We start from the raw sequence: 54,714 nt of genomic DNA, 5'->3' as shown, positions 1-54,714 counted from the left end.
ACCTTCGCTGTCGAAGGCGCAGCCGTCGGGGCCGGAGCCCAGCGTGTCGGTGCGCACGAAGACCTGCTTGTCCGACAGCGTTCCGTCCGGCGCGAGCGCATAGGAAAAAATGACCCGGCTCTCGCTGTCGGCCACGTGCAGCCGGCCGGTCACCGGATCGAGGCACGGCCCGTTGGTGACGCCGTAGCCCTCGTCGAGCCGGGTGAAAACCAGGTCCGTGCCCAGTCGGTACAGGCCACCCAGCGGCGGCGCGCGCTCTTCCCGCGGAACGTGCATGGTCCCCACGACGAAGCTGCCGTCGGGCAGCGAGGTGCCGTCGTTGAGCCGCAGCTGCGGATGGCTGATGCCCAGCCGCGCCAGCGTGCGAAGCCGCCCGCTGCGCAGGTCCAGCGCCGCAACCTCTTCCTTGAGCGCGAGCACGACTTCGTCGCCGGCTGGGCCGTTGAAGGCGAAGGAGCCCAGGGGCGCCGGCGCGGCGTGGCGCGCCAGCTCGGCGCCGCTGTCCGCATCCAGCGCATGGATGAGCCCGGCACGGCAGTCCAGGAGCCAGAGCCGGCCGCCGTGCCACAGCGGGCATTCGCCCAATTGGGTCTTCAAATTGCCGAGGCGTCTGGTGTCCATCGTGGGTGGGCGCCGGCCGCAATTGCGCGGTTGCAGCAATGTGCTCGGGCGTGCGGCGGCATCCTAGCAATCCGGTGCTCGCCATCGCGGCCGGACTGCTGCAATTTCTGCAGAACACTCCTCCACATCGGGCCGAAGATGGATTCGCACCCGATTTCTATACTCCCCCGAGCACCGATTCCCGGTGTTCTGTCCGTCTGATTCATGCCGTGGCCAGCGGCTTTTAGTGGGGGTGACATATGAGTGAAGAATGGGTTCGACTGGAGGTCTCGGAGGGCGTTGCCCTGGTGACCCTGGACCGCAAGCCGGTCAACGCGCTGAACCGCGAGATGCGCCGCCAGATCGTGGCCACCTTCGACGCCATCTCCGAACGCGAGGACATCCGCTGCGCCGTGCTGACCGGCACCGGCAGCGTCTTCTGCGCCGGCGCCGACCTCAAGGACCGCCCCAGCGCCGACGTGCCCGGCGACTTCCTGGACCACAACCGCATCACGCGCGAAACCGGCAACGCCATCCGCGAATGCGCCAAGCCGGTCATCGCCGCGATCAACGGCACGGCCCTGGGCGCGGGCCTCGGGCTCGCGGCAGCCTGCGACATCCTCTATGCCTCGGAGAACGCGACCGTCGGCATGCCCGAGATCAATGTCGGGCTGGCCGGCGGCGCCTCCATGCTCAAGACGCTGTTCGGCCGCTCCACCCTGCGCCGCATGTTCTTCACCGGCCAGCGCCTCACGGCCCAGGAGCTGCTGCGGCGCAATGTGATCGAGGACGTGGTGCCCGAGGGCCAGCTGCTCGACGTGACGCTGGGCCTGGCGCGCGAGATCGCCTCCAAGGCGCCGCTGGCCATCGTCTACGCCAAGCGCGCCGCCAACATGGTGGACCTGATGCCGCAGCGTGACGCCTACCGCTTCGAGCAGGAGTTCACCGTGGCGCTGTCCAAGACCGAGGACGCGCGTGAAGCGCGCATGGCCTTCCTGGAAAAGCGTGCCCCCGTGTTCAAGGGGCGCTGAGTCATGCTGAGCCAGGTACAGGAAGCCCCCGGCGCGGGGCTGGACGCCTTCTTCCAGGCCCGCGGCATCGCCGTGATCGGCGCCTCCGACGACGTCACCAAGATCGGTGGCCGCCCCGTCCAGCTGCTGCTGAAGTACGGCTATGCCGGCGCCATCTACCCGATCAACCCCAAGGCCGGCACCCTCCAGGGCCTGCAGGCCTATGCGTCCGTGGTGGACACGCCCACCGCTCCCGACCTGGCCATCGTCGCCGTGCCGGCGCAGGCCACGCTGCAGGCCGTGCGCGACTGCGCGCAGCGCGGGGTGCGCGGCGTGGTCGTGCTGTCCACCGGCTTCGCGGAAGCGGGCCCTGAAGGCGCCGAGCTGCAGGCCGAGCTGGTGCGCACGGCGCGCCATCACGGCATGCGCCTCATGGGGCCGAACTGCCTGGGCGTGGTCAGCGTGCCCGACAGGATCGTGGGCACCTTCTCCATCGCGCTGGAGCAGAGCATTCCGCCGGCCGGCGAAGTGGGCATCGTCTCGCAGTCCGGCAACATCGGCAGCTTCACCCTGCGCAACATGGCCGACCGCGGCCTGGGCGTCAGCCGCTTCATCGCGACCGGCAACGAGGCCGACGTGGACGTCGCCGACGGCATTGCCGCCCTGGCCGAGGACCCGGGCACGCGGATCATCCTGTGCTGCATGGAGACCTGCCGCCACGCCGGCCGCCTGACCGCCGCGCTGGAGCAGGCGCGCCGCAGGAACAAGCCCGTCATCGTGCTGAAGATCGGCGCGACCGAACAGGGCCAGGCCGCGGCCGCCTCGCACACCGGCGCGCTGACCGGCTCGGACGCGGTGTTCGACGCCGTGCTGCGCCGCCATGGTGCGCTGCGCGTGCGCTCCTTCGAGGAATTGCTGGACATCGGCCACGCCGCCGCCCTGCTGGCGGCGCAGCGCCTGCCCAGCACCGATGCGGTGACGCTGGTCGCCGCCTCGGGCGGCTTCGGCATCATGATGGCCGACGCCATGGTCGAGGCCGGCATGACGCTGCCGCAGCTGTCCGAGACCACCAAGGCGCTGATCCGCGAGGCGGTGCCGACGGCGGGCACCAACAACCCGGTGGACGCGTCGGCGCAGATGTCGGCGCGGCCGGACATCCTGCTGAAGATGCTCACGGCCCTGCAGGACGACGCCTCGGGCAGCACCCTGGTGCTGATGCTGGCGCTGTCGCTGTCCAACCCGCGCCTGCGCGGCGTGTACCTGGAGGCGCTCGCGAAGATCCGTGCCAGCCACCCGGACCGCCTGCTGGTCATCATCAGCCAGGGTCCGGCCGACGCCGTCGCCGAGATCAACGCGCTGGGCATTCCCGTCTTCCGCAGCATCCCCGCGGCGGCCACCGGCCTGGCGGGCCTGGTCAAGCTGGGGCGCCTGGCCAGCCTGCCCGCCGCGCAGCCTTGGCGCGGCGAGGCCGGGACGATCGATCCGCTGGTGTTCCGCAACGAGTTCCATGCGAAGAAGGCACTGGCCGCCGCTGGCATCGACGTGCCCCGCGAGGAAGTGGTCGAAAGCGTCGAGGCCGCCGTGCGCGCCGCGCGCGAGACCGGCTACCCGGTGGTCCTCAAGATCGCCTCGGAGGACATCGCGCACAAGACCGAGGTCGGCGGCGTGGCGCTGGACTTGCGCGATGACACGGCCGTGCGCGAGGCCTTCGCGCGCATCATGGCCAGTGCGCGGCAGCATGCCCCGCAGGCGCGCATCGACGGCGTGCTGGTCGCGCCCATGGTGCGCGGCGGCGTGGAGCTGATCGCCGGCATCTCGCGCGACCCGGTGTTCGGATCGGTGGTGATGGTGGGCTTCGGCGGCATCCATGCCGAGATCCTCAAGGACGTCGCGGTGCAGGTGGCGCCGGTCTCCGAGGACGAGGCGCAGCGGATGATCCGCGGCCTGCGCATGTTCCCGCTGCTCGACGGCGCCCGCGGCACCCCCCGGGCCGACGTCGCCGCGGCCGCCCGCACCGTGGCCCTGCTGTCGGAGTTCGCGTGCCGCCACGCCGCCCAGGTCGCCGAGATCGACATGAACCCCATCCTGGTCAAGCCGCAAGGCCAGGGCGTCCTGGTGCTGGACGCCCTCATGGTGCCGGCCGCCCGCAACACCCCCGCACCGTGAGCGCTTTCATGCACATGGACAAGAACCCCGCCATCCCGGACGCGGCGGCCGGCCCGGCCGCGTATCGCCAGTACGCCCGCGACTGGCTGCAGGCCCACCTGCCCGCGCACATGCGCTCGGACAGCCTCGACTACCGCACGCCCACGCTGGACGAATGCCGCGCCTGGGAAGCGTCGATGTACCAGGCCGGCCTGGCGGGCATGACCTGGCCCAGGGCCTACGGCGGCCTGGGCCTCAGCCTGCGCGAGCACCTGGCCGTCAACAAGGAAGTGGGTGCCCTGTCCATGCCCGAGAGCGTGAGCTCCATCGGCAAGGAACTGGCCGGCCCCATCATCCAGGCCGTCGGCCGCGAAGACCAGAAGCAGTTCTTCCTGCCGCGCATCCTCGCGATGGAGCACTACTGGTGCCAGGGCTTCTCGGAGCCGGACGCGGGCTCCGACCTGGCGCGCCTTCGGACCAAGGCGACGCAGGAGGGCGAGCAGTGGCGCATCAACGGCCAGAAGATCTGGACCAGCGGCGCGGCCAAGGCGCACTACTGCCTGCTGCTCACGCGCACCGGCACCGTGGCGGACAAGCACCGGGGCCTGCTGATGTTCGCCGTGCCCATGGACACCCCCGGCATCCGCGTGGTGCCGATCAAGTCCATCGACGGCAAGGACTCCTTCGCCGAGGTGTTCTTCGACGACGTCGTGGTGCCCGACGGCGCGCGCCTGGGCGAGCCGGACGAGGGCTGGAATGCCGCCATCCGCGTGCTGTCCATCGAGCGCGCCACCAACCGCATGTACCGGGCCTGGCGCTTCGAATGCGAGCTGCGCCAGCTGGTGGCCGCCTGCAAGTCGGACCCGGCGCTGTCGCAGCTGCTGCAGGACGGCCATTACGAGCGCCGCATCGGGGAGGTGCTGGGCGAGATCGACGCGCTCAAAGGCCTGGTCGAGCGCACCGTGGACCAGCTGGTCGCGGGCGAGCGCATCGGCGCGCGGGGGTCGCTGACCAAGCTGTACTGGTCCGAGTGCCACCAGAAATTCGCGGAGCTGGCGCTGTCGCTGGTGTCCCATGTGACGCCGCGCTCCAGTGCCCTGGCGCGGCGGGCCCGCAAGCACTTCACCACGGCCTATCTCTTCGCGCGCGCCGAGACCATCTACGCCGGCACGACCGAAGTGCAGCTGGACATCATCGCGCAGCGAATCATGGACTTGCCCACGGAACTTGCGAAATGAGCGCCCCCGACAACGACCTCAAGCCCGAAGAGTTCGCCCAGGCCGCGGCCGAGGCGATCGCCGATGCGCAGACGCGCGGCCTCCGCGAGGCCGGGCCCGTGCTCGCCGACGCCGGCCTGTGCGGCGTGTGCGCGTCCGAATCCGCGGGCGGGCTGGCGCTGGGCATCGAATTCGCCGTGCCCATCGTGGCGGCGGCGGGCAAGCTGCGCCTGCAGTGGCCGCTGCTCGAAACGATGCTGGTAGCCAAGGCCCTGGGCGAGTCGGAGCTGGCGGGCGAACTCGCCAGCGGCGCGCGGATCGCCAGCTGGGCACTCGACGGCAGCCTGAAGGACGGCTGGGCCGGCCATGCGCGCCACGTGGAAGGCAGCGACTGGGTGCTGGTGGCCGACGGCGACGGCGGGGCCGCCCTGCTGGCCACCGCAGGCCTGGCCATCGAGGAAGACGGCGCCCTGGACCCCGAGCACCCGCAGGCCTGGCTGGCGCTGGATCGCCCCACGGTGCTGGCGCGCCTGGATGCCGGCACCTTCGCCGGCCTGCAGCGCGAGGCCCGGATCCTCGTCGCCGCCCTGGTCAACGGCGCCGCCGAAGGCGCCCTGGAGACCACGGCCGGCTATCTCTCGCAGCGCGTCCAGTTCGGCCGGCCCCTGTCTGCGAAGCAGGCGGTGCGCCACCTGCTGGCCCGCATGCGCCTGCTGCAGGAGGCCACCCGCGCGGGCGTCGAACGGGTGCTCCACACCGATGAATTCCAGCGCGTGCGGGACACCCGGCCGGTGCTGGCCAATGCCCTTGCCAACGCTGCCTTCGTGCTGGAGAAGTCCATCCACCTGCATGGCGGCATGGGCTTCACCTGGGAAGTGCCGCTGCACTACGCCCTGCGCGAGGTGCGCAAGTTCGATGCCGCCTTCGGCTCCGGCGCGCTCGCCCGCCAGGCGGGCCGCGACTTCATCCAGTCCGTCTGACTTCCAGGAACCGTCCATGAACCAGGACCTGCTCGGCCGCGTGGCCCTCATCACCGGCGCCGGCGCCGGCATCGGCCGCGAGACGGCTCTCCAGATGGCCGCCCGGGGCGCCCTGGTCGGCGTGAACGACCTGAAGGACGAACTGGTGCAGCCGGTGGTGGAGGACATCCGCGCGCGCGGTGGCCAGGCCTTCGGCGTGACCCAGAACATCGGCAGCCGCGAAGGCATGCGCGAGGCCATCCAGCGGACGTTCGAGCACGGCAAGCGCTTCGACATCCTCGTCAACAACGCCGCCTGGGTGCGCTACCAGTCCATCCCCGAGATCCAGCCGGAGACCGTGGAGCGCATGCTCGACGTGGGCTTCAAGTCGGTGATCTGGAGCCTGCAGGAGGCGGCGGCCGTGATGGACCCGGAACGCGGCGGCGCCATCGTGAACGTGGCCTCGGTCGCGGCCTTGCGTTCGGCCGCGAACTCGGTGGTGTATTCGGGCATCAAGGCGGGCGTGCTGGGCATCACCCGGGCCGCGGCCGCGGAACTGGGTGCGCGCCGCATCCGCGTCAATGCCGTGTGCCCCTCGGCCGTGCCCACCGAAGGCACGCAGCGCAACCGCAATGCCGAGCGCGACGCCAACCGCATCGCCCGCACGCCGCTGGGCCGCCTGGGCACGGTGGAGGACATCGCCCGCGCCATCTGCTTCCTGGCCAGCGACGAGGCCGGCTTCATCACGGCGCAGGCGCTGACCGTGGATGGCGGCATCACGCTCACCAACATCTGATCGACCCCCGGAAAGACCTCCCATGACCATCACCCGAACGGCCCTCGCGCTCCTGTGCACCTGGGGCACGCTGGCCCCCCACGCGCAGGCGGCCTCCTACCCCGAGCGCACCGTGACCCTGACCGTGCCCTATGGCGCGGGCGGATCGACGGACGGCATCGCGCGCGAGTTCGCCAGGCTCCTGGGCCAGGAGCTGAAGCAATCGGTCGTGGTGCTGAACCAGCCCGGCGCCACGGGCACCCTGCAGCTGGGCAACCTGGCGAGGGCCCGGCCGGACGGCTACACGATCGGCTTCTATTCCTATAGCACCGTCACCTTCACGTCGCAGCTGATGAAGGTGCCGTACAAGCGCGACGACTTCACCCCGCTGGGTGGCGTGGCCGAATTCAGCTACGGCATCGTGACGGCACCGGACTCGCCGATCAACAACGTCAAGGACCTGGTCGCGCAGTCGAAGACCCCCAAGGGCGTGTTCTACGGCGTGACGGGGGCGCCCAACAACTTTCCCTTCCTGCAGCTGCACAAGCTCACGGGCGGCAAGTTCGACCAGGTCACCTACAAATCCTCGGCCGAGTCGATCACCGCCGTCATGGGCAAGCACGTGGACGTCGCCCTGCAGGGCCCGTCCGAGTACGCCGAGCTGGTGCGCGCCGGCAAGCTGAAGTTCATCGCCTCGGCCAGCGACTTCCGGCTGCCCTGGTTCCCCCAGGTGCCCACCATCAAGGAACAGGGCTACGACATCGGCATCACCGGGATCATCGGCGTCGCGGCCCCCAAGGGCATCCCCGAGGACGCCCGCAAGACGCTGGAGGCCGCCGTCCAGAAGGTGGTTGCGAGCAAGCCGTACGCGGACTTCCTGGCCAACGAGTACGGCATCAAGAACTATCCGGCCAGCAGCGCCGAGTTCGCGAAGCTGATCGACCAGGGCTTCGTCCGCATGGCCGACATGATCAAGACCTTCGACATCAAGCACTGAATGCCCCGGCGATGCAGACCGTCCTGATCACGGGCGCCGCCTCGGGCATCGGACGGGATGCCGTGCGGCTCTTCGCCGGGAGCGGCTGGCGCTGCGTGCTGGTCGATCGCAACGAACCGGCGCTGCGCGCGCTGGCACGGGAACTCCCCTCCCCCACTGCCGGCGCGCATGCCCTGTGCGCCATCGACCTCACCGACGCGGCCCAGGTCGCTGGTCTGGGTGAGGGCCTGCCGCCGCTCGACGCGATCCTCAACAACGCGGGCATGTCCGATCCTTCGGGCACGCCGCTGGCCGATCAAGGCCGGGCGCAGCTGGACCGGCTGCTCGCGCTCAACCTCGCCGCGCCCGCGGCGGTGGTCGAGGCCTGCCGGGAGCGGCTTCAGCCCGGCGCGCGCGTCGTGAACGTGGCCTCCGGCGCCGGCCTGCATGCCATCCCCTGGCGCGGCGCCTACAGCCCGAGCAAGGCGGGGCTGATCGCGCAGACCCGCGCGCTGGCCCAGGCGCATCCCGAATGGTGCGTGACCGTGCTGGCACCGGGCTTCGTGCGCACCGAGCTGGTGGACGGCCTGATCCAGGCCGGCCGCATCGACCCCGCCGCCGCGGTGAGCAAGATCCCGATGGGCCGCATGGCCGCGCCGGCGGAGATGGCGCAGGCGCTGCGCTTCCTCGCGAGTGAAGGCGCAGGTCCCCTGAGCGGGCAGGTGCTCGCCGTCAATGGCGGCTCGTCCATCTACGGCGGCTCGCAGCGCTTCGCGCCAGCCACCCTGCCCGTGCTGCCGCTGGACCTGCCGCTGGCGCTGTCGGTGGTCGGCGGCGATGCGGCGCCCTGGTACGCAGTGGCGACGGCGAGCACGCAGCCCGCCTACCGCGCCTGCCTGGACCTCTCGCCACTCGCCGCCGGACCCGGGCGCCTGCTGCATGCCGTGCACGATGCCGCGGTCCGCTTCGCCGCCGCCCACGCGCAGCAGGCCAGCCTCACGCTGCTGCTGCCGCCGGTGCCGTCGGTGCGCTGGCAGGACGCGGGGGACGCCGCGGCCGCACGCATGCTGGTCTCCACGCTGGCCTGCGAATGGGGCGGCCAGGCCCTGCGCGTCAACGCCCTGGAGGTGCCGCCCGGAATCGCGCCCGCTGCCCTGCACCCGCTGCTGCGCTACGCCTGCGGAGCCGCCGCGCAGTTCCTCACCGGGCAGACCCTCGCCTGCCACCCCACCCCGGAGCGCGCATGAACCACCCGTCCACCGACCCCGCTGCCGACGCCGAGCGCGTCAAGGCCTTCTTCATCGCCGAGCGCGGCTACTGGCGGCCCTGGGCCGAGACCATGCTCGGTGTGTCGCCCGCCTTTCTGGAGCAGTACGCGCGCTACGCCGGCTACCCCGCGCGCACGGGCCCCCTGACGCCGCGCATGGTGGAACTGATCTACGTGGCGCTGGACGCCTCCTCCGCCCACCTCTATGAGCCCGGCCTGCACACCCACCTGAAGCGGGCACTGGAAGTGGGCGTCACGCCCGCCGAGATCTTCGACGTGCTGCACCTCGTGGCCGTGCAGGGCGTGGCCAGCGTCTGCCAGGCCACGGACATCCTCGCCGAGCTGGCCGGCGCGGACGATGAGGGCGCCTGCGCGCCGGGCCTCCAGGCCGACATCGAGCGCCTGGGCCCCGCGCACGCCCTCGCGCTGCGGGCGGTCGCGCGGCTGGACCCCGGCTACGCCGAGGTGCTGATCGACTTCCTGGAGCGGGGCCGGCCCGCGGCCGGCCTCTCAGCCGGCGAGCGCAGCGTGGTGCAGCTCGCCTTGCACGCCTGCTTCACGGCCTTCAACCCCGAGGCGGTGCGGCAGATCGTGGCCACCGCCCTGTCGCAGGGCGTCCCGCGGGCCGAGCTGCTCCAGGCGATCCAGCTCGGCGCGCACCTGTCGGTGCACGGCACCGCGCTGGGCGTGAACGTCTTGCGCCAGGTCACCGCGCCATGATCGAGGCCGCATGCCGGCTCGAACACGTCGCCCGCGCCTGAGCCGGGGAGGACAAGCCATGCCCGTGCTCTGCACCCTCCAGGACGGGGTGGCCACCGTGACGCTGAGCCGGCCCGAGGCGATGAACGCGCTCGATCCATCGCTGCGTGCCGAGCTGCGCGCCACCTGGGAGCGGATCGCCGCCGACGAGGCGGTGCGCTGCGTGATCCTCACCGGCGCCGGCGACCGCGCCTCGCGCGCAACGCGCCGCTGTCGGTGCGCGCCACCCGGCGGCTGGTGCGCAGCGGACTGGGCATGCCGCTGGAGCAGGCCCTGGAGATGGAGCAGCACGCCGACGGCCTGCTGCGCGACTGCGAAGACCGCGCGGAAGGACGGCGAGCCTTCCAGGAGAAGCGGCCACCCGTGTTCCGCGGGCGCTGAATCGATTTTGACCCAGGAGACCGCATGAATCCCCTGCCCCTCGCCGGCGTCCGCGTGCTGGACCTGTCGCGCGTGCTCGCCGGCCCGCTGTGCGCCCAGGCGCTGGGCGATCTCGGCGCCGAGGTGATCAAGGTCGAACACCCCTCGCGCGGCGACGACACGCGCGACTGGGGCGTGCGCGTCGGCGACACCGAGACCACCTACTACAACAGCGCCAACCGCAACAAGCGTTCCGTCACCCTGGACCTGCAGACGGCCGAAGGCCAAGGGCTCGCGCGCGAGCTGGCCGCGAAGTGCGACGTGGTGCTGCAGAACTTCAAGCACGGCGGCGTCGAGAAGATGCACCTGGCCTACGAGGACATCCGGGCGCTGCGCCCGGACATCGTCTACTGCTCCATCTCCGGCTACGACCGCTACGGCCAGGAGGCCGCGCGACCCGGCTACGACCTCATGGTGCAGGGCGAGGCGGGCCTGATGGCCATCAACGGCGACGCGGACCAGCCGCCCCTGAAGTTCGGCGTCGCCGCCGTGGACATGTTCACCGGCATGTACGCCGCGCAGGCCATCCTCGCCGCGCTCTTCGACCGCCAGCGCAGCGGCCGCGGCCGCCACGTGGAGATGGCCCTGTTCGACTGCGGCCTCATGATCAGCGCCTACTACGGCCTGGAGGCCCTGCTGAAGCAGGAAGACCCGCCGCGCTTCGGCAACGCGCATCCGGCCATCGTCCCCTATGGCGTGTTCGACGCGCAGGACGGCCCGCTCATCGTCGCCGTGGGCAACAACACCCAGTACGAACGCTTCTGCCGCGAGGTGATCGAGCGGCCGGACCTGGCCGAGGACGCCCGGTTCAAGACCAACCTCGGCCGCGCGCAGCATCGCCACGAGCTGCAGCCGCAGCTGCGCGAGGCGCTGCGCGCCTTCCCCCGGCGACTGCTCCTGGACCGCATGAACGCCGCGGGCATTCCCTGCGGCGAGGTGCTGGGCGTGCTGGAGGCGCTCCAGTCGCCCCGCGCCAGGGCCGGCGGCCTCGTCGCCGAGCTGCCGCACCCCGTGGCCGGCCGCACGCAGGTGCTGGCGCCGCCCTATCGCCTGGACGGCGAGCGCCCGCCCGTCCGCCACGCCCCCCCGCTGCTGGGCGAAGCCACCCGCGAGATCCTGGCCGAGCTGCTGGGCGTCGACGACGCACGGTTCGCCCGCTTGAAAGCAGACAAGGTCACCTGAGAAGCTGAAACCCCCATGCCCCACGCCTACATCTGCGACGCCGTTCGCACCCCCTTCGGCCGCTACGGCGGCGCCCTGTCTTCCGTGCGTGCCGACGACCTCGGCGCCCTCCCGATCCAGGCCCTGATGGCGCGCAACCCGCGCGTGGACTGGCAGGCCGTGAGCGACGTGATCTACGGCTGCGCCAACCAGGCCGGCGAGGACAACCGCAACGTCGCGCGAATGGCTGCCCTGCTCGCGGGCCTGCCGCTGGAGGTGCCCGGCAGCACCGTCAACCGCCTGTGTGGCTCCGGCCTGGACGCACTCGGCACCGCGGCCCGCGCGATCCGCGCCGGCGAGGCGGGCCTGATGATCGCAGGCGGCGTCGAGAGCATGAGCCGGGCGCCCTTCGTGATGCCCAAGGCCGAAAGCGCCTTCTCGCGCGCCAATGCGGTCCAAGACACCACCATCGGCTGGCGCTTCGTCAACCGGCTGATGAAGGAGCGCTTCGGCGTGGACTCCATGCCCGAGACGGCGGAGAACGTGGCGACCGACTACGGCATCCCTCGCGAGGCGCAGGACCGCATGGCGCTGGCCTCGCAGCGCAAGGCCGTGGCGGCGCAGCAGGCCGGCTTCTTCGAGCAGGAGATCGTGCCCGTCACCATTCCCCGAAAGAAGGGCGAATCCTTCGTCGTTGCCACCGACGAACACCCGCGCGAGACCTCGCTGGAAGCACTGGCCAGGCTCAAGGGCGTGGTCCGCCCCGAGGGCACGGTGACCGCGGGCAACGCCAGCGGCGTCAACGACGGCGCCTGCGCGCTGCTCGTGGCGGACGAGGCCACGGCCGCACGAAACGGCCTCACACCGCGCGCCCGCGTGGTCGGCATGGCCACCGCCGGCGTCGCGCCGCGCATCATGGGCATCGGCCCCGCGCCGGCCACCCAGAAGCTGCTGGCGCTGACCGGCGTGACCCTGGACCGGATCGACGTCATCGAGTTGAACGAGGCCTTTGCCGCGCAGGGACTGGCGGTGTTGCGGCTGCTGGGCCTGCAGGACGACGACCCGCGCGTGAACCCGAACGGGGGCGCCATCGCGCTGGGGCATCCACTGGGTGCGTCGGGGGCGCGGCTGGCGACGACGGCAGTCAATCACTTGCACCGCACGGGCGGGCGGTATGCGCTGTGCACGATGTGCATCGGCGTGGGCCAGGGAATTGCGGTGCTGCTCGAGCGGGTTTGAACGCGGGGGCCCTGGGTACGCGGCGGCTGGCGGATGGTGTCGGTGCGCCGTTGGGGGACTTTCGGAACGCTGCCAGGCACTCAGACCGCGCTGCGATGCCGAGCGATGCAGGCGTCCAGGACCTCGCCCATGTCCCGCTGCCACCAATCCTCGGCCGAGAAGATCTCGACTTCGCTGTAACCCTCGAAACCCTGGGCCTCGACCCAGCCGCGGATGCGGGGGATGTCGATGACGCCGTCGCCCATCATGCCGCGGTCATTGAGCAGGTCGCGCGTGCGGATCAGCCAGTCGCAGACATGGAAGGCGAGCACGCGCTCGCGGCCGGCGCGCTCGATCTGCTGCTGCAGCTTGGGGTCCCACCAGGTGTGATAGACGTCCACCGCGACCCCGAGAGCGCCGGTGCACTGCGGGTCCAGGGCGTCGCAGAGGTCCAGCGCCTGCTCCATCGTGTTGACGCTGGCGCGGTCCGCGGCGTACATGGGGTGCAGCGGCTCGATGGCCAGCGGCATGCCGGCCGCGCGGGCGCGTTCGAGCAGGCGGCCGATGCCGTCACGGATCTGTTCGCGTGCCAGCCCGATGTCCTTGTGCGCGGCGCGGCCCGAGAGCGCGCCGGGCAGACCGCCAACCACCAGCACCAGGCAGGCGGCACGCAGCTCGCAGGCCTCCTCCAGCGCGCGAAGGTTGTCCTCGTCCGCCGCCTTGAGCCCCGCCTCGTCGGCCGCGGTGAACATGCCGCCACGGCAATAGCCGGAGAGCGACAGCCCGTGCGAGCGGACCATGCGCGAGACCTGGGCCAGCCCGGCGGCCTGCACCTGGTCGCGCCATGGCGAGATCGCGCGGATGCCGCGCTGCGCGCAGGCATCCAGGATCTGCGGCAGCGGCACCTCCTGGCCGCGGCTGCGGCGGACGGTGGCCGTGTTGATGGACAGCCAGCGGTGGTCCTGCGAGAAGTCCCTCATGCGTCGACCCCGTGCACGGCCAGCAAGGATCGCATCCGGCGCACCGCCAGCTCGGGTTGCTCGAGCAGGCGCGCCGCATCCGCCAGGCGGAACAGCTGGCTCAGGTGCGGCAGGCTGCGCGCGCTCTGCTGGCCGCCCACCATGGTGAAGTGGTCCTGGTGGCCATTGAGCCAGGCCATGAAGACCACCCCCGTCTTGTAGAAGCGGGTGGGCGCCGCGAAGATGTGGCGCGACAAGGGCACGGTGGGTCCCAGGATCTCGTGGAAGCGGTCCAGGTTGCCTCGGGCCAGTTCGCCGAGCGCCGCACTGGCCGCCGGAGCGATGGCATCGAAGATGCCCAGCAGCGCGTCGCTGCGGCCGTGGGTCGGCTCGGTCCCCCAGCCGTCCCCCGCGATCAGCTCGGCATAGTTGAAGTCGTCGCCCGTGTACATGCGCACGCCGGCGGGCAGGCGCCGGCGCATGGCGATCTCCTTGTCCTTGTCCAGGAGCGAGATCTTGATGCCGTCGACCTTCGACGGATTCGCCGCGATGACCTGCAGGGCCGTCTCCATGGCCCGATCCACGTCGCTCGTGCCCCAGTAGCCGGCCAGGGCCGGGTCGAACATCTCGCCCAGCCAGTGCAGGATGACCGGCTCGCGCGCCTGCGAGAGGATGCGGCCGTACACGCGCAGGTAGTCCTCGGGCCCCCTGGCCACGCGCGCGAGGGCGCGGCTGGCCATCACGATCAGCCGGCCGCCGAGCTTCTCGATCGCGGCCATCTGCTCTTCGTACGCGCGGACCACGTCATCGACGCTGCGCGCGTTCTCGGGTGGGAGGTGGTCGGTGCCGCAGCCACTGGCGACCAGCGCCCCCGGCACGTCCCGCGCGGCGTCGATCGAGCGGGCGATCAGCTCCAGCGAGGTCGGCCAGTCCAGGCCCATGCCGCGCTGCGCCGTGTCCATGGCCTCGGCCACGCCCAGGCCCAGCGACCACAGGCGCCGCCGATAGGCGATGGTCGCATCCCAGTCGATGCACGCCTGCAGCCACGGATCACCCGCCGCCATGGGATCGGACACCACGTGCGCGGCCGAATAGGCGATGCGATTGAAGCCGGTGCCGCCGGCGGCTTGCACCGGCGTGGCCCCGCTCAATCGGTAGGTTTCCAGCGCTCCGGCACTGGTGGGCAGCTTCAGGGCCTGGCTCATCGATGCTCCGTTCACACCGACAGCGGCGGCACGTCGATCCAGCGGCGCTCCTGCCAGCTTTGCAGCGCGGCCTCGACCAGCTGCACGCCCTTGGCGCCTTCGGGCAGCGTCCACTTGTACGGTGCGTCCTCCACCACGTGGCGGATGAAGTGCTCCCACTGGATCTTGAAGCCGTTGTCGTAAAACTGCGTGTCCGGCACCTCCTGCCACTGCTCGTAGAAGTTCATGGTCTGGCGCACGTCGGGGTTCCAGACCGGGCGCGGGGTGGTGACGCGGCTTTGCGCGCGGCAGTCGGTGAGGCCCGCCACGGCCGATCCGTGGGTGCCGTCCACGTGGAAGGTGACCAGGTCGTCCCGGCGCACGCGCGTGGCCCAGGACATATTGAGTTGCGCGATCACCGGCTCGCCTTGGTGGCCCACGAGTTCGGCCATGGCATAGGCCGCGTCGTCCGCGGTCGCCTTGTAGGGCCGGCCCGCCTCGTCCCAGCGCTCGGGGATGTGCGTGGTGCCGAGGCAGGAGATCGACTTCACCTCGCCGAACAGATTGTCCAGCACGTAGCGCCAGTGGCACATCATGTCGAGGATCATTCCACCGCCATCTTCGCTGCGGTAGTTCCAGCTCGGCCTCTGGATCGGCTGCAGGTCCCCTTCGAACACCCAATAGCCGAACTCCAGCCGCAGCGAGAGCATGCGGCCGAAGAAGCCCGCGCGACGCAGCATGTCCAGCTTGCGCAGCCCCGGCAGGAACAGCTTGTCCTGCACCGCGCCATGCTTGATGCCCCGCGTTTCGGACGCTTCCTGCGCCAGCCGGGCGATCTCGACGGCCTCGTTGAGGTTCGTGGCGATGGGCTTTTCGCAATAGACGTGCTTGCCGGCGCGGATGGCCTTGGCCAGCAGCTGCGGACGCATCTGGGTGGTGCCGGCATCGAAGAACACGGTGTCCTCGTCGTTGGCGAGGGCGCGGTCCAGGTCGGTGCCCCAGCGCTCGATCTTGTGCGCGCGTGCAAGGGCCTCCATCTTCTCGGCGTTGCGGCCGATCAGGATGGGATCCGGCATGACGCGGTCACCGTTGGACAGGGCAACGCCCCCCTGCGCGCGGATGGCGAGGATGGACCGGATCAGGTGCTGGTTCATGCCCATGCGTCCGGTGACGCCGTGCATGATGATTCCGAGACGATGTGTGGGCATGGGACGCTCACGCCGCGCGAGCGGCGTTTTCGAGGTTGAAAGAAAGGCGGAAGGGAAAGGCGCGCGCTCAGTTCTGCACGGCCAGGCCCGCGGCCTTGACCAGCTGCGCGTTGGACTTGATCTCGTCGCGGACGTACGTGTCGAACTGCTCCGGCGGGAGGGTCCAGGCGTCGGCGCCCAAGGTCCGGAAGCGCTCCTTGACCTCGGGCGTGTCCAAGGCCTTCACCACCTCGGAATGCAGGCGGTTCACGATCTCGCGCGGCGTCTTGGCCGGCGCGAACATGCCGATCCAGAAGTTGAATTCCGAGCCGGGCACGCCGGCCTCGGCCGTGGTGGGCACGTCGGGCAAGGCGGAGGCGCGCTTGGGCGAGCCCACTGCCAGCGGCACGAGCTGACCGGCACGGATCTGGCCGATCACCGGGGCAATGGGCGAGAAGTAGTAGTCCACGCGGCCTGCCATCACTTCGTTGACGGCCTCGGCCGAGCCCTTGAACGGGATGTTGGTGGCCTCGATCTTCGCGGCCATCTTGAACTTCTCGGCGTTCAGGTGCGTGGCACTGCCCTGCCCGGCCGAGGCGAAGTTCATGGACCCGGGCTTGGCCCTCGCCGCGGCCAGCAATTCCTGCAGCGTGCGGATGTTCTTGGACGGGGACATCACCAGCACGTTCGGCGTGCTCGAGATCGGCGTGATGGGCGCGAAGTCGGTCAGCGTGTCGAATGGCAGCTTGGCGAAGGTGGACGGGCTCACCGTGTGCGAGGAGCTGTGGACCATGATGGTGTAACCATCGGGCGCCGACTGCGCCACGGCGGCCTGGCCGACGGTGCCGCTCGCGCCCCCGCGGTTTTCCACCACGAAAGGCTGGCCCATGCTCTGGCCGAGCTTGTCGGTGATGGCCCGGGCGATGATGTCCGTGGTGCTGCCGGCCGGGAAGGGCACGATCACCTTGACCGGCCGGCTCGGATAGGCACCGCCCTGGGCCAGTGCGGCGATCGGAGCGGCCAGACAAAGGCTGGCCAAGGCGAGGGAGAAGGCGCGACGGGTGGGGTGCATGGTGTCTCCAGTAATGGGCTTTTAATTAACGCCGCGGTGAATTCTAGGAAGACCGGTCGAATGCGCAAGCACGCGGAAGTTTTCAATTTCTCAGGACATACCCGAGGATCACCTCGGTCATGTGGCCAAGCCGCTCGCTCAGCGCCTTGCGGCTGCGCAGGTCGCGCCCGAAGATGGCCGACAGGGTGTAGTTGTTGGACAGGTAGAAGTACGCCATGCCGGCGATGCTCACGTAGAGCTGCACCGGGTCCACACCGCCACGGAAGACGCCCGCGCCGCGGCCTCGCTCGAGGATCTGACCCAAGGTGTCCACGAGCGGCGTGTTCACCTCGCGCGCCCGCTCCGATCCGGACAGGTGCCGACCCTTGTGCAGGTTGGCGCTGTTGAGCAAGGTGAGGAACTCGGGGTGCGCCAGGTAGTATTCCCAGGTGAACTCGACCAGCCGGCGCAGCGCCTGTTCAGGCGGAAGCTCCAGCAGGTTCAAGGCCTGCTCGGCGCTGCGGATCTCGCGGTAGGCATGCTCCAGCACGGCACCGAACAGCGCATCCTTGTCCTGGAAGTAGTAGTAGATGAGGCGCTTGTTGAGGCCGCAGCGTTCCGCGATGCGCTCCATGCGCGCACCCCCAAGGCCGAACTCGGCGAACTCGTCACGCGCCGCCGCGAGGATGCTGGCTTGGGAGCGGTCCGCATCCCGCACCCGCTCCTCGCCGCCAGGGAAGACCGATGGACTCATACGGCATTCTATTCACCAAACAGGGAATTGCTACAGACCGACCGTGAGTGCACGCGGCAGATGCGGGGTCGGCTCGTAGCGGATGTCCGCTGCTGGGGGCGGCGCAGCGAGCAGGCGTACGATGCGGGCATGGAAGCGGGATACATCACCCGGACCATGCGCCCGGACGAGGTTGCGCTGGCGATCGAGTGGGCGGCACTGGAAGGCTGGAATCCGGGCCTCCACGACGCCGAGACCTATCCAGTCGCCGACCCGCACGGGTTCTTCGTGGGCGTGCTGCGGGGCGAGCCGGTGGCCTCGATCTCGGTGGTCAAGCATGGGCCTGCGTTTGCTTTCCTGGGCCTCTACATCGTGCGGCCGCCATGGCGCGGCCAGGGATTCGGCTCTGCGCTGTGGCAGCACGGGATGGCCTCGGCCGCCGGTCGCCAAGTCGGACTGGACGGCGTTGTCGCGCAACAGGCCAACTACCGCAAGTCGGGGTTCGAGCTGGCCTGGCGCAACATTCGCTTCGAGGGCCGCGGGGGAACGCTTGCGCCCGAGGATGCGCGGGTGGTCGATCTCGCCCTCGTGCCGTTCGAAACCGTCTGCGCCTTCGACAGGGCGTACTTCCCCGCCGTGCGCACAGCCTACCTTCAGGCATGGCTTGCGCAGCCCGACGCCGCGGGACGCGCCTGGATGGAGGACGGCCGCTTGCAGGGCTACGGCCTGGTGCGACGCTGCCGCGCCGGATGGAAGATCGGCCCCCTCTTCGCGGAGAAGGAGCACATTGCCGAAAGCCTGTTCCTCGCCTTGGGTTCCATGACCGGCGCGCAGGAGCCGATCTACCTCGACCTGCCGCAGGCGAACCCGGCCGCCCTGGCCTTGGCACGGCGCCACCACATGGAACCGGTGTTCGAGACGGCCCGCATGTACACAGGCCGAGCGCCCGGCGTGCCGATGCACGGCATGTACGGGGTCACGAGCTTTGAACTCGGTTGATCTTGATGCCCGCGGCTGGCCGAAGGCAGCCGCGCGAAGTGCTTAGTTGAGCGAGCCCAATCGGCGAGCAACCCGCTCGGCTGGTCTTAACTCCCGTGCCAGAGATCCTCTCAAGTGCCTTCGTCGAGCGTGCAAGCGAACAGCTGCCTTGGTTCGCCGTGGTACTGCTGGTTGGGGTGGCCATCACGTCCCTGGTTTCCCGCGAGCGCCGCCGCCGGCTTGGCCCCACCAGGTGCGCCGCGTGCCGCCGACCCGCGGATGGCTGCGGGACTATCGTCAGGCCGGCCGCGACATTTGGCGCGACCGGCTGGCACGCTGGCTGGGCATCCGCTCGCGCGATTGATGACGTTCGCGAACTGGAAGCATCCACGTTCCCAGGCTCACGCATCGGGCGCGGGCCAGTCGAGAAGTTCGGCCAGCCGCGCGATGACCCATTCCGCTTCGGCCGGCTGCACCGGCGATTCGCTGCCCGACAAGGTGGCGCGCAGTTGCTGCAGCACCTGCGCCTCCCGCTCCCCCGACGCGGACTGGATGGCCGTCGCCTTCTCCGTCAGCAGCTGTGCCAGGTCCTCGCACAGCTCGTACCGTTCGCGCACGAAGGCCATGGGCTGCAGCAGGCGATGGCCGGAGGCAGTGGTGTGGAGCGAGATGAACGAAGGAGGTACTTCGATCTGATTGGGGTCGTCGTTCATGGGTGGGCAGGATACCGGGGCCAACCGCCCGGATTCACCGCAGCAGCCGCTGAAGTGCGCAAGACGCCTGGCGTGCAGCCCTCCTCACTCGCTTGCTCGGGCAGGCGTACGGCGGCCGTAAACTGCATGGATGCTGTCGGCAGGTGCACCAGAGCATTCAGTAGATGTGTTGACTGCGCCCGCACACTTGCGGCCGTGGTTCCTCTGCGTCCTCGCCCGTCGGATTGGCGGCGCCCAGGCGGAGCATGCGGTTCGCGCACGCATACAGGCGAATTCCTACGCCTGCATCAACGTGATCAGCGAAGGGGACGTCGAGTGGGCAGGCCGCCCGCTGCCGCGCGTGTTTGTCGCGGGGCCGTTCTCGCGCTCGGTCGAGACGGTCGCGCCAGGCGCGCTCCTGTCTGCCAGCCTCGTCATGCAGCCGTGGCTACTGTGGCCATTGCTTCGCGTGAATGCCGAGTCCGTCGCCGACGGCGTGGTTCCCGTGACACTCGAGCCCAGGGTGCATCAAGCGCTGGATGCTGTAGCAAGGACTCCCGCGGACCACGCAGCACGCACCGAACTGTGGACCGCATTGGGGCAGGCTTTGGGCGCACCGCCACCCACCGCGCCGGCACTCGCGCTGGACGCGCTGCGCTCGCACGGTCTGGAAGCGGCGGCCGCGGCGTGCGGCTTCAGTTCACGACAGTACCGGCGCCGATTCCAGCAGATCCTGGGCCTCGCACCAGCGAGATGGCTGCGGATCACTCGGTGGGAACGCGCGGTCTCGCAGTTCGCGAGCACGCACCCGCACGGCAGCCTGGCCGACGTATCGATCAATTCCGGATACGCGGACCAGGCCCACATGACGCGCGAGATCCGCGAACTGACGAACAGCACGCCTGGTCAGCTCCGAAACGCAATGTTGGCAGGCAAGGAGAGCTGGTCCCTCGAGCCGGCGCGTGTCCGGATTCTTCAAGACGTGGAATCCGCCAGGAACTAGCCTGCGCGCATGACATTGCCAGCGCGAGCGAATTCCGGCGAAGCCGGCTATCTACTGACCACCGTCGAGGATGCGATTCGATCCGCACATGCCGGGAGCCTGTGGTACCTCACATTCGGACTCGCGTGCTGTGCTGTGGAGATGATGCACACGGCAGCAGCGCGGTACGACTTCGACCGGTTTGGGATGATTCCGCGCGCGAGCCCCCGGCAGGCGGACCTGATGATCGTTGCGGGCACGCTTACCAACAAGATGGCACCGGCGATACGCAAGATCTACGATCAGATGGCCGAGCCGCGGTATGTGCTATCCATGGGTTCCTGCGCGAACGGCGGTGGGTACTACCACTATGCCTATTCGGTCGTCCGCGGTTGCGACCGGATCATTCCGGTGGACGTCTACGTGCCCGGCTGTCCACCCACGCCCGAGGCGCTGCTCTATGGCGTGCTTCAACTTCAACGGAAAATCAAGCGCACGACGGTGTTCCACCGCGGGTGAGCCCGGCACTTTGATCCTCCGGTTCTCAGCGGCCCCGCGTGCTACCAGGGCGGGCCAACACGCACGGTGCGCCTTCAGCGCCGCGCTTGTCGCCCGCGCACGTACCGCTCCTTCATGGCGAGGACGAATTCGTCCATCAAGGGCGTGCGATGGACGTCCGCCCGCCAGAACACGCGGATCGTGCGGGACAGGCGCAAGGGCTCACCTCGAGCAGCCGGACGGCCTTCGATCCACGGCGCGGCGAGCGCGGAGCGCGGCACGACCGCGTTTCGTCAACGCAGAAGTGCAGGACGAAAGGCGCCGTCGGGTACTGGCCGCCGGCAAGAAGCGTCAGGACCGCGAAGCGGCCACTGGTCGATCGGAGCGACGCTAAGCAGCCGGCCCCTTCAACGCGAACTCGTTCAGGTGCCCGGAGGGCAGTGCCTCCATGCCCGGGTCCGGCGGCAGGTCCACGTCGAAGTAGCGCTTCAACACGTCGGAAATGAGTTCGTAGTAGGCACCGATGCGGATCACCTGCAGGGTGTTGAAGTTGATGATGGTGCCGGCCCGGCGGTACAGGTGTCCGCGGCGCAGGCCATGGTCGATCGTGATGTCGGCGATGCGGCGCAGTTCCTCCGGGATGTCCTCCACGCGGAAGCGGGTGCCGGTGCCGGAGTAGTTGGCCGACGACCCCAGAAGCGGAACGACCTCCTCGCGGCTGAGCCGGGTGAGCTCGGCATGGAAGGTGCCGGCATTGAGCAGAAGGGCGACGGTGCCTGCCGCCGAACTGGCGCGCAGCAAGTCGGGCTCCAGCTTGCGCATCAGCGGGTGGTCCTCCCGGAAGCTGCCCACCACCGCGATAGGGAGGTCATGATCCAGCACCAGCGCCTCGACCATCTCCTGCGCCCGCGGGCTGAGCGTGTGCAGCTCGCGCTGGGTCTCCAGGTCGGCGGCCATCGCGTTGCGCTTGTGGTCGCCACGCCGCTTGTTGTCGAAGATGGTGCGCAGCGGCGCGAGCGAGGAGCCGCAGAAGGCGTAGCCGGTGTCGTTGGGGACCAGCGCGATGCCGCCGCGCCGGACGATGTCCATGACGCGGCGGGCGTCGCTCTGCAGGGTGGGAGTGGTCATGGGAAGCCTCTGTGGTGATGTGTTTATAGTTTAATAAACACATGACGTTCTGACAAGCCCATACTTCCGCGGGTCATCAGGAGGGCGCCGCGCCGGACGCCAGCAGGGCGTCGTGCACCACCAACCCCGCGTTCAGCGTGTTGACGGCGTCGGCCTTCACTTCCATCAGGATGCGGCTGCGCTCCGCGCTCATGTGCACCGTCAGGTGTTGCACCGGCTTGCCCTGGGTGTCATGCAGCAGCCTCACCAGCCGGATCAGCGGAGCGCCCGGCTCGGTGGCCAGCGCCTGCGCGAGCCTCGGCGACGCGATTTCCGCACTGATTTCCTGCACGACCCGGCCCAAACGCACGCCGTGCTGCAGCAGCAGCTCGTACATGGCCTTCTTGCCCAGGGCGGCGCGCGTGATTCCCTTCGCCGCAGCGGCCGGCACCCAGGCGTCGGTGAGCATCAGCGGGGTGGATTTGACACTGCGCAGGCGCAAGGCATGGAGTGCCGGCTCGCCCGCTGCGAGCGCCAGGAGCGAGGCGACCTGCGCCGGCGGGGGCTCCTTCGCGAACGCGAGCACTTCCACCTCGGTTTGCGCGCCCAGCCGCCGGAGTTCATCGACGAAGCTCAGCGTCGGCTGCGGCCGCGCCACGCGCCCGCTCCCCCGCACGAACGTGCCCAGGCCATGCCGCCGTTCGACCAGGCCCAGGGCAGCGAGGTCGCCGAGCGCGCGGCGCACGGTGATCCGCGACACGCCGAACTGCTGGCACAGCGCCTCCTCCTTGGGCAGCGCCGCCCCAGTGGGCAGTTCGCCGCTGACGATACGGTCGCGCAGCACGAGGAACAGCTGCCGGTGCAGCGAGGTTCCCGGGACGCGCGGCAGCGGCAGTTCCGCGTCGGCGGCGGCCAGGGGGTGGACGGAGGGGGCACGCCCGGGGGACGCGTCACGGCGGGTGGTAGTCATGAAGCGGAGCGTAACAAACGCCGTTGACAGCACCACATGATGTCCTTACGATATAACAACATGACCTCGATCCCAAGCCATGAACCTCCCCGCGCCCGGTTGCGCGCCCTGCTCCGGCGGCCGGCGATGCTGGTCGCGCCGGGTGCGTTCGATGCCATCGGCGCCCGCATCGTCGAGGAGGCGGGCTTCGAGGCGGTGTACATGACTGGCGCCGGCGTTTCGCTGGCACGCGGCTACCCCGACCTGGGGCTGCTGGGCGTGGTCGAAATGGCCGACGCGGTTCGCGTGCTGGCCCGCTCCACCCGGCTGCCGGTGATCGCCGACGCGGACACCGGCTACGGCAACGAGCTGAACGTCACGCGCACGGTGCAGGACTACGAAGCAGCCGGTGCGGCGGGGCTGCACCTCGAGGACCAGGTAGCCCCGAAGCGCTGCGGTCACCTTGCTGGCAAGGAGGTCGTGTCCCGCTCCGAGTTTCTGGCAAAGATCCGGGCCGCAGTCGCAGCCCGCCGCGATCCGGACTTCCTGCTGATCGCGCGTACCGACGCCCGGGCCACGGACGGGTTCGACGAAGCAGTCTGGCGCGCCAACGCCGCCCTGGATGCCGGCGCCGACATGGCGTTCGTTGAGGCCACGCAGAGCGCCCAGGAAGCGGCCGAGGTGCCGCGCGCCGTCCACGGGCCCTGCCTGCTCAATGTGGTCCAGGGCGGCCGCACGCCGGTCGCCGACCTCCGCCAGGCAGAGGAAATGGGCTATCGCATGACGATCCTGCCGAGCGTGCTGATGACGGCTTTCCTCGAGGCCGGCGACGCCGCACTGGCAGCCCTTCACGGCACGCGCCAGGTCGCCGCCAGCCGCAGCAGCGTGCAGGACGTGTTCCGCCGCTTCGGCATGGACGCCTGGAACGCACTGCGGCAACCACTGGCGGGGGAGAACGGGCAATGAACGGACACACGCTTTTCGACAAGCTCTGGGACGCGCACGTGGTGCGTGACCTCGGCGACGGATGGGCGCTGCTGCACATCGACCGCCACCTCCTGCACGACCTGTCCGGCCCGGTGATGCTGGGCGAGCTGTCGCGACGCGGCTGCGCGGTGGCCAACCCGGAGCTCGCGTTCGCGACGCCCGACCACGCGATCTCCACGGTGCCCGGCCGCACCGGCCAGACGTATGCCGCGGGAGCGCATCTTTGGAGGACCCTGACCGAGGAATGTGCAGCGCGCCGCATCCGCCTGTTCGACGTCGACCAGTCCGGCCAGGGCATCGTCCACGTGATGGCGCCGGAACTGGGCCTGGTGCTGCCCGGCCTCACCGTCATCTGCGGCGACAGCCACACCTGCACCAACGGCGGTCTCGGCGCCCTCGCCTTCGGCGTCGGGACTTCGGAAGGCGCGCACGCGCTGGCGACCCAGACGGTGCGGCAACGCAAGCCGCCCCAGATGCGGGTGCGCTACAGCGGCGCGCTCGCGCCCGGCGTGACCGCCAAGGACCTGGCCCTGCACACGATCCGGCAGCTGGGCGCATCGGCGGGCGCCGGCTACTGCGTGGAGTTCGCCGGGCCCGTGATCGATGCCATGGACATCGAGGGCCGCCTCACCCTGTGCAACCTGTCGGTGGAGCTCGGCGCCCGCTACGGCCTGATCGCGCCGGACGAAGCCACCATCGCCTACCTGCGGGGCCGCCCCTACGCGCCCCGCGGTGCGGCCTTCGAGGCGGCGTTGCCATCCTGGCGCACGCTGCGCACGGATGCGGACGCGGCCTTCGACTGCAACGTGGAGATCGACGCCTCGCAGGTGGTGCCCACCATCACCTGGGGAACCAGCCCGGAGCAGGCCATCCCCGTGGACGGGCGGGTGCCCGAGCCCGGTGCCGTGCCGGCAGGCGAGCGGCCCGCGCTGGAGGACGCGCTGCGCTACATGGGCCTGCAGCCCGGCCAGCGCATCGCCGGCACGCCGGTGGACTGGGTCTTCATCGGCTCCTGCGCCAACTCGCGGCTGTCCGACCTGCGGGCGGCCGCCCAAGTGGCACGCGGGCGGCACGTGCCCGACTCGGTGACCGCCTGGGTGGTGCCGGGGTCGCTGGAGGTGAAGCGGGCGGCCGAGGCCGAGGGCCTGGACCGCATCTTCGTCGAGGCCGGCTTCCAGTGGCGTGAACCGGGGTGCAGCATGTGCGTGGCCGCCAACGGCGAGCAGGTGCCTCCGGGCCAGCGCTGCGTCTCCACCTCCAACCGCAACTTCGTCGGCCGGCAGGGGCCGGGCGCGCGCACCCACCTGGCCAGTCCGGCCATGGCGGCGGCCGCGGCCGTGTCCGGCTGCATCTCGGACCTCAGGAGCCTGGCATGAGCGCGCTGGAACCGCTGACCGTGCTGGTGGGACCCGCGGCCCCGCTGATGCTCGCCAATGTCGACACCGACGTGATCATCCGCATCGAGCGGCTGACCACGCCGCCGGCGGAGGGCCTGGGCCCCTACGCCTTCGAGGCGCTGCGCTACGCGGCCGATGGAAGCCCCGCACCTGACTTCGTGCTGAACCAGCCTGCGTTCCGCGAGGCGCCCATCCTGCTGGCCGGTCCCAACTTCGGCTGCGGCTCCTCGCGCGAGGGCGCGGTGCACGCCCTGCGTGCCCGTGGCATCCGCTGCGTGGTGGCGCCCAGCTTCGGCGACATCTTCTTCAACAACTGCTTCCAGAACGGCCTGTTGCCGATTTGCCTGCCGCTCCAGGACATCCAGCAGCTGGCCGCCGAGGCGGCTGGTGGCGGTGCCTTCACGGTGGACCTGCAGGAGTGCACGCTCCGCACGCCGGCCGGGCAGGTATTGCCGTTCACTGTCGACCCGCTGCGGCGGCAGGCACTGCTTCACGGCGAGGACGACATCGCCTCGACGCTGAAGCACCTGGACCAGATCCGGGCGTGGCAGGCCCAGGACCGGCTGGGCCGGCCCTGGGCCTGGCCGCCCGTGCCGGCCGACGCGCCCCACCCTTCCACTTGAAGCCAAGGAGACAACCATGCACACGTCCCCACCCAAGAACGCAGGCCGCATCCGCCGCCGCACCCTGCTGGCGGCGATGGCCGGCGGCGCCCTCGTGCCGCAGCTGGCGCTCGCCCAGGCGGCCGCGTGGCCGCAGCAGCCGATCAAGATGATCATTCCGTACCCGCCCGGGGGCGGCGGCGACGGCGTGGGCCGGCCGATCGCGCAGGGCCTGGAGCGCCTGCTCGGGGTGCCGGTCGTGCTGGACCACCGCCCCGGCGCCGGCGGCACCATCGCCGCGCAGCTGGCGGCCAACGCACCGGCCGACGGGCACACCCTCTACCTGGCCGACAACGGCGCCATTTCAGTGGCCCCGTCCTATCGCAAGCTGGGTTACGGTCCCGCCGACTTCAGCTACCTCGCGGGATTCGGCGAGCTGCCGATGGTGCTGGTGGCCAACCCCCAGGTGCCGGCCAAGGACCTGCGCGAGCTGGTGGCGCACTCGAAGACCCGGCCGGCGGGCCTGTCCTATGCCTCCGCCGGCATCGGCAGCATCCCGCACCTGGCCGCCGAACTGATGAAGGTGGAGACCGGCCTGAACGCCGTGCACGTGGCGTACAAAGGCTCCAGCCCCGCGATGACGGACCTGATCTCCGGCGTGGTCCATGCCGGCTTCTTCTCGCTGCCCGCCACGGCCCCGCACATCGCGTCGGGGCGTCTGAAGGCCCTGGCCGTGACCTCGCGCGAGCGCCTGCCGGGGCTGCCCTCGGTGCCGACCTTCGCGGAGCTTGGATATCCCTCGCTGGGCACCCGGTACATCTCCGGGATCCTGGCCCCCAAGGGGCTGCCGGCGCCGGTGTCCGCGCGCCTGGCATCGGCGCTGCGGTCGGTGATCACGGATCCCGCCGTCGTGAAGAGCCTCGAAGCGACCGGCATGGTGGTCGCGTACCAGGACGGCGCGCAGGTGCGCGAGGTCTACGAGCAGGACTTGGAAAAGTGGCGCAAGCTGATCCAGCAGGCCAGCCTGAAGCTGGACTGAACGCGGGGAGCACCATGGACGGCAAACCCATGCCCATGCCGCTGCGGGTCATCGACCTGCTGCGCCACGCCGCCCGCAACCACCCGGGCGCGGAGATCGTCTCCAGGCGGGTGGAGGGCGACATCCACCGCAGCACCTACGCCGAAGCCTACGCCCGCGCCTGCCGCGTGGCGCGGGCGCTGCGCGACGAGCTGGGCGTCAGCCCGGGCGACAAGGTGGCCACGCTCGCGTGGAACACCCACCGCCACCTGGAGCTGTACTACGGCACCGCGGGCCTCGGCGCGGTGATCCACACCATCAACCCGCGCCTGGCGGGCGACCAGCTGGCCTGGATCTGCAACCACGCCGGTGACCGCGTGCTGTGCTTCGACGGCACGTTCGCACCGCTCGTTGCAGCAGTCGCTCCCCAGCTGCGCACTGTCCAGGCCTTCGTGCAGCTCAGCCCCGGCCCCGCCGCGGCGGCGCCTTTGCCCGAGGTGCTGGATTACGAGGCACTGCTGGCCCGCGTGCCAGGCGCGGACATGGACTGGCCCGCCGTGGACGAGAACGCGACCTGCGGCCTTTGCTACACCTCCGGCACGACCGGCGATCCCAAGGGTGTGGGCTACACGCCGCGCTCCACGGTGCTGCATGCCTATGCCAGCGCGCTGCCCGATTCCCTGGACCTGTCGGCGCGCGACACGGTCATGCCGGTGGTGCCGATGTTCCACGTCAATGCCTGGGGCCTGCCCTTCACGCTGCCGATGGTGGGCGCGAAGATGGTCCTGCCTGGGCCGGCGCTGGACGGCAGGAGCATCTACGAGCTGTGCGAGTCCGAGGGCGTGACGATGGCCGCGGGCGTGCCGACCATCTGGCTCGGGCTGCTGCAGCACCTGCGCGCCAACGGGCTGAAGTTCACCTCGTTGCGCAAGACCGTCATCGGGGGCGCTGCCGCCGGCGAGGCGATGGTGCGCGCCTTCGAGCAGGAGCACGGCGTGGCGGTGATCCATGGCTGGGGCATGACGGAGACCAGCCCCGTCGCGGCGATCAACCAGCCGACCCGCCGGCATGAGGCGCTGACACCGGACGAACGCATCCGCCTGAAGACCCGGCAAGGCCGCGAAGTCTTCGGCGTGGAAATGCGCATCGAGGACGAGAGCGGGCGCGAACTCCCCCGCGACGGCCGGGCCGCGGGGCGGCTGCTGGTGCGAGGCCCCTGGGTGGCACAGGCCTACCAGGGCGGCCTGCAGGCGGCGCGGGCCGACGGCTGGTTCGACACCGGCGACATCGCCTCCATCGATCCCGAAGGCTACATGCTGATCGTCGACCGGGCCAAGGACATGGTGAAGTCGGGCGGAGAGTGGATCAGCTCGATTGACCTGGAGAACGCGGCGATGTCGCATCCCGCAGTGCTGGAGGCGGCGGTGATCGGCCTGCCGCACCCCAAATGGGACGAGCGCCCCTTGCTGGTGTGCGTCCGGCGCGACGGGGCGCAGCTCCGCGCCGAGGACGTGCTGGAGCACCTGCGCCCGCGCGTGGCCAGGTGGTGGCTGCCCGAGACGGTGGAATTCGTCGACGCCTTGCCGCACGGGCCGACCGGCAAGGTGCTCAAGACCGTGCTGCGGCAGCAGTACGCCGGCCATGCATCGAAGGGGGCCGCATGAAGGACGTTTTCGCACGCGACATCCTGCAGGGCCGCCATGCGGTGATCACCGGGGCCGGCAGCGGCATCTGCCAGCGGATCGCCGAGCGCTTTGCCGCGCAGGGCGCCGTGGTGAACATCATCGGGCGCAACCTGGAGAAGGCCCAGGCGGCGGCGCAGGGCATCACCGCCGCCGGTGGCCATGCGCACGGCTGGTCCGCCGACGTACGCGACATGGAGGCGCTACAGGCCACGGTAAACGCCTGTGTGGACCGCTGCGGACCGATCGACATCGTGCTGGCCGGTGCGGCCGGCAACTTCGTGGCGGAGGCCATGGGCATGTCGGCCAAGGCGTACCGCACGGTGATCGAGATCGACCTGCTGGGCAGCTTCCACCTGTTCCGCGCATCCTTCCCGCACCTGCGCAAGCCGGGCGCCCACGTGATGGCGATCTCCGCCGTGCAGGCGAGCATGCCGACGGCCGCCCAATCGCATGTGGGCGCAGCCAAGGCGGGCATCGAGCACCTGGTGCGTACCCTGGCCATCGAGTGGGGACCGCTCGGGATCCGATGCAACGCGATCTCGCCGGGGCCGGTGGCGGATACCGAGGGGTTCGCGCGACTGGCGCCGGGTGGCGACACCAGCTGGGAGCGCATGCGCGAGGGCATACCGCTGGGCCGCGCGGCTCAACGCGACGAGATCGCGGACCTGGCGCTGTTCCTGGCCAGCGGCGCCGCCGCCTACATCCACGGCACCACGATTGCCATCGACGGCGGCCAGAGCAACCTCGGCTCGCTGCCGTTCGGGGCGATGCTGCTCGATTCGCTCCGGAGGACGTGATACCCAGATCCTCGCAGGCCCGTGGTTCGAAGGCAAGCCGGGCGCCAACGAGATGATTGCCGCCGAGACGCTTGCGCGAGGGTCGAAGGACGACCACAACCTCCTGGTGGCGTCCGAATCGGTGACCACTCGTTTACACGAAGCCGCCGGTCGACGCAGAACGCGACCTCGTGCCCGTTCACGAGCTATTTCGAGATCCCGTTCGCGCTAGGTGAATGCCTGATCTCGAACTGCACCGGCCGCTGGGTCGTGCGCTGCATGACGCTCGCACCGGATCAACGGCCGCTCCTGGCCCCGAAGCAGCCGTATCGACGGGCCCGGCACCGTTTGTGACTCGCGGAATTCAGGCGCTCCAGTTCGCCGCCTCATGAGCCATCGAGCTTCATCGCCGGCTGCCTTGGCGACCACTTCGCGCACCACGCGCGGCGCTGCGGGGTTGAAGGGTTCCCTGGCGGCCGGCTGTTCGAAGGCTTCCCTCCTGCTGTACGCTGTGCTGCATGACCGCCCTCGTCGAGCGCGACGCTTTCCTGGACGGCACGGCTTACGGCGTGCAGGCTTCCCTGCGCTTGATGGATGAATGCCGAAGTGCGCCTGGTGCGAGGGGCAGCAAGGAGCAGCGTGGCGTCGAGAGGCGCTTACCGCCGCCGCTGAGCCGCTCACCCGCCGGAGGCTAGACCCGAGGCGGCACGGTGCGCGTGTCTGCGGCCGCGGAGGACACGGCAACGTCCGTGAGTCGACGGGCCACGCGCTTGCGCCCTGCCATGGCCCCCACGACGGCCGCAGCCAGCGCGAGCACCAGCGCCAGCAAGGTGCTCCACATCGATGCCGACGCATAGGGCTGCGCCTGCGCCGCGGCCCGTTCCGCCCGGGCCGCAACCATGGAGGCAATTTCCTGTGCGCCCCTGCGCGCTTCCGCGGCCGCCTGGGCCGGGTCATTGCGCACGCTTTCGATCCGCTGGGCAATGTTGGACAAGGTGCTTTGCGCCTCGGATTGCGGCAACCCGGTTGCCGTCGCGACCATCTCGACGGTCTGCGGGTTCCGCAAGCGCGAGATGACCTGGTCGACGTCGCCGCTGCTCAATTGGGCTGCGTCGAACCCGGTCGCCGCCGCCGATGCCGCGCCCCGGGTGACGCTTCCGAGCGCACCCAAGACACCGCTCGTCAACATGCTGATCCCGCTGCTGGCCATGTAGATCAGCAGGAGGAGGGTCAGCACCCACACCAGCACGCCTTCGATCATTCCGTTGGTGCGGTCGTACACCATTCCGGTGCTCGTCGCGACGAAGCCGCCGATGAACAGCGCGATCAGCAGCGTCAAGCCACTCCACACCGCTGCCCCGATGCCCAGGCTCCTGGCGTTGAGGTCCTCACCGGGCCCCACGTCCGCGGCAGAAATGCCGATGGCGAGCCCCAGCACGGTGAGCAGCAGGAAGACCCCGATGGCCACCAGCAAGCCACTCCAGACGCCACCCCATGAAACGCGACTGCCTTGCTGGGCAACTGCGGCGGCCGTGAGACCTCCTTGGACTTCTTCATCTTGGTAGGGGGTGGACATGGCGCTTCCTTTTGGATGTTGGGACGGGTCCGCTCGTCCGGATGAGGATCGAACCGCAAATAACCCACGATCCTGGTGCGCGAGCGCCCCAGGCGGGATAGGAAGCGAAGAGGAAGCGCCGTCAGAAGGGCCCCACGTCGGGCTGATTGTCTTCATCGACTGCGTGCCGATCCACAGAGCTTGGCCGTCGGCCTGCGCTTTCTGCACGGATTCGGTTCGCACGCGAGTGCTCGAACCTTCGCTTGCAGTCTTCCCCTGGCCTGGTCTGGCCGCACAGCTAGGAGCCGAAGGAGCCGTTGACCTTCCTCGCACGCCACGCGAGCCGAGCTGGACAGGCACCCTGAGGTCTGCCTTCCCAGCTTTCCATCCACACCGACCAGGGCCGGTCATACTGTGCGTCATGAAACATGTGACGCTTCCCTGTGGCGAAGCCGTTGCGGCCCTCGGCCAGGGTACTTGGCACCTCGGCGACGACCCTGCCCGCCGCCGGGAAGAAATCGCCTCTATACGCCGCGGCATCGACCTGGGCATGACGCTGATCGATACCGCCGAGATGTATGGGGAAGGTCGCGCGGAGGCACTTGTCGGGGAGGCGATAGAAGGCCGGCGCGATGAAGTGTTCATCGTGAGCAAGGTCTATCCGCACAACGCGTCGCGCCGCTCCATGCCCATCTCCTGCGACAACAGCCTGAACCGTTTGCGCGTTGACGCGATCGACCTGTACCTGCTGCACTGGCAGGGCGCCGTGCCGCTGGCGGAGACGGTGGAAGCCTTCGAAGCGCTGCGGCGCGCCGGCAAGATCCGGCACTGGGGTGTGAGCAATCTCGACACTGCGCTCATGCGCGACTTGTACGATGTGCCTGCCGGCGCGGCGGTGCAGACCGACCAGGTTCTCTACAACCTCAGCCGGCGCGGTATCGAATGGGACCTGCTGCCATGGCTACGTGAGCGCCGCATTCCCGTGATGGCCTACTCGCCACTCGAAGAGGGCCGGCTGCTGCGGCGGCGCGGGCTGGTGGAGTTCGCCAAGCGCCATGGGATGACACCCGCGCAGGTGGCCATTGCGTGGCTGCTGGCCCGTGACGACGTGATCGCGATACCCAAGACGGGGAACCGTACGCGGCTCGAGGAGAATGCCCGGTCGCTCGAGCACCGGTTGACGACAGCGCAGCTGCAGGAACTCGACGCGCTCTTCCCGCCGCCGACACGAGCCTCTCCACTCGAGATGATCTGAGTCGCGAGTTGGCCAAGTACTCAATGACCGCAGCTAGCTGAGACATCTGCTTCCGGCCCCGGAAGCAGCCGCCATCAACTGTTTCCGGTGGGCGGGCCCTCACCGCCACCGATCCCCAGCTCGGCGCAGACACGGCCCAGGAGCGCCTTCACCTGCGCGAGCTCGGCCTCCAGTCGCGCCACATGGGCCTTCAGGGCCGCGACCTCGCCCAGCGAGAGGTCTTCGGAGGCACCGGCTTCGGTGGGGCCCGCAGATTCGTCGTCCGCCGGCTCACCGCCGAGCAGGTGGGTCCATCGGCTTTCGCGTGCGCCGGGAAGCCTCGCAAGCTTGCGCACGAGTGCACCGGCGGGGCGCTCGGCCAGCTCCTCCAGGAAGGCTTCGACGGACGAGATGTCGGCGAAGTTGTGCATGCGCTCCGACGCGATCCGGAGTTCGCCCGGCGTTTGCGGGCCGCGGAGCATCAACACGGTTAGCAGCGCGATCGACTGCGAGGGAATCCGCAGGACGCCGTCGAGGTTGTGCCCGTACCGGTAGACGCGTCCGCCACTCGTTTCGGTCACGAGGCTGAGGGCCTTGAGGCTGTCCAGGCTCGCCTGCGCCTGGGCGTCCGACAGGTCCATGACGGGGTTGCGGCTCGTCTTCTGGTTGCACCCGGAGACAAGGGCGTTGACCGTCAGGGGATAGCTGTCGGGCACCGTGCGTTGCTTCTCGGACAACACGCCGAGGACGCGGATTTCAGATGGGGAGAGTGCGCGAAGGGTGGACATCGGAGGTTGCCGGGATCGACCGCGCAATGTACCGTGCGCACGGCCGCTGCGCCCCTGCGCCCCCGCGACAATCCCCGCATGTCGATCCCTGCTCTCCAGTCGCTGCAGATCCAGCTTCATCCGGCGGACCCCGTGCTGGCGCAGCATCAGGCCCGCTTCAACGACCTGGTGAGAGACGTCCAGCACTGGCGTGCCGCACTCGGCGATTGGGAGGCGAGGCTCCAGCGCTTGCGCGCCGCCATCGAGCCACTCCACCGGGAGCTGGATGCGGCCTGGCGGCAATGGGTGTTCGCCCTCGACCATGCCAGCGTGCAGCCGGAGTTCACGCGGGCTGAAAGGCAGCAACTCGACGAGATGATTCGGGATGTCGCCAAGGCGCTGCTGGCTGTGGGGAACGATGAGGGAATCGCGGCACTCCTGAGCCGGCATGGGGAGGATTCGCCTCCCGTGCCGTCGCAAGCGCTGGACGCAGGCGCACCGGGTGAACAGGCACTGGAGGACCAGGAGCAGGACCAGGAGCAGGACTGGGAGCAGCAGGCCTCGGCGGCCGCCGCTCGAAGACAGCAGCATGCTGCGAAGCGACGCGCAGCCGCTGCACTGAAGCGGCGCACGCAGGCCACGCAGGAGGTCTCGCAATCCGTTCGCGCCGTGTACCGGCGGCTCGCGAGCGCTCTGCACCCGGATCGCGAGCGGGATGTGCAGGAACGTGAACGCAAGACAGCGCTGATGCAGCAGGCCAACCAGGCGTACGACCAGGGAAACCTGCTGGCGCTGCTGGAGCTGCAATTGCAGGCCGAGCAGGTGGACGCCGGGCACCTGGCTGCCGCGGACCGGGGGCGGCTGCAGCACTACGCCCAGGTCCTGCAGGAGCAACTGTCGGAACTGCAGTCGCAGACGCGCCGGCTCGAGGCGCAGTTTCGTGCAGCCACGGGACTTGCGCCGGGCTCCGGCATGCAGCCGCACAAGGCCGACCGGCTCATATCGTCGCAGGCGCAGACACTGCGCGGCGAAGTGCAGATCCTGCGCCGCCAGATCAAGTCATTGCTGGACGTGGCGGCGACCAAGGGCTGGCTGCGCGCGCAACGCAAGCGGTGAGCCGTGACGCCTGCCTTTGGGTCGAGGGCCGCCCTCACCCAGCGTCGTGCCTCGGCGCCCTGGCCGGAAGCTGCCGTCGCTCGCGGCGTCGGCACGGGCGAGGCGGTTCGAGGCGTCCATCCGCCAGTCTGCAGCCTGGGCTTATGCTGCCCGTGTGATTTCCATCCCATCGCCCATGCGCCCGGCCGAGCAGCTGTTCGCACCCTTCAGCTCGCCCGACTGGATCTACGAGCCAAAGTTCGGCGGCTACCGGTGCATGGCCGCGGTCGACGCCAGCAGCGACGAGCCGCTGTGGCGGCAGATGCGCAACCCTGGCACCCGCGTGCGCCTGCTGACAGACGCGGGACAAGAGTGCACCGCGTGGTACCCCGAGATCGTGCGCGACCTGGACCTCCTGCCCGGTGGGCCGCATGTCATCGATGGCGAAGCTTGTGTCCTTCGAAGGGACGGCACGAGCGACTTGCGCCAACTGCAACGCCGGGCCAGGCGCATGGGGCGGGTTCCTGGAGCACCTGCCGTGACCCTGTGCTGCTTCGACCTCCCCGTCTGCAACGGCCGGCCCACCATGCACCTGCCGCTCACGCGCCGCAAAGAGCTGCTGCGGGAGCTCATCGCGCTCATTGACGACCCGAAGCCAGCGCTGCTCTTCGTCCCAAGCTTGCCTGCCGACGCCGACCTCCTTCAATCGATGACCGTGCCCAAGGATGCAGGCGGCATGGGGTTCGAGATGGAATGTGTCGTGGCCAAACGGCGGGACAGCCCCTATCGCCCAGGCCTGCGTTCCGACGACTGGCGCAAGATCAAGCGCCCCGGGGCGGAATAGAGGGCGACCTTGGGGGTTCTGATCGCCTGATCGGTAAATGCGGCACCTCAGAAACCGCCATCATTCCGCGACCAAAGGTGCGGCCGAGGGTGCCGAGCGCATCGCTCTTTGCTGGTGAAATCCAGCGCAATGACTCAGCCGCATCCGCCACAGCCGCCGCAGCCACCACCCGCCTCGCACCCGCCGGTGCTTCCAGAGTCCCCTGTGACGACGTGAGCATCACCTTCGAACAGGAAGTTGAATCCAGCGTAGCGAGGGTCCATCATCAACGCCGCACTCCCGAACAGCGCTACCGCCAGGGAGACTGCGGGCGCGGAACCCACGGAGGCGGGCAGGCGCGGCACCACGGCACCCTTGCCTTCCGCCGCGGCACGCGGGTCGTTCAGCAGCGCCTTGAGCGAAGCCATCCGATCGGTGAAGGATGCGAGCGCGGCTCGCCCGGCACCGGTTGGCTCCTGCCTGGGCGCACTGAGACCAATGATCGCCAGCAGCGTGAACACAAGGGCCTTGCCGAACAGCACCATCGCGAAGGGCGAGCCGCCCTTTGGAACCGCGAAGAATGCGGCCCACCCAAGAGCACACAATCCCAGGAGCCAAACGGAAAGCCATACTCGCGCGGGGCTGAGCGTGTCTGGCGCCGTGATCAAACGAGCCTCGACCAGACGCGCCGCAAGCTGCTTCAGTGACTGTTGAACCGACTGTGCGAGCGCCTTCACATCGACGGGACCTGCGCTAGTGGCGCCGATCACCGCTGCTTCCAGTGGCTCTAGCGGGCCTGCCACTGCGGGACCGTCCTGCCTGACCAACACCCCACCTGTTAGCGTGTACTTCTTGGCGTCTCTCTGAGGTTCCAAGCGAAAAACCCCGCGTGCAATCAGCCCGCCCACTGCGGCAGCCAAGGCCCGGCTCTGCCCGCCGGCAAGATAAGCCGTCTCGAAGGCGTCCACGGGCATTGGGGCGCCCGCATCCTGTGTATGCACATCCTTGAACAGCAGCACACCTAGCAGCACGAACAGCAGGTAGAGCCCGAGGCTCGGCCATGCGCCCAGCGAGGGCAGCACCTGCGCCAGCAGGCTCGCGCTGACTACGGCAAGGAGTACCACTGCCAGCACAATCGCGGGAGCGCGCACCCAGGCACTCGCCATCACCGGACCCAGCGCCCACCCCTCCCTGTCGGGCAGACGATCGCCGTCAGCGGAGAACCGCTGTTGCGCAGATGGCCAGATGCCCGGATCCGGCGTCTCTCCAAACGTGGCACGGTAAGCCTCCAGCGTGTAGATGTACATGTCGCGGTGGCGGGCAAACTCCTGCGGCCCCTCGCGGGAAGGTTCATGGTGCAGGAACCGGCCCAGCACCTCGATGCAGAAGGACCTGTACTCGCGCGTCTGCATCAGGTGAAGATGCCAAGCGGCATCTACGTCTTTCGACGGGCACACGGGTTGACTCGCCACCTGCGTCAGCATCAGAAAGCGCCGGTACTCGTGGATGACCTGCATGGCCTTTCCGAGTGTCCAGCCCTGTTCGCGCGCGAGTTTCTCCTCGAAGCGCACTGCCGCGCCGACAGGCGTGAAGCTCCAAGCGTCCAGGCGGGCCAGGATGGCGCCGCTCGAAGTAGGCTGCTCCGCCGCGTGCCTGGCCACCGCATCTTCAAGGCTCATGCTGCTCTCCTCTGACGTGAAGTCCGCCAGTCGGATGCACTGTAGAAATGCCGTACGGAACCTGGAAGTGTGCCTTCCCACACCTGTGGAAACCCGAATGGAAGGGAGCCTCGCGCCTGGCCAAAGCACAGATCGCGCCGACCGCAACAGCCTCGACGCGACCACGCGATGCGCAAGGTCGCTTCGCACGCAAGCGCATAACGTGGTAACCTGCGCGCTGCTAGACGTTGAACAGATCGTCGCTCTTCAAGGCATTACTTTCTCCCTCCGGCGGGACCAACCCGCCGCGTCGTTGTCTGAATCCCTCTCGATGTTCTCTGGCGTTGTGCACCGCGCGGCATGTTGCTGCGCGGCACCTTCCTGAATGGAGACATCATGGAAAACAGGCTTTACGTGGGCAACCTGCCCTACTCCTTCACCGACGACGACATGCAGCGCACCTTCGCTGAGTTCGGAACGGTCAGCAGCGCCAAGGTGGTCATGGACCGCGACAGCGGCCGGTCCAAGGGCTTTGGCTTCGTGGAGATGGGCACCCCGGCCGAAGCCACTGCCGCCATCCAGGGCCTGCATGGCCGGGACCTGGGCGGCCGCGACATGGTCGTGAACGTCGCCAAGCCGATGGAAGCGCGTGCTCCCCGCTCGGGCGGCTACGGCGGCAATCGCTACTGATCCTTGCCGCAAGCGCAGTCCGCAAGGGCGTGCTTCGCGCGATGGTCGCAAGACCTGGATGCAGACAAAACTGCTGCATCCGCTGCACCGAGGGTCTGCCCGGTGCAGATCCATTCCCCGCGTCCAGGCGCCCGACTCCGGTCCGCCTCACCCGCCTCCGGTGCGCACTACTGCGCGCCCCCTTTTTAGAAAGGCTCGTTTCATGAGCACCAAGATCTACGTGGGCAACCTGCCCTACTCCGTCACCGACGCCACGCTGGAAAGCAACTTTGCCGAGTTCGGCGGCGTTTCCTCCGCCAAGGTCATGATGGACCGTGACACCGGCCGCTCCAAGGGCTTCGGTTTCGTCGAAATGGCCTCTGCGGAAGTCGCCCAGGCTGCCATCAAGGCGCTGGACGGCATGTCCGTCGATGGACGCTCGATCACCGTGAACCTGGCCCGCCCGCGTGAAGACGGCCGTGGTGGCGCTGGTGGGTACGGCGCGGACGGCTTCAGGGCCGCCAAGCGCGCGGACGTCGGCTATGGCAACGGCGGCTACGGCGGTGGCCGGTACTGAGCCCAGTCGCTCCAGCAAGAAACCGGCTCAGCCGGTTTTTTTTCGCCTGGACCCGAGCCCCGCTCCGGGGCCCAAGGCCAGCAAGGCGGCCTCGCCTTGGCTCAGAAGGTGTGAAGGAATCGTAGCGAGCGGCCCGAGGTGGTGCGGAGCATCGCAGCCGTACAAGCGTACGGCGAGAAGCGCAGGCGCCAGATCGGGCCGCGCAGTAGATTCATTCACACCTTCTCAGTCGTTCAGGCACCGCGCCTTAATGCTGCGCCCTTTGATGCGTCCCTCGTTCAAGCGCGCCACGACCTCGGGCGCGATGCCGCGTTCCACCGCGACATAGGTGGCGAACTCGTTGATGTCGATCTTGCCCACCTGCTCCCGGGCGTAGCCCAGGTCGGCGGTCAGCGCGCCCAGCACATCGCCGGGGCGGATCTTCTCCTTGCGTCCGGCCTGCAAGTGGATGGTCGCCATGGCCGGCAGCAGGCGGCCGCTTGCTGCAGGGGAGAGCTCGGCCAGCGGGTGCCAGACGGATTCACGCCCCTGCAGCTGCTCGATGCGCCCCACCGCACCCATCTCGTCGAGGCTGGCCAGGCTGAGCGCCAAGCCGGTCTGTCCGGCACGACCGGTGCGGCCGATGCGGTGGACGTGCACTTCGGGATCGACCGGCACGTCCACGTTGATGACGGCGGCAAGGCCGGCGACATCCAGCCCGCGCGCGGCCACGTCGGTGGCGACCAGCACCGAGCAGCTGCCGTTCGCGAAGCGCACGAGCACCTGGTCACGGTCCCGCTGTTCCAGGTCGCCATGCAGGGCGAGCGCACTGTAGCCCTGCGCCAGCAGCAGTTCCACCAGTTCGCGGCAACGCGCCCGGGTGTTGCAGAACGCGAGCGTGCTGGCCGGACGAAAGTGGTCCAGAAGGCGCGCCACCTGCGCCAGGCGCTGGGACTCGGACACCTCGTACCAGCGCTGCTCGATCTGCTCGCCGCCATGCTGCGCCTCCACCTTCACCGTCACGGGCTCGCGCATGAACTGCGCCGCGAGCTTGGCGATGCCCTCGGGATAGGTCGCCGAGAACAGCAGGGTCTGCCGCTGCGGCGGGCACTGTCGCGCCACGGTGGCGATGTCGTCCACGAAGCCCATCGCCAGCATGCGGTCCGCTTCGTCGAGCACCAGCGTGTTGAGGGCGTCGAGCTGCAGGTTGCCCCGGTCCAGGTGATCCATGACGCGACCGGGCGTGCCGACCACGATGTGCGCACCGTGCCCCAGGCTGGTGGTTTGCCCGCGCAGCGGCACGCCGCCGGTGAGCGTGATGACCTTGACGTTGTCCTCGGCGCGGGCGAGGCGTCGGATCTCGGTGGTGACCTGGTCCGCCAGCTCCCGCGTCGGACACAGCACCAGGGCCTGCACGGCGAAGCGACGCGCGTTGAGGTTCGCCAGCAGGGCCAGCGCGAACGCGGCGGTTTTCCCGCTGCCCGTCTTGGCCTGTGCGATCAGGTCCTTGCCCAGGAGGGCGGGTGGCAGGCTGGCCGCCTGGATCGGCGTCATCTCGAGGTAGCCGAGCTGGCGCAGGTTGGCCACCGTGGCGGGTGGCAGGGCGAGCGTATCGAAGCGTGTAGGGGGGGCCGAGGACATCGCCCGATCATTCCACACCGCGGCGGCGGACAATGCGCCCCTACCCCGCTCAAAGAATTCCCGTGAGTCACTCCCCTGCCTGGCCCGGCAAGATCCTGGCCCTGCTGCGCGCCGGCAACCCGGCGGCCGCGATCGCCCAGATCAAGGTGGCGCCCAGCGTCCGCGACCTGCGTGCCTTGGAAAAAGCGCTCGACGCCGCGCGGCTGACCGGCAAGTGGCGCGACGTGGATGCCGCCATCACCGAAAGCCTGCAGGCGCTCTCCGCGCCCCGGCTGCACCGCTCGCCATGAGCGGCGTCACGAACTTCGCGTCGCTGGGCCTGTCCGCGCCGCTGCTGCAGGCGTGCGCCGAAGCGGGCTATGCGACGCCCACCGCCATCCAGGTCGAGGTCATCCCGCTCCTGCTGCGCGGCCAGGACCTGCTCGCCTTGGCGCCGACCGGCTCCGGCAAGACCGCCGCGTTCGCGCTGCCCTTGCTGCAGCGGTTCATCGACCGTCGGCCGCATGCGTTCCGGCGCGTGCGCGCCCTCGTGCTGGTGCCGACGCGAGAACTGGCGGCGCAGGTCGGCGAGACCTTTCGCCGGCTGGGAGCGAGCTGCCCTCGTGCGCTCAAGGTCGCGGTGCTTCATGGCGGCGTTTCGGTCAACCCGCAGATGATGGCGCTGCGGGGCGGTGCCGACGTCGTGGTGGCCACGCCGGGCCGGCTGCTGGACCTGCTGGAGAAAAATGCGGTACGGCTCGATACCGTCGAGGCACTGGTCCTGGACGAGGCCGACCGCCTGCTGGACCTGGGCTTTTCAGCCGAACGCGAACGTGTGCTGGCCGCACTGCCGCCCCATAGGCAGAACCTGCTGTTCTCGGCAACCTTCCCGCCGGAGGTGCAGGCGCTGGCCGATGGCTTGCTGCGCGACCCGGCGCGGGTCGATGCCACCACCGAACCTCGCCTGGAACCCGCCATCGTCCACCGGGTGATCACAGTCGATGCGCCGCGCCGGACCGAGCTGCTGCGTCATCTGGTCGAGCAGGAGGGCTGGCGGCGGGTGCTGGTGTTCGTGGCCACCCGGTATGCCACCGAACACGTCGCGCGCAAGCTTGAAGGCCGCGGCCTGCGCGCTGCACCGCTGCACGGCGACATGAGCCAGTCGCGCCGCACCGAAGTGCTGGCGCAGTTCAAGGACAGCCGCTTGGATGTGCTGGTGACCACCGACCTGGCGGCGCGCGGCATCGACATCCCCGGCCTGCAGGTGGTGGTCAACTACGACCTGCCGCGCTCCGCGGACGACTACGTGCACCGCATCGGCCGCACAGGCCGCGCCGGTGCCGGCGGACTCGCCGTGAGCTTCACGAGTGCCGGCACGCAGGCGCATTTCAGGCTGATCGAAAAGCGGACGAAGCTCGTGTTGCCGCGTGAACAGCTCGCGGGCTTCGAGCCGGCCGACGTGGCGCCGACCACGCCCGAGGCCATTCCCGGCAGCGGCGGCATCAAGGGAAAGCGGCCGAGCAAGAAAGACAAACTGCGGGCGGCTGCGGCTGCGGCGGGGCAGCGCGGAGCGAAGGGATCGTAGAAGCGGCGGCACGCAGGCAGGCGCCTCTGACTTCCTCGCCGCCGAGCTGGCGCAGAGAAGGGGCGCTGCTGGCCGGAAGCAGGCGCGCGAAGCGGTTGGCTGAAGAAGCCTGACCGGCTGCCCCCCCCGCGTGCTGCTCAGGTCGCTGGTGGTCACTCCCATCACCGCGCGGCCAAGTTGCCACCGGGGACCCACTGTCGCTCCATGTCGGCTACCCTGCCTGAATCGCCAGGCACCCGCGCTTGGTGGGTCCTAGCGCCCGTGCCCGAGATCCTCGCAAATGCCTTCGTCGAGCGTGCAAGCGAACAGCTGCCTTGGTTCGCCCTGGTGCTGCTGATTTCGGCGGCCACCTCGTCCCTGGTTTCCAGCGAACGCCGCCGTCGGCTTGGCCTCACCAGGTTCCTGCTCGGCTACCTGTGTATCGTGGCCGTGCCGTTCTTCGGCGTGATCGTGCTGCGATCTGCGCTGCGCGAAGGACTCGAACAAGCCGGCCACGGCTGGTGGGCCGCGTTGTGGATCAGCCTATTCTGGATGGTGACCTTCATCGTCCTGGCGCAATGGGTCGTGCGCCGCATGCCGCCAACCCGCGGGTGGCTGCGCGATTACCGTCGGGCCGGTCGCGACATCTGGCGGGACCGGCTGGCGCGCTGGTTGGGAATCCGCTCGCGCGATTGACGCGTGCTGAAGCGTCGAGACAGAACGGCCGCTCCTGGCCGGAAGCGGGCACCGTCGGGTCCGCCCGCGCCGCCTACACTTCCCTATATCCCATGCCCGAGGGAGGAAGCATGCGCATCGTCGCAACCATCACCAGCTCCACCGACGCCCACGAGGTCACCGTCCGCACCGGCGACACAGCGCAAAGCCTGTCGGTGCCCCGCAAGGCCGGTGGTCCGGGTTCCGCCGTGAACGGCGGCGAGTTCCTGATGCTCGCCCTAGCGACCTGCTATTGCAATGACCTCTATCGTGAGGCGCAGCGCCTGGGCGTCCACATCGACAGCGCCGTTGTCGAAGCGACGGCTGAATTTCCAGGCGTTGGACTCGCGGCAGAAAACATAAGCTACACCGCCCGGATCGGCAGTTCATCCCCGCCCGCGCTCTTGCACCGCTTGGTGCGCGAGACGGATGCCGTCGCAGAAGTGCACAACACCCTGCGCGCGGGGCTCCCGGTCCGGCTTGTCCTCGACTGAGCGTTTATCACACCTCTGATGCCGTCGTAAGCGCACGCGGCAGATGCGGGATACGCGCAAGCGGATGTCCGCTCCTGGCCGGAAGCCGCGTTTTCTGCCCCGGTCGTACCAAGGTGCCCCCGACGTAGACTTTCACTTCCCCGCAGTCGCGAAGGCACCCCATGAAAGCTCCGCTTTACAGATGCATCGCTTGCGCCACGATGATGCTAGCCCTCATCACCAGTGCCCGGTCCGGACCAGCGGCGCCACCATTTGACGTTGCGTACCGAGCATGGGACGTCGTGACAGAGCTTGCGCGGCACAACGACGATCCGACCATTAGCGGCGATTGCGGCAAGACGTTCCAGGCCGCGGTCGTCCCCGCGCTGCGCAGGCAGACCAGGCAGGAGCAAGACATGGCTGCGGCGGCATGCTTGGCGGCAGCCCGGTCCGCCTGTATGAACAGCAAGCTAAAAACGACGGCGCACGCCGTGAAGGCGTGTCAGGAGTTCAGATAGCTGCCGCTGCGGCGTACCTGCCCCGACACTTGTGTCACAAGTGCCAGCAGCCTGTCGGCTCCGCTCAATGCCGACAAGGATCCCGCGTGCTTGCCTACCTTGTGGTCGTGGGACGGTAGTTTCTCGGAGCATGACGGAACGTCTCTCGGATAGGATGCACAGCCGACTGGATGGCGCGTCCCGCGAGCTGATCGAAGCTGAGCACCCCATGGGAGTTGACCATCGCGCTACTCCCGTTGGCAGGAAGCTGGCCAGCGCCTGCGCCCTGGAGCTCATTGCTGAGGGCGACACCAAGGCGAAGCAGGCCCTAGGACGCGAGGGGCTCCTCGATATGGAACGCAAGAGACTGGTAGCGCTGGCAACGTAGCCCGAACGAAGAGGGCATCGAGCCAAGGCTGCAAACACCGATGGGGTTAGCGGCTCAGGCTGCGACCGTGCAATCCGAAGTCCGCTCCTGGCCGAGAGCAGTCATCCCGATGGAAGTAAAGCCGTGCGGCAGATCGTTCGTGACCGCTCAGGCCTCGCCAGGCTTCCAATCGGGGCTGTAGCCGCCAAGTGTCGGGTGGTACATCTCGTCCCCGTCATGCTGAGTGAACTCGACGTTGAGCCGGTCTTCCGGAATGCCGAGGATGTCCTTGCAGTGCGCGCAGAGCGCCTTGGCGACTTCCATCCGCAGCTGCGCCGGCCGCCCCCTCCGGATGTCCAGCATCATCAGGGACACCGGGACGGCCTCGCCTCCGATCTCAGGAATTCTCCAGACCCCTCCCTCACCCAGCTCGCGGATAGCTACGCTGATTCGCCGGATGTCCACGGACATCATGCGCGCGTAAGTCTCGCCCATCGCCTCGGCGAGTCGCTTCTTGTCCGCAACAGAGTAGTTGCGTGGGACATCCAGTTGAAGGTAAGGCATCAGCAGAGCGCAGTAGCGCGGCATTCACTCGCGATAGGTCATTGACAGGTGTTCCCCGGTCGGGAGTCCTGCTCCCGGACCGGAGACGTCCTCGTCAAACTCACGCCTGCAGTAGACGCAGTTCAGGTCACGGCCGATGACTCAAGGGCTAGATCACGCTTGGCGGCTGCATTGCCAGCCCCCAGCCCTGGCGCCGTTGCGGCCTCAGACCACCAGGCCTTTCACCACCGCCGCCGACATCGGCAACTGCCTTGCGCGTTGGCCCGTGAGCCTGAAGAGCGCGTTGCCGATCGCCGGGGCCACAGCGGCCACGCCGAGTTCGCCCACGCCGGTGGGCGGCACTTGCGAGGGGATCAGGCTGGTGTGGATCTCCGGCATGTCGCTCATGCGCAGCACGGGGTAGTCGTGGAAGTTGGTCTGCACGATGGCGCCGTCCTTCACGTCCAGCTGCTCGAAGAGCGCCACCGAGAGGCCCCAGACGACGGCGCCCTCGATCTGCGCGAGCACGTTCTGCGGCTGGATGGCCAGCCCCGTGTCGGCGGCCACCCAGTAGTTGTGGACCTTGATCTTGCCGGTGGCGCGGTCCAGCGAGATCTCGGCCACACCGGCGGACAGGCTGCCGTGGTAGTCCGCAAAGGCGATGCCCATGCCGCGCCCGGGGCGCTGGCGGCCCCAGTCGGACATGCGCGCCACCTCGCGCAACACCGCCGAGGCGCGCGGGTCCTCGCGGGTCAACGAGAGGCGGAACTCCAGCGGGTCGATGCCGCGCTCGGCGGCGATCTCGTCCAGGAAGCTCTCGACCGCGAACTTGTTGTGGCCCGATCCGATGCCGCGGAAGGGCTGGACGCGCATGCCGCGCAGTTCGCGCACGCCTTCGGAGACGTAGTTCGGGATCGCGTAATGGGGCAGGTCCGAGCCTTGCCAGCCGATGTAGTCCTTGCCACCGGTCGCCTGGAAGCGGGGCGGCGCCGCGACCGCGTCCACGTTCTCGGCCACGATGCGGTGCTTCCAACCCGCGATGCGGCCCTGCTCGTCCAGCCGGGCCCGCAGGACGTGGTGGGTCATGGGCCGCGGCCGCGCCGCCACCATGTCGTCTTCGCGCGTGAGGATCAGCTTGACCGCGCGCGGCTTCACCGCGTTGGCGACCACCACGGCCTGCGCCACGATGTCGGAGGCGATGCGCCGCCCGAAGCCGCCTCCCATCAGCTGCTGGTGGAAGCGGACCTTGTCGGGAGTGGTCTTCAGGATGCCGGAGGCCACCGCCACCACGCCCGCCGGCGCCTGGCTGCCGGCCCAGATCTCGCAGGACTGGCCGTCCTGGGCCACGCGCACGGTGCAGTTCATCGGCTCCATCTGGGCGTGGCACACGTGCTCGGACCAGTAGGTCGCCTCGATCACCTTGCCGCCCTCGCCGAGCGCCTTGTCGGCATCGCCGCGCTTGTAGGCGTCCAGCGGCTTGGCGGCGGCGTCCTTGCCGTGGCGCTCGTACTCCGCTCTCGCGCGCACCGAATCGAACTTGGCCGCCGCGGCGGCGCTCGTGTCCCAGCGCACCTTCTCGTGCAGCAGTTGCCGCGCCCTGCGCGTGGCCTCCACCGTGTTGCCGACCACGGCCACGCCGAAAGGCAGCGTGATCACGTGCGTGATTCCCGGCACCGCCTTGGCAGCGTCCGCGTCCACGTTGACGGCCTTGGCGCCCTCCATGGGCGACTCCAGCACCGTGGCATAGAGCATGTCGGGCACGATCACGTCGATGCCGAACTTCGCCTGCCCCGTGACCTTGCTCGGCACGTCGGCGCGGCCGATGGTCGTCTTGCCCACGAGCTTGTACTGGCCGGGCTGCTTCAGGTCCGCCGGCGTGATCTTCGGCAGCTCCGCCGGCACGCTGGCGAAGCTGGCGATCTCGCCATAGCCCAGGCTGCGGCCGCTCTTGGCATGCAGCACCTTGCCGGTGTCCGTGCTCAGCTCGCCAACGGGCACGCCCCACTTGTCGGCGGCCGCCTGCATGAGCACGGCACGCGCCTGCGCGCCGGCGATGCGAAGCGGCGTGAAGTACCCCGGCACGGCGACGCTGGCGACCGTTGCCTGGCCGCCCCGGAGGATGGGGTGCGGGTTGCCGTAGAGGGCCGGGTTGGGCGGCGCGAACTCCGCCTTGACCTTGCTCCAGTCGGCGTCGAGTTCCTCGGCCACGAGCATCGGCAGCGCGGTCAGGGTGCCCTGCCCCATCTCGGCCACGGGCGCCATGATGGTCACCGTGCCATCCGCATGGATCGTCAACCAGGCATTGGGTTGCAGCTTTCCGGTGGCGGCGTGCGACTCGGTGATGCCGCCCGTGCCCAGGCCGAGCACGGCGGAGAAGGTCAGGCTGCCCGCGCCGACCAGAAAGCCGCGGCGCGTGGTCGCGAGGGGCGCCTCGTGAAGGTTCGTGTCGTTCATCTCAGGCCTCCTTGGCGGCGCGCTCGATCGCCTTGACGATGCGCTGGTAGGTGCCGCAGCGGCAGATGTTGCCGTCCATGTGGCGCACGATCTGCTCGCGGCTCGGGTTGGCGTTGCGGGCCAGGAGGGTGGCGGCCTGCATGATCTGGCCGGACTGGCAGTAACCGCACTGCGGCACCTGCTCGGCGATCCAGGCCTTCTGCAGCTTGTGCTCCCCGGTGGGGGACAGGCCCTCGATGGTCGTCACGGACTTGCCGGCCACCGCGGCGACGGGCGTGGTGCACGAGCGCGTGGCCTCGCCGTCCACATGCACCGTGCACGCGCCGCACTGGGCGATGCCGCAGCCGAACTTCGTCCCGGTCAGCTGCAGGTGCTCCCGCAGGACCCACAGCAGCGGGGTGGCGGGATCGACGTCGACCCGGGTGGACTTTCCATTCACCTTCAATTCGGTGGCCATGCGTGTCTCCTTTTGTTATGCCGGCGCATCTTAGATTTGAAAGCCGCAGCCGAGGACGGCGGTGGCCATGAGGGTTTACACGGGGTGCGCGCGGGCCGTGGGCCCCCGCCAGTCAGCACGGCCGTGTCCGCAAGCCGAAGGAAGCCCGCTGGGGTCATCGTGCGTAGAGCAGGTCGCGCAGGAAAAGCGACAGCTGCGGCACGAAAGTGATCACCATCAGGCAGGCCAGGATCACCAGCACGAAGGGCAGCAGGTCGCGGATGATCTGGTCGAGCGACAGGCGCGCCACGGTGCAGGCGGCGAACAGGTTCACGCCGAAGGGCGGCGTGATCATGCCCATCGCCAGGTTCACCACCATGATGAGGCCGAAGTGGACCGGGTCGATGCCGAAGTGCACGGCCACCGGCGCGAGGATCGGTGCCAGCACCAGGATGGCGGCGCTGGTCTCGATGAACATGCCGATCACGAACAGCGCCGCATTCACCCCGAGCAGGAAGTACACCGGCGACTTGAGCACCGCTTGCAGCCACTCGCCGATGGCCGTCGGCACGCCGGCGCGCGTGAGCAGGAAGGCGAACAGTCCCGCGGTGGCGATGATGAACATGATGACCGCGCTGGAAATGACCGACTTGCGCAGGATGCGATACAGGTCGGCGATGCGGATCTCGCGGTAGATCAAGGTGCCCACGATCAGCGCATAGAAGACCGCCACGGCCGCCGCTTCGGTGGGCGTGAAGATGCCTCCGTAGATGCCGCCCAGGATGATCACCGGCATCATCAGCGCCCAGCCCGCCTTCAGCGTGGCTTGGCCAACGCCCAGGCGCCCTTCCCCGTCGTGCTTGCCCCAGCCCTTGAACTTGCACCATGCCCATACGAACAGCATCAGCGACCCGCCGATCAGCAGGCCCGGGCCGAACCCGGCGATGAACAGTTCGCCGATGGAGACCTCGGCACTGACGCCGTACAGGATCATGGGGATGGAAGGCGGAATCACCACGCCCAGTTCGGCGCTGGTGGCCTGCAGCGCCGCGGCATAGCTGCGCGGGTAGCCGAGCTTGACCAGGGCCGGGATGAGGATGGCGCCGATGGCGAACGTGGTGGCCACCGACGAGCCCGACACGGCCGCGAAGATCATGCAGGTGAGCACCACCGTCATGGGCAGGCCGCCCTGCACGCCGCCCACCAGGCTCTTGGCGAAGTCCACCAGGCGGCGCGAGATGCCGCCGGTCTCCATGATGTTGCCGGCGAGGATGAAGAACGGAATCGCCGCCAGCGGAAACTTGTTGATCGAGCTGTAGATCTCCTTCACGGAGATCAGCATGTTGATGTTGGCGACCTGCACGCCCAGGACGGCCGCCAGGCCGATGGACACGGCTACCGAGACCGTGAGCGCGAACAGCAGCGCCATGGTCGACAGCATGATGAGGCTCATTGCTGGGTCTCCAGTTCGTGGCGCTGCGGGTCCAGCAGGTTGCCCACGATGCCCAGCGCGGTGAACACCCCGCCCACCGGCATCGCCAGGTAGGCCCAGAACATCGACACGCCCTCCAGGCCGATCATCGACTGCACGGCGCCGCGCTGCGCGTAGTCCCAGCCCCACCAGACGATCACGGCGATCAGCAGCAGCGAGGCCAGGCTCACCACCCAGTCGAGAACCCGCTTGATCCGCGCCGAACTCCAGCGATAGAGCACGTCCACGCTGACCATGGCGCCCTGCCGGAAGGCCGCGGGAATGCCCAGGAACACCATCCAGATCAGGCTGAAGCGGATCAGGACTTCGCTCCACTCGGCGGGCGACTCCAGCACGAACCGGGTGATGATCTGGTACATGCCGAGGCTGGCGGCCACGGCCATCATGGCGCAGGCCCCCAGCATGGCCAGTGCGGTGGTCGCCTTCTCCAGGTGCAGGAAGGTCTTCTTCACTGTGTGCTCCTCATGGCAATGGACGCGGCGACGGGGGTCGCCGCGTCCATGCTTGCCCAGTGGGGCGCGCGCTGCGTTGCGCGGCGCGGTTTACTTGAAGTTGCGGATGCGGTCGATGTTGGCCTTGCCGAACTGCTTCTCGAATTCGGCGTTCACCGGCTTGAGCTGCTCGATGAACTTGGTCTTGTCGACGTTCTCGACGACCTGCATGCCCTTGCTGGACAGCTCCTTCACCCCCTTGGCGTCGTCGGCGTCCACGCGCTCTCGGTTGGCCTTGGTGGCGACCTTGGCGGCTTCCAGGAAGTGCGTCTTGTCCGCGGCGCTGAGCTTGTCGAAGGCGGCCTTGTTCATGAGGAAGATGGCCGGCGAATACACGTGGCCGGTGAGCGAGAGGTGCTTTTGCACCTGCTCGAACTTGGCCGCCATGATCACGGACAGCGGGTTCTCCTGGCCGTCCACGGTGCCCTGCTGCAAGGCCGTGAAGACCTCCGGGAACGCCATGGGCGTGGTCACGATGCCCAGGCCCTTGTACGCAGCCACGTGCACCGGGTTCTCCATGGTGCGCATCTTCAGGCCCTTGAGGTCATCGGGGCTTTGCACTGCGCGCTTGCTGTTGGTCATGTGCCGCACGCCGTTCTCGGCCCAGGCCAGGGCCTTGAAGCCCTTGGCATCGAACTTGGTCAGCATCTCCTGGCCGATCGGGCCGTCCAGCACCGCGCGCGCATGGGCCTTGTCGCGGAACAGGAAGGGGATGTCCAGGATGCGCGCTTCGGGCACGAAGTTGGGCACCGGGCCCGTCGAGGTGAAGGTCAGCTCGTGGGTCCCCAGTTGCACCGCCTCGATGGACTCGCGCTCGCCGCCGAGGGAGCCGGAATAAAACGGCTGGATCTTGTAGCGGCCGTTAGTGCGCTTTTCGACTTCCTGGGCGAAGGTGTCGATCGCCACGCCCTGGTGCGAGTCCTTGGCCACCGAAATGTTGATGCGCATGTTGGTCTGCGCCTGCGCCATGCCAGCGAAGCCGGCCAGGCCCAGGGCCAGGCCGCAGGCAATGCCCACGGTGCTCAGGCGGCGGGAAATGTTCGTCATGGTTTCAGTCTCCTTCGTGTTGTCGGCGACATGGGTCGCCGGGGTTGGCAAAAACAGGCGTTCAGGCGTTCAGGCGCTCGGTTGCTCGCGCAGGTACTCGCGCACCACGTCCTCATAGCTCGCGTCGGCGTGCAGGCCCAGGGCGGCGGCGCGCCGGCTGTCCATGCGCGCGGGCCAGCTCGTGACCACGCGGGCGATGGCGGGGTCGATCGTCCAGTCGATCAGGTCCACGGCCCGCGCGCCGGCCACGCGCTCCAGAGCGGCGGCCATCTGCGCCGGGGTGGTGGTGAGGGCCGGCAGGTTCAGTGCGGTGCGCGGGCCCCACTCGGCGTCGTCGGTCTGCAGCGCGCGCAGCAGGCCTTCCACCGTGCGGCTCGGTGAGGACAGTGCCACGGGCGTCTCGGGCGGCACGGGGCAGATGCTGCGCTGGCCGGCCAGGGGCTCGCGGATCATGCCGCTGAGAAAGCTGGAGGCCGCGCCGTTGGGGCGGCCGGGACGCACGCTCACGGTCATGAGCCGCAGGTTGCGCGCCCGCAGCCAGCCCTTGCGGCCATAGTCGGCGACCAGCTGCTCCAGCACGAACTTCTGCACGCCGTAGCTGCTTTGCGGCGTGGGCAGGGTGTCGTCGGCGACGGCCTCGGGCAGCGGCAGGCCGGGCGCGCTGCCGAACACGGCCAGCGAGCTGGAGAACACGAACAACGGAGCCCGTCCCAAGGCGCGGCAGCGCTCGAGCAGCAGCTGGCCGGCCCGCAGGTTGCTGCGCATGCCCAGGTCGAAATCGGCTTCGCACTCGCCGCTCACGGCCGAGGCGAGGTGGACGACGGCGTCGGCGTCATCGGGCACCACCTGCGCGGGGCGGGCCTCCAGCAACTCGACCAGGTCGCCCGTCACGACCTGCACCCGGGGCGAGCCGGCGAGGTCGGCTGGCGGCGCGGTCCGGTCCACCAGGACAAGCTGCTCCAGGGGCTGCGGGTCGGCGCCGCCGAGCCGCAGCGTGGGCAATTCGAGCAGTGCGCGTGCGAGCCGCGCGCCCAGGAAGCCGGCACCGCCGGTGATGACGATCTTCATGTGGATGTGATGTGAGGCGACTGCCAGGGCCGCAGCCAGCCCAGGCCTTCGGAGGTGCCGCCGGCGGGCCGGTATTCGCAGCCGACCCAGCCGGGATAGCCCAGCGCGTCGAGCTGCTCGAAAAGGAATGCGAAGTTCACTTCGCCGTGGTCCGGCTCATGCCGGTCGGGCACGCCGGCCACCTGGATGTGGCCGACGCCCTCGATGTGCCGGGCCAGCCGCCGCGACAGATCGCCTTCCATGACCTGGCAGTGGTACAGGTCCATCTGCACGAACAGGTTCGGCTCGCCCACGTCGGCGACGACCTCGTGCGCCTGCTGCTGGAAGTTGAGGAAGTAGCCCGGCATGTCGCGCGTGTTGATCGGCTCGATCAGCAGCGCGATGCCGTGGGGCGCCAGAACGCGGGCGGCCGCGCGAAGGTTGTCCACGTAGCTGGCGCGGGCCCGGGCGGGATCGACCCCGGCGGGCAGCAGGCCGGCCATGGCGTGCAGTTGCCGGCAGCCGGTGGCCAGTGCGTAGGGCAAGGCCTGCTGCACGCTCGCGGCGAACTCGGCCTCGCGCCCGGGATGGCAGGCCAAGCCCCGCTCGCCCGCGGACCAGTCGCCCGGCGGCAGGTTGAACAGCACCTGCGCCAGGCCGTGCGCACGCAGTGGCCCGGCGACGGCCTCGGGCGAGTGCTCGTAGGGGAACAGGTACTCCACCCCTTCGAAGCCATCGGTCGCGGCGGCGGCGAAGCGCTCCAGGAAGGGCAGCTCGGGATAGAGCATGGAGAGGTTGGCGGCGAAGCGAGGCATGGCGTGTTCTCGTTCTTGTTCTTGTTCTTGTCTTACCAGGCGGCACCGAACTGTTGCCGCAGCTCGTCGATCCGCGCCTCGTCCAGCGGCGCCGGTCGCGGCTGGCACAGCAGCCACAGGCGTGCCGTCTCTTCGAGTTCTTCCAGCACCGCCATGGCCTCGGCGGGGCCCCGGTGCCAGACGGTGGGTCCGAGCCGGTCGAGCATCACCGCCTGCAGGCGCCCGCCCGCACGCGCCGCCTGCTCGATGGCCTGGGCCACCAGATCGGCCACGTGGGCATCGCCGGGGCGGTGGTAGCCGATGCGCGGCACGTGCCCCACCTTCATGACGAAGTACGGGGTGATCGGCGGCAGCAGGTCGCCGCGCGCATCGGGCGCCTGCAGCGTGATCGCGACCGCGTGCGTCGAATGCGTGTGGACCACGCAGCCGGCCTGCGGATCGGCGGCGTAGATGCGCCGGTGAAGGGCCAGGGTCTTGCTCGCGCGCAATCCGCTGCGTTGCACGCCGGAATCGTCCACCCAGGCGAGTTCGCCCGGCTGCAGAAAACCCAAGCAGGCGTCGGTTGGCGTGATCAGGAACCCGCCGCCAGCCTCTTCTGGCACGCGCACGCTGATGTTGCCGGCGCTGGCGTGCGCGTAGCCGCGCGCGAACAGCGAGCGGCCGATGCGGCAGACCTCGGCGCGCAGCCAGGCCGTGGGGTCGTGAGCGGCGATGGCGGGCGCCTCGTTCATTGCACCTGCGCCAAGGCCTTGGCGAAGAAATCGGGGGTGCCGAAATTGCCGGACTTCAGCGCCAGCAGCAAGGGCCGGCCTGCCACCTGCGTCCACGGCACGCCCGGATCGATCATCGGGCCGATGCGCAGGCGCTGCACCGAAAGCTGCTGCACCACGGCGCCCGAGGTTTCGCCACCGGCCACCACCAGCCGTCGCACGCCGCGCTGGACCCATCCGGCCGCCACCCGCGCGAGGCAATCTTCCACCAGCTGCCCGGCGGCCTGCGCGCCCAGCTCGGCCTGCACCGCACGCACTTCCTCGGGCGCGGCGGTGGCATAGACCAGCACCGGCGTCTCGCCCTGCGCCGCCGACCAGTCCAGCGCCTGGGCCGCCACGTCCTCCCCCGCGGCCAGGGCGCGGGCCTGCACGCGATAGGCCGGGCGGCCCTGCGCCAGCCAGTGCGCCACCTGCTCGCGGGTGGCGCTGGAGCACGAACCGGACAGCACCCCCGCGCTCCCGCCGACCGCCGGCAGGCGGGCCGCCTGCGCGTCAGGGCGCAGCAGGCCTTGTGCCTCGTACACGGCCGGCAGCGCCAGCGCCAGGCCCGAGCCCGCGGTGACCAGCGGCAGCTCGGCGCAGGCGCCGGCCAGGGTGCGCAGGGCGGCGTCGTCGATGGCATCGACCACGGCGAAGCGCGCGCCGGCGGCGCGCAAGGCATCGAAGTGCGCGCGCAGGGCCTGGGGCCCCCGGGCCACGACCGGGTGCCCGGCCAGCGCGACCCGCCCACGGCACTGGGCCTGCAGCACGCGCACGAGGTTGGCATCGGTCATGGGCGTCAACGGGTGCTCGCGCATGCCGGAGTCGCTGAGCAACTGGTCCCCCACGAACAGGTGGCCCCGGAACACCGTGCGCCCGTTCTCGGGGAAAGCCGGGCAGGCAATGGTGAAGTCGCTGCCCAAGGCGTCCAGCAGGGCCTCGGCCACCGGACCGATGTTGCCCTGCGCGGTGGAGTCGAAGGTGGAGCAGTACTTGAAATAGAACCGGCGTGCGCCACCGGCCTGAAGCCAACGCAGGGCCTGCAGCGAGTCGCGCACGGCCTGCGGCGCCGGGCAGGTGCGCGACTTGAGGGCCACCACCACCGCGTCGGCGTCCTCGGGCGGCGGGCCCTCGGGCACGCCGATCACCTGCACGGTGCGCATGCCGGCGCGCACCAGCATGCTGGCCACGTCGGTGGCGCCGGTGAAGTCGTCGGCGATCACGCCCAGGATCATGCGTCGCCCTCCCCGCCCGGCAGCGTGAGGCCGGCGAGCGCGGCGTAGTACTTGACCACCGCCGAGTCGTCCTCGGCGCCGTGGCCCATGGCCGCGGTCGCCAGGTACAGCTGGTGGGCCGAGGCCGCCAGCGGCAGCGGAAACGACAGCTTGCGCGCGGCATCGAGCACGATGCCCAGGTCCTTGACGAAGATGTTCACCGCCGAGCGCGGCGTGTAGTCGCCTTCGAGGATGTGCGGCACGCGGTTCTGGAACATCCAGCTCATGCCGGCGCTGGCGCAGATCACCTCATAGAGCTGGCGCGCATCGGCGCCTGCGCGCAGGCCCAGCGACATCGCCTCGCAGGCGGCCGCGATGTGCACGCCGGCCAGGTGCTGGTTGACCATCTTGACCGTCGAGCCGATGCCCGCGCGATCGCCCAGGCGCCAGACCTTGCCGGCGAAGGAGTCGAGCAGGCCGCCCGCCGCCTCGAAGGCTTCGGGCAGCCCGGACGCCATCACCGTCATCTGGCCTTCGGCGGCCTTCGTGGCGCCGCCGGAGACCGGTCCGTCGATCAGGTGCACGCCGCGCCCGGCCAGGCGCGCTTCCCACTGCGGCGGCAAGACCGGGTCCACGGTGGCCGACGCCACCACCACCGCTCCCCGGCGCAGGCGCGTGGCCAAGCCGTCGGGGCCGAACAGCACGTCTTCGGTCTGGGTGGCGTTGACCACCAGCAGCAGCACCACATCGCAGTCCGCCACGTCGGCGGCGCGGGCGACGGCACGGCCACCGGCCGCCTCGAAGGCAGCGCGGGCCTCGGTGCGCGGGTCGCAGCCGACCACCGGCACGCCCCGGCGCAGGGCCGAGACCGCCGCGCCCAGGCCCATCGAGCCCAGGCCGACGACGCCCAGCGTTCGCGCCTGCGCCGGTTCCTGTTCCTTCGCGGTGGCTCCCCCGGTCATGCGCCGCCTCCGGCCTGCAGGTGCCGCGCCCGGGCCTGCAGGGCGTCGAGCAGGGTCTGTCGCACGCCCCGGTCGGCCTGCTCGATGCGGCGCACCGCATTGACCATGTGCCGCACCGCGGCGCGGCGGGCGGCGGCGGCGTCGCCCCGGGTCACGGCGCGGGCGATGGCCGCATGCTCGGCGCGCACCTGCCGCATGAATTCGCCATGCGCGGCTTCGTTGGCGCGCGTGAGCCGGATCGCGTCGAGCTGGTACTGCTCCAGGAAATCGAGCAGGTGCTCGAACTGCGGGTTGTCGGTGGCGCGCGCGATGGCCCGGTGGAACTGCAGGTCCTGCGCCACGCCGTCTTCACCATTGGACACGGCGGCGTCGATGGCAGCGAGCGCGGCCTCGATGGCGGCGGACTTGGCTGGGGTGATGCGCGCAGCGGCCAGCGCGGCGATCTCGCCTTCCAGCGAGCGACGGACCTCCACGATGTGCAGCACAGCCGTGAGGGAGGTGAGCACCGCCGGATCGAAAGCCAGCGAGCGCGCCTGCTCCCCGGGCACGGCAACGAAGGTCCCCGACCCTTGTCGCAGGC

General features: G+C 69.5%; 55 protein-coding genes and 1 pseudogene (2 of these 56 only partly in view). 30 read left to right on the top strand and 26 right to left on the bottom strand.

All coding sequences use genetic code 11. The annotated features are described in order from the left end of the window. A protein-coding gene (locus EZ242_RS01590; RefSeq protein WP_135283351.1) for an SMP-30/gluconolactonase/LRE family protein crosses the window boundary here: on the bottom strand, positions 1 to 621 show its 5' portion. It extends 267 nt beyond the left edge of the window; the window shows 621 of its 888 coding nt (coding positions 1-621); it begins with the start codon at positions 619 to 621; its stop codon lies off the left edge, out of view. A 239-nt stretch (positions 622 to 860) separates the two neighbouring features. Between EZ242_RS01590 and EZ242_RS01585 the strand changes: the two genes are divergently transcribed. The 12 genes and pseudogenes from EZ242_RS01585 to pcaF all read left to right on the top strand — a co-directional run bounded on the left by EZ242_RS01585 (position 861) and on the right by pcaF (position 12,528). Next, positions 861 to 1,631, top strand: a complete 771-nt coding sequence (locus EZ242_RS01585) for an enoyl-CoA hydratase/isomerase family protein (protein ID WP_135283350.1) — start codon at positions 861 to 863, stop codon at positions 1,629 to 1,631. A 3-nt stretch (positions 1,632 to 1,634) separates the two neighbouring features. After that, complete coding sequence (locus EZ242_RS01580; RefSeq protein WP_135283349.1) at positions 1,635 to 3,776, top strand: acetate--CoA ligase family protein; 2,142 nt, start codon at positions 1,635 to 1,637, stop codon at positions 3,774 to 3,776. Then, positions 3,773 to 4,993: an acyl-CoA dehydrogenase family protein gene (locus EZ242_RS01575; protein WP_240786942.1), complete on the top strand. Its 1,221-nt coding sequence runs from the start codon at positions 3,773 to 3,775 to the stop codon at positions 4,991 to 4,993. The genes EZ242_RS01580 and EZ242_RS01575 overlap by 4 nt, the downstream gene beginning before the upstream one ends. Continuing rightward, a complete protein-coding gene (locus tag EZ242_RS01570; RefSeq protein ID WP_135283348.1) occupies positions 4,990 to 5,952 on the top strand; it encodes an acyl-CoA dehydrogenase family protein in 963 nt (320 codons plus the stop codon). Before EZ242_RS01575 ends, EZ242_RS01570 begins: the two co-directional genes overlap by 4 nt. Positions 5,953 to 5,968: 16 nt before the next feature. Further along, positions 5,969 to 6,727, top strand: coding sequence for an SDR family NAD(P)-dependent oxidoreductase (locus EZ242_RS01565; protein ID WP_135283347.1), 759 nt, complete (start codon positions 5,969 to 5,971; stop codon positions 6,725 to 6,727). Between the two features lie 22 nt (positions 6,728 to 6,749). Then, positions 6,750 to 7,703, top strand: coding sequence for a tripartite tricarboxylate transporter substrate binding protein (locus tag EZ242_RS01560; protein ID WP_167784604.1), 954 nt, complete (start codon positions 6,750 to 6,752; stop codon positions 7,701 to 7,703). Between the two features lie 11 nt (positions 7,704 to 7,714). After that, positions 7,715 to 8,929, top strand: a complete 1,215-nt coding sequence (locus EZ242_RS01555; protein ID WP_135283345.1) for an SDR family oxidoreductase — start codon at positions 7,715 to 7,717, stop codon at positions 8,927 to 8,929. Further along, positions 8,926 to 9,669: a carboxymuconolactone decarboxylase family protein gene (locus tag EZ242_RS01550; protein WP_135283344.1), complete on the top strand. Its 744-nt coding sequence runs from the start codon at positions 8,926 to 8,928 to the stop codon at positions 9,667 to 9,669. Before EZ242_RS01555 ends, EZ242_RS01550 begins: the two co-directional genes overlap by 4 nt. Before the next feature lie 10 nt (positions 9,670 to 9,679). Next, positions 9,680 to 9,841 (top strand): annotated as a pseudogene (locus tag EZ242_RS22575) (hypothetical protein); the annotation flags it as partial. Between the two features lie 83 nt (positions 9,842 to 9,924). Beyond that, positions 9,925 to 10,089, top strand: a complete 165-nt coding sequence (locus tag EZ242_RS22285; RefSeq protein ID WP_240786993.1) for a Clp protease/crotonase-like domain-containing protein — start codon at positions 9,925 to 9,927, stop codon at positions 10,087 to 10,089. A 24-nt stretch (positions 10,090 to 10,113) separates the two neighbouring features. Further along, the gene (locus EZ242_RS01540) at positions 10,114 to 11,310 is read left to right on the top strand and encodes a CaiB/BaiF CoA transferase family protein (RefSeq protein WP_135283343.1); all 1,197 of its coding nucleotides are present in this window, start codon (positions 10,114 to 10,116) and stop codon (positions 11,308 to 11,310) included. Between the two features lie 15 nt (positions 11,311 to 11,325). After that, positions 11,326 to 12,528 carry a 3-oxoadipyl-CoA thiolase gene (gene pcaF / locus EZ242_RS01535; protein ID WP_135283342.1) on the top strand — a complete coding sequence of 401 codons (1,203 nt, stop codon included), beginning with the start codon at positions 11,326 to 11,328 and terminating at the stop codon, positions 12,526 to 12,528. A gap of 80 nt (positions 12,529 to 12,608) precedes the next feature. On the opposite strand, the gene EZ242_RS01530 is transcribed toward pcaF, so the two are convergent. The 5 genes from EZ242_RS01530 to EZ242_RS01510 form a co-directional block, all read right to left on the bottom strand. Then, complete coding sequence (locus EZ242_RS01530; RefSeq protein ID WP_135283341.1) at positions 12,609 to 13,487, bottom strand: sugar phosphate isomerase/epimerase family protein; 879 nt, start codon at positions 13,485 to 13,487, stop codon at positions 12,609 to 12,611. Beyond that, on the bottom strand, positions 13,484 to 14,671 hold the full coding sequence (locus EZ242_RS01525; RefSeq protein ID WP_135283340.1) for a dihydrodipicolinate synthase family protein: 1,188 nt from the start codon (positions 14,669 to 14,671) through the stop codon (positions 13,484 to 13,486). The genes EZ242_RS01530 and EZ242_RS01525 overlap by 4 nt, the downstream gene beginning before the upstream one ends. An 11-nt stretch (positions 14,672 to 14,682) precedes the next feature. Further along, a complete protein-coding gene (locus EZ242_RS01520) occupies positions 14,683 to 15,858 on the bottom strand; it encodes a Gfo/Idh/MocA family protein (RefSeq protein WP_135283339.1) in 1,176 nt (391 codons plus the stop codon). Between the two features lie 67 nt (positions 15,859 to 15,925). Further along, on the bottom strand, positions 15,926 to 16,909 hold the full coding sequence (locus tag EZ242_RS01515) for a tripartite tricarboxylate transporter substrate binding protein (RefSeq protein ID WP_135283338.1): 984 nt from the start codon (positions 16,907 to 16,909) through the stop codon (positions 15,926 to 15,928). An 82-nt stretch (positions 16,910 to 16,991) separates the two neighbouring features. Continuing rightward, a complete protein-coding gene (locus EZ242_RS01510) occupies positions 16,992 to 17,642 on the bottom strand; it encodes a TetR/AcrR family transcriptional regulator (RefSeq protein WP_135283337.1) in 651 nt (216 codons plus the stop codon). A gap of 129 nt (positions 17,643 to 17,771) precedes the next feature. Between EZ242_RS01510 and EZ242_RS01505 the strand changes: the two genes are divergently transcribed. Next, complete coding sequence (locus EZ242_RS01505; protein WP_135283336.1) at positions 17,772 to 18,620, top strand: GNAT family N-acetyltransferase; 849 nt, start codon at positions 17,772 to 17,774, stop codon at positions 18,618 to 18,620. 380 nt (positions 18,621 to 19,000) lie between these two features. On the opposite strand, the gene EZ242_RS01500 is transcribed toward EZ242_RS01505, so the two are convergent. Next, a complete protein-coding gene (locus EZ242_RS01500; RefSeq protein ID WP_135283335.1) occupies positions 19,001 to 19,312 on the bottom strand; it encodes an ATPase with chaperone activity in 312 nt (103 codons plus the stop codon). Between the two features lie 166 nt (positions 19,313 to 19,478). Here EZ242_RS01500 and EZ242_RS01495 point away from each other — a divergent pair, with 166 nt between their 5' ends. Both EZ242_RS01495 and EZ242_RS01490 read left to right on the top strand, forming a co-directional pair. Then, positions 19,479 to 20,294: a helix-turn-helix transcriptional regulator gene (locus EZ242_RS01495; protein WP_167784603.1), complete on the top strand. Its 816-nt coding sequence runs from the start codon at positions 19,479 to 19,481 to the stop codon at positions 20,292 to 20,294. A 9-nt stretch (positions 20,295 to 20,303) separates the two neighbouring features. Then, complete coding sequence (locus EZ242_RS01490) at positions 20,304 to 20,792, top strand: NuoB/complex I 20 kDa subunit family protein (RefSeq protein WP_135283333.1); 489 nt, start codon at positions 20,304 to 20,306, stop codon at positions 20,790 to 20,792. A gap of 74 nt (positions 20,793 to 20,866) precedes the next feature. On the opposite strand, the gene EZ242_RS21890 is transcribed toward EZ242_RS01490, so the two are convergent. From EZ242_RS21890 to EZ242_RS01480, 3 genes are all read right to left on the bottom strand, one after another. Next, a complete protein-coding gene (locus tag EZ242_RS21890) occupies positions 20,867 to 21,052 on the bottom strand; it encodes a hypothetical protein (protein ID WP_167784602.1) in 186 nt (61 codons plus the stop codon). Between the two features lie 109 nt (positions 21,053 to 21,161). Further along, positions 21,162 to 21,899 carry a Sua5/YciO/YrdC/YwlC family protein gene (locus EZ242_RS01485; protein ID WP_135283332.1) on the bottom strand — a complete coding sequence of 246 codons (738 nt, stop codon included), beginning with the start codon at positions 21,897 to 21,899 and terminating at the stop codon, positions 21,162 to 21,164. Positions 21,900 to 21,975: 76 nt separating this feature from the next. After that, entirely contained in the window at positions 21,976 to 22,848 is an 873-nt protein-coding gene (locus EZ242_RS01480) for a GntR family transcriptional regulator (RefSeq protein ID WP_205960575.1), read from the bottom strand. A gap of 60 nt (positions 22,849 to 22,908) precedes the next feature. Here EZ242_RS01480 and EZ242_RS01475 point away from each other — a divergent pair, with 60 nt between their 5' ends. Genes EZ242_RS01475 through EZ242_RS01450 form a run of 6 tightly spaced genes read left to right on the top strand, consistent with a single transcriptional unit; the run spans position 22,909 to position 29,313 of the window. After that, positions 22,909 to 23,793 (top strand): isocitrate lyase/PEP mutase family protein, encoded by an 885-nt coding sequence (locus EZ242_RS01475; RefSeq protein ID WP_135283331.1) that lies wholly within the window; start codon positions 22,909 to 22,911, stop codon positions 23,791 to 23,793. Further along, positions 23,790 to 25,190, top strand: coding sequence for a 3-isopropylmalate dehydratase large subunit (gene leuC, locus EZ242_RS01470; protein WP_135283330.1), 1,401 nt, complete (start codon positions 23,790 to 23,792; stop codon positions 25,188 to 25,190). Before EZ242_RS01475 ends, leuC begins: the two co-directional genes overlap by 4 nt. 5 nt (positions 25,191 to 25,195) lie before the next feature. Continuing rightward, positions 25,196 to 25,834, top strand: coding sequence for a 3-isopropylmalate dehydratase small subunit (leuD, locus tag EZ242_RS01465; protein ID WP_135283955.1), 639 nt, complete (start codon positions 25,196 to 25,198; stop codon positions 25,832 to 25,834). 16 nt (positions 25,835 to 25,850) lie between these two features. Next, positions 25,851 to 26,852 carry a Bug family tripartite tricarboxylate transporter substrate binding protein gene (locus tag EZ242_RS01460; RefSeq protein WP_135283329.1) on the top strand — a complete coding sequence of 334 codons (1,002 nt, stop codon included), beginning with the start codon at positions 25,851 to 25,853 and terminating at the stop codon, positions 26,850 to 26,852. A gap of 14 nt (positions 26,853 to 26,866) precedes the next feature. Next, positions 26,867 to 28,495 (top strand): long-chain-fatty-acid--CoA ligase, encoded by a 1,629-nt coding sequence (locus EZ242_RS01455; protein ID WP_205960574.1) that lies wholly within the window; start codon positions 26,867 to 26,869, stop codon positions 28,493 to 28,495. Beyond that, positions 28,492 to 29,313 (top strand): SDR family oxidoreductase, encoded by an 822-nt coding sequence (locus tag EZ242_RS01450; protein ID WP_135283328.1) that lies wholly within the window; start codon positions 28,492 to 28,494, stop codon positions 29,311 to 29,313. The genes EZ242_RS01455 and EZ242_RS01450 overlap by 4 nt, the downstream gene beginning before the upstream one ends. Before the next feature lie 670 nt (positions 29,314 to 29,983). On the opposite strand, the gene EZ242_RS01445 is transcribed toward EZ242_RS01450, so the two are convergent. After that, positions 29,984 to 30,868 (bottom strand): hypothetical protein, encoded by an 885-nt coding sequence (locus EZ242_RS01445; protein ID WP_135283327.1) that lies wholly within the window; start codon positions 30,866 to 30,868, stop codon positions 29,984 to 29,986. Between the two features lie 400 nt (positions 30,869 to 31,268). Here EZ242_RS01445 and EZ242_RS01440 point away from each other — a divergent pair, with 400 nt between their 5' ends. Further along, positions 31,269 to 32,102: an aldo/keto reductase gene (locus tag EZ242_RS01440; protein WP_135283326.1), complete on the top strand. Its 834-nt coding sequence runs from the start codon at positions 31,269 to 31,271 to the stop codon at positions 32,100 to 32,102. A gap of 74 nt (positions 32,103 to 32,176) precedes the next feature. Here EZ242_RS01440 and EZ242_RS01435 read toward each other — a convergent pair whose 3' ends face one another. Continuing rightward, positions 32,177 to 32,869, bottom strand: a complete 693-nt coding sequence (locus EZ242_RS01435; protein WP_135283325.1) for a YceH family protein — start codon at positions 32,867 to 32,869, stop codon at positions 32,177 to 32,179. Between the two features lie 78 nt (positions 32,870 to 32,947). Here EZ242_RS01435 and EZ242_RS01430 point away from each other — a divergent pair, with 78 nt between their 5' ends. Then, on the top strand, positions 32,948 to 33,964 hold the full coding sequence (locus tag EZ242_RS01430; protein ID WP_135283324.1) for a J domain-containing protein: 1,017 nt from the start codon (positions 32,948 to 32,950) through the stop codon (positions 33,962 to 33,964). A gap of 175 nt (positions 33,965 to 34,139) precedes the next feature. Next, positions 34,140 to 34,787 (top strand): ATP-dependent DNA ligase, encoded by a 648-nt coding sequence (locus tag EZ242_RS01425; RefSeq protein WP_135283323.1) that lies wholly within the window; start codon positions 34,140 to 34,142, stop codon positions 34,785 to 34,787. Positions 34,788 to 34,921: 134 nt separating this feature from the next. On the opposite strand, the gene EZ242_RS01420 is transcribed toward EZ242_RS01425, so the two are convergent. Further along, positions 34,922 to 36,445, bottom strand: a complete 1,524-nt coding sequence (locus tag EZ242_RS01420; RefSeq protein ID WP_135283322.1) for a TIGR04222 domain-containing membrane protein — start codon at positions 36,443 to 36,445, stop codon at positions 34,922 to 34,924. Between the two features lie 375 nt (positions 36,446 to 36,820). On the opposite strand from EZ242_RS01420, the gene EZ242_RS01415 reads away from it, so the two are divergent. Continuing rightward, on the top strand, positions 36,821 to 37,114 hold the full coding sequence (locus EZ242_RS01415; RefSeq protein WP_135283321.1) for an RNA recognition motif domain-containing protein: 294 nt from the start codon (positions 36,821 to 36,823) through the stop codon (positions 37,112 to 37,114). A gap of 202 nt (positions 37,115 to 37,316) precedes the next feature. Further along, positions 37,317 to 37,670, top strand: a complete 354-nt coding sequence (locus EZ242_RS01410; protein ID WP_135283320.1) for an RNA recognition motif domain-containing protein — start codon at positions 37,317 to 37,319, stop codon at positions 37,668 to 37,670. A 225-nt stretch (positions 37,671 to 37,895) separates the two neighbouring features. Here the strand turns inward: EZ242_RS01410 and dbpA are convergent, their stop codons facing one another. Then, positions 37,896 to 39,290, bottom strand: coding sequence for an ATP-dependent RNA helicase DbpA (dbpA, locus tag EZ242_RS01405; protein ID WP_135283319.1), 1,395 nt, complete (start codon positions 39,288 to 39,290; stop codon positions 37,896 to 37,898). Positions 39,291 to 39,352: 62 nt separating this feature from the next. Here dbpA and EZ242_RS01400 point away from each other — a divergent pair, with 62 nt between their 5' ends. The 4 genes from EZ242_RS01400 to EZ242_RS01385 all read left to right on the top strand — a co-directional run bounded on the left by EZ242_RS01400 (position 39,353) and on the right by EZ242_RS01385 (position 42,041). Next, complete coding sequence (locus EZ242_RS01400; RefSeq protein ID WP_240786941.1) at positions 39,353 to 39,580, top strand: hypothetical protein; 228 nt, start codon at positions 39,353 to 39,355, stop codon at positions 39,578 to 39,580. Next, on the top strand, positions 39,577 to 40,854 hold the full coding sequence (locus tag EZ242_RS01395; protein WP_135283317.1) for a DEAD/DEAH box helicase: 1,278 nt from the start codon (positions 39,577 to 39,579) through the stop codon (positions 40,852 to 40,854). The genes EZ242_RS01400 and EZ242_RS01395 overlap by 4 nt, the downstream gene beginning before the upstream one ends. 261 nt (positions 40,855 to 41,115) lie before the next feature. Then, on the top strand, positions 41,116 to 41,529 hold the full coding sequence (locus EZ242_RS01390; protein ID WP_135283316.1) for a hypothetical protein: 414 nt from the start codon (positions 41,116 to 41,118) through the stop codon (positions 41,527 to 41,529). Between the two features lie 110 nt (positions 41,530 to 41,639). After that, the gene (locus tag EZ242_RS01385) at positions 41,640 to 42,041 is read left to right on the top strand and encodes an OsmC family protein (RefSeq protein ID WP_135283315.1); all 402 of its coding nucleotides are present in this window, start codon (positions 41,640 to 41,642) and stop codon (positions 42,039 to 42,041) included. A gap of 1,011 nt (positions 42,042 to 43,052) precedes the next feature. Here the strand turns inward: EZ242_RS01385 and EZ242_RS01380 are convergent. From EZ242_RS01380 to EZ242_RS01325, 12 genes are all read right to left on the bottom strand, one after another. Then, positions 43,053 to 43,448 (bottom strand): tautomerase family protein, encoded by a 396-nt coding sequence (locus EZ242_RS01380; RefSeq protein ID WP_135283953.1) that lies wholly within the window; start codon positions 43,446 to 43,448, stop codon positions 43,053 to 43,055. A 204-nt stretch (positions 43,449 to 43,652) separates the two neighbouring features. Continuing rightward, the gene (locus EZ242_RS01375) at positions 43,653 to 45,881 is read right to left on the bottom strand and encodes a xanthine dehydrogenase family protein molybdopterin-binding subunit (RefSeq protein WP_135283314.1); all 2,229 of its coding nucleotides are present in this window, start codon (positions 45,879 to 45,881) and stop codon (positions 43,653 to 43,655) included. A 1-nt stretch (position 45,882) separates the two neighbouring features. Continuing rightward, entirely contained in the window at positions 45,883 to 46,338 is a 456-nt protein-coding gene (locus tag EZ242_RS01370; RefSeq protein WP_135283313.1) for a (2Fe-2S)-binding protein, read from the bottom strand. 154 nt (positions 46,339 to 46,492) lie between these two features. Next, on the bottom strand, positions 46,493 to 47,770 hold the full coding sequence (locus EZ242_RS01365) for a TRAP transporter large permease (protein ID WP_135283312.1): 1,278 nt from the start codon (positions 47,768 to 47,770) through the stop codon (positions 46,493 to 46,495). Beyond that, positions 47,767 to 48,261: a TRAP transporter small permease gene (locus tag EZ242_RS01360; protein WP_135283311.1), complete on the bottom strand. Its 495-nt coding sequence runs from the start codon at positions 48,259 to 48,261 to the stop codon at positions 47,767 to 47,769. Before EZ242_RS01360 ends, EZ242_RS01365 begins: the two co-directional genes overlap by 4 nt. Before the next feature lie 90 nt (positions 48,262 to 48,351). Next, positions 48,352 to 49,347, bottom strand: coding sequence for a TRAP transporter substrate-binding protein (locus EZ242_RS01355; protein WP_135283310.1), 996 nt, complete (start codon positions 49,345 to 49,347; stop codon positions 48,352 to 48,354). Between the two features lie 69 nt (positions 49,348 to 49,416). Beyond that, positions 49,417 to 50,415 (bottom strand): D-erythronate dehydrogenase, encoded by a 999-nt coding sequence (denD, locus tag EZ242_RS01350; RefSeq protein ID WP_135283309.1) that lies wholly within the window; start codon positions 50,413 to 50,415, stop codon positions 49,417 to 49,419. Then, positions 50,412 to 51,209, bottom strand: a complete 798-nt coding sequence (otnI, locus tag EZ242_RS01345) for a 2-oxo-tetronate isomerase (RefSeq protein ID WP_135283308.1) — start codon at positions 51,207 to 51,209, stop codon at positions 50,412 to 50,414. The genes denD and otnI overlap by 4 nt, the downstream gene beginning before the upstream one ends. A gap of 32 nt (positions 51,210 to 51,241) precedes the next feature. Further along, complete coding sequence (locus EZ242_RS01340) at positions 51,242 to 51,940, bottom strand: class II aldolase/adducin family protein (protein ID WP_135283307.1); 699 nt, start codon at positions 51,938 to 51,940, stop codon at positions 51,242 to 51,244. After that, entirely contained in the window at positions 51,937 to 53,193 is a 1,257-nt protein-coding gene (gene otnK / locus EZ242_RS01335) for a 3-oxo-tetronate kinase (protein ID WP_135283306.1), read from the bottom strand. The genes EZ242_RS01340 and otnK overlap by 4 nt, the downstream gene beginning before the upstream one ends. Then, a complete protein-coding gene (ltnD, locus tag EZ242_RS01330; RefSeq protein WP_135283305.1) occupies positions 53,190 to 54,134 on the bottom strand; it encodes an L-threonate dehydrogenase in 945 nt (314 codons plus the stop codon). Before ltnD ends, otnK begins: the two co-directional genes overlap by 4 nt. Then, on the bottom strand, positions 54,131 to 54,714 hold the 3' portion of the coding sequence (locus EZ242_RS01325; RefSeq protein WP_240786940.1) for a FadR/GntR family transcriptional regulator. It continues 217 nt past the right edge of the window; the window shows 584 of its 801 coding nt (coding positions 218-801); the start codon falls outside the window, past its right edge; its stop codon occupies positions 54,131 to 54,133. The genes ltnD and EZ242_RS01325 overlap by 4 nt, the downstream gene beginning before the upstream one ends.

This window comes from Ramlibacter rhizophilus, assembly GCF_004681965.1.
Classification (GTDB): Bacteria; Pseudomonadota; Gammaproteobacteria; order Burkholderiales; family Burkholderiaceae_C; genus Ramlibacter; species Ramlibacter rhizophilus.
The sequence above is the reverse complement of the archived record's forward strand: the minus strand, read 5'-3'. Positions and strand labels throughout refer to the sequence as shown.

Excerpts from the sequence above, each read along its gene's own strand:
- EZ242_RS01585 (WP_135283350.1), top strand. The coding sequence starts at position 861 with ATGAGTGAAGAATGGGTTCGACTGGAGGTCTCGGAGGGCGTTGCCCTG.
- EZ242_RS01580 (WP_135283349.1), top strand. The coding sequence starts at position 1,635 with ATGCTGAGCCAGGTACAGGAAGCCCCCGGCGCGGGGCTGGACGCCTTC.
- EZ242_RS01570 (WP_135283348.1), top strand. The coding sequence starts at position 4,990 with ATGAGCGCCCCCGACAACGACCTCAAGCCCGAAGAGTTCGCCCAGGCC.
- EZ242_RS01565 (WP_135283347.1), top strand. The coding sequence starts at position 5,969 with ATGAACCAGGACCTGCTCGGCCGCGTGGCCCTCATCACCGGCGCCGGC.
- EZ242_RS01560 (WP_167784604.1), top strand. The coding sequence starts at position 6,750 with ATGACCATCACCCGAACGGCCCTCGCGCTCCTGTGCACCTGGGGCACG.
- EZ242_RS01555 (WP_135283345.1), top strand. The coding sequence starts at position 7,715 with ATGCAGACCGTCCTGATCACGGGCGCCGCCTCGGGCATCGGACGGGAT.
- EZ242_RS01550 (WP_135283344.1), top strand. The coding sequence starts at position 8,926 with ATGAACCACCCGTCCACCGACCCCGCTGCCGACGCCGAGCGCGTCAAG.
- EZ242_RS01540 (WP_135283343.1), top strand. The coding sequence starts at position 10,114 with ATGAATCCCCTGCCCCTCGCCGGCGTCCGCGTGCTGGACCTGTCGCGC.
- pcaF (WP_135283342.1), top strand. The coding sequence starts at position 11,326 with ATGCCCCACGCCTACATCTGCGACGCCGTTCGCACCCCCTTCGGCCGC.
- EZ242_RS01530 (WP_135283341.1), bottom strand. The coding sequence starts at position 13,487 with ATGAGGGACTTCTCGCAGGACCACCGCTGGCTGTCCATCAACACGGCC.
- EZ242_RS01525 (WP_135283340.1), bottom strand. The coding sequence starts at position 14,671 with ATGAGCCAGGCCCTGAAGCTGCCCACCAGTGCCGGAGCGCTGGAAACC.
- EZ242_RS01520 (WP_135283339.1), bottom strand. The coding sequence starts at position 15,858 with ATGCCCACACATCGTCTCGGAATCATCATGCACGGCGTCACCGGACGC.
- EZ242_RS01515 (WP_135283338.1), bottom strand. The coding sequence starts at position 16,909 with ATGCACCCCACCCGTCGCGCCTTCTCCCTCGCCTTGGCCAGCCTTTGT.
- EZ242_RS01510 (WP_135283337.1), bottom strand. The coding sequence starts at position 17,642 with ATGAGTCCATCGGTCTTCCCTGGCGGCGAGGAGCGGGTGCGGGATGCG.
- EZ242_RS01505 (WP_135283336.1), top strand. The coding sequence starts at position 17,772 with ATGGAAGCGGGATACATCACCCGGACCATGCGCCCGGACGAGGTTGCG.
- EZ242_RS01500 (WP_135283335.1), bottom strand. The coding sequence starts at position 19,312 with ATGAACGACGACCCCAATCAGATCGAAGTACCTCCTTCGTTCATCTCG.
- EZ242_RS01490 (WP_135283333.1), top strand. The coding sequence starts at position 20,304 with ATGACATTGCCAGCGCGAGCGAATTCCGGCGAAGCCGGCTATCTACTG.
- EZ242_RS01485 (WP_135283332.1), bottom strand. The coding sequence starts at position 21,899 with ATGACCACTCCCACCCTGCAGAGCGACGCCCGCCGCGTCATGGACATC.
- EZ242_RS01480 (WP_205960575.1), bottom strand. The coding sequence starts at position 22,848 with ATGACTACCACCCGCCGTGACGCGTCCCCCGGGCGTGCCCCCTCCGTC.
- EZ242_RS01475 (WP_135283331.1), top strand. The coding sequence starts at position 22,909 with ATGACCTCGATCCCAAGCCATGAACCTCCCCGCGCCCGGTTGCGCGCC.
- leuC (WP_135283330.1), top strand. The coding sequence starts at position 23,790 with ATGAACGGACACACGCTTTTCGACAAGCTCTGGGACGCGCACGTGGTG.
- EZ242_RS01460 (WP_135283329.1), top strand. The coding sequence starts at position 25,851 with ATGCACACGTCCCCACCCAAGAACGCAGGCCGCATCCGCCGCCGCACC.
- EZ242_RS01455 (WP_205960574.1), top strand. The coding sequence starts at position 26,867 with ATGGACGGCAAACCCATGCCCATGCCGCTGCGGGTCATCGACCTGCTG.
- EZ242_RS01450 (WP_135283328.1), top strand. The coding sequence starts at position 28,492 with ATGAAGGACGTTTTCGCACGCGACATCCTGCAGGGCCGCCATGCGGTG.
- EZ242_RS01445 (WP_135283327.1), bottom strand. The coding sequence starts at position 30,868 with ATGTCCACCCCCTACCAAGATGAAGAAGTCCAAGGAGGTCTCACGGCC.
- EZ242_RS01440 (WP_135283326.1), top strand. The coding sequence starts at position 31,269 with ATGAAACATGTGACGCTTCCCTGTGGCGAAGCCGTTGCGGCCCTCGGC.
- EZ242_RS01435 (WP_135283325.1), bottom strand. The coding sequence starts at position 32,869 with ATGTCCACCCTTCGCGCACTCTCCCCATCTGAAATCCGCGTCCTCGGC.
- EZ242_RS01430 (WP_135283324.1), top strand. The coding sequence starts at position 32,948 with ATGTCGATCCCTGCTCTCCAGTCGCTGCAGATCCAGCTTCATCCGGCG.
- EZ242_RS01425 (WP_135283323.1), top strand. The coding sequence starts at position 34,140 with ATGCGCCCGGCCGAGCAGCTGTTCGCACCCTTCAGCTCGCCCGACTGG.
- EZ242_RS01420 (WP_135283322.1), bottom strand. The coding sequence starts at position 36,445 with ATGAGCCTTGAAGATGCGGTGGCCAGGCACGCGGCGGAGCAGCCTACT.
- EZ242_RS01415 (WP_135283321.1), top strand. The coding sequence starts at position 36,821 with ATGGAAAACAGGCTTTACGTGGGCAACCTGCCCTACTCCTTCACCGAC.
- EZ242_RS01410 (WP_135283320.1), top strand. The coding sequence starts at position 37,317 with ATGAGCACCAAGATCTACGTGGGCAACCTGCCCTACTCCGTCACCGAC.
- dbpA (WP_135283319.1), bottom strand. The coding sequence starts at position 39,290 with ATGTCCTCGGCCCCCCCTACACGCTTCGATACGCTCGCCCTGCCACCC.
- EZ242_RS01395 (WP_135283317.1), top strand. The coding sequence starts at position 39,577 with ATGAGCGGCGTCACGAACTTCGCGTCGCTGGGCCTGTCCGCGCCGCTG.
- EZ242_RS01385 (WP_135283315.1), top strand. The coding sequence starts at position 41,640 with ATGCGCATCGTCGCAACCATCACCAGCTCCACCGACGCCCACGAGGTC.
- EZ242_RS01380 (WP_135283953.1), bottom strand. The coding sequence starts at position 43,448 with ATGCCTTACCTTCAACTGGATGTCCCACGCAACTACTCTGTTGCGGAC.
- EZ242_RS01375 (WP_135283314.1), bottom strand. The coding sequence starts at position 45,881 with ATGAACGACACGAACCTTCACGAGGCGCCCCTCGCGACCACGCGCCGC.
- EZ242_RS01370 (WP_135283313.1), bottom strand. The coding sequence starts at position 46,338 with ATGGCCACCGAATTGAAGGTGAATGGAAAGTCCACCCGGGTCGACGTC.
- EZ242_RS01365 (WP_135283312.1), bottom strand. The coding sequence starts at position 47,770 with ATGAGCCTCATCATGCTGTCGACCATGGCGCTGCTGTTCGCGCTCACG.
- EZ242_RS01355 (WP_135283310.1), bottom strand. The coding sequence starts at position 49,347 with ATGACGAACATTTCCCGCCGCCTGAGCACCGTGGGCATTGCCTGCGGC.
- denD (WP_135283309.1), bottom strand. The coding sequence starts at position 50,415 with ATGAAGATCGTCATCACCGGCGGTGCCGGCTTCCTGGGCGCGCGGCTC.
- otnI (WP_135283308.1), bottom strand. The coding sequence starts at position 51,209 with ATGCCTCGCTTCGCCGCCAACCTCTCCATGCTCTATCCCGAGCTGCCC.
- EZ242_RS01340 (WP_135283307.1), bottom strand. The coding sequence starts at position 51,940 with ATGAACGAGGCGCCCGCCATCGCCGCTCACGACCCCACGGCCTGGCTG.
- otnK (WP_135283306.1), bottom strand. The coding sequence starts at position 53,193 with ATGATCCTGGGCGTGATCGCCGACGACTTCACCGGCGCCACCGACGTG.
- ltnD (WP_135283305.1), bottom strand. The coding sequence starts at position 54,134 with ATGACCGGGGGAGCCACCGCGAAGGAACAGGAACCGGCGCAGGCGCGA.